Source organism: Microbulbifer litoralis (assembly GCF_023634065.1).
Lineage (GTDB): Bacteria > Pseudomonadota > Gammaproteobacteria > Pseudomonadales > Cellvibrionaceae > Microbulbifer > Microbulbifer litoralis.
Genome location: NZ_JALKCV010000016.1, coordinates 1 through 57,671, shown reverse-complemented (window position 1 = coordinate 57,671; position 57,671 = coordinate 1). Strand labels below are relative to the sequence as shown.

Genomic DNA, 57,671 nt, shown 5'->3' with positions numbered 1-57,671 from the left:
GCTTGTCGCGGGGAATGTCCAGATCGATATTTTTCAGGTTGTGGGTGCGGGCACCCCTTACGTAAATCGTGTCCACGCGCTACCTATCAGTTTGGCCGGGAAAACGGGCAAGTATAATAGAAAGTGCTCGGCGCCATCCAAACCCCTGAATCGGCGAGTGGTTGCGTTACCGCGCTGGGCGCGGGCACGCCGGTTCTGTAGGATAGCGCGCCTGGTTGTGCCAGAATCCGTTTACTTAGCGTAATTGATAGAATTTTCCGCCATGATTCCTGTGATCCTCTGTGGTGGCACCGGTTCGCGCCTGTGGCCACTCTCCCGCGAAGCCTACCCGAAACAGTTCCTGTCCCTGACCGGCAGCGAGACGATGCTGCAGGCCACGGCACTGCGCCTCGATGGCCTGCCCGGGCTTCAGGCCCCGATCCTGGTCTGCAACGAAGAGCACCGCTTCGCCGCGGCGGAACAGCTGCAGGAAATCGACCGCACCGCCCAGTCGATACTGCTGGAACCCTGCGCCCGCAACACCGCACCGGCGATTGCGCTGGCCGCGCTGGCGGCGCTCGAGGGCGGCGATGACCCGCTGCTGCTGGTGCTGCCGGCGGACCACGCGGTCGCCGACGCCGGCGCCTTCCGAGCAGCGGTGGCGCCGGCCGCCGAACTGGCGGAGCGGGGACACCTGGTGACCTTCGGCATAGTACCGACCAGCCCCGAGACCGGCTACGGCTATATCCGCCGCGGCGAGGAAATCGGCGGGGGCGCCTGGAAAGTAGCCGAATTCGTCGAGAAACCGGAGCAAACCACCGCCGAGCAGTACCTGGCCAGCGGCGACTACGCCTGGAACAGCGGCATGTTCCTGTTTCGCGCCTCGCGCTATATCGAGGAACTGGGCCAGTACCGGCCGGAGATTCTCGAGGCCTGTCGCAAGGCCCTGGCCGGTGCCGCGCGGGACCTGGACTTCACCCGTATCGATGGCGGCGCCTTCGCCGCCTGCCCGGAGGACTCGGTGGACTACGCGGTGATGGAGAGGACCGAGTCCGCGGCCGTGGTGCCGATGGAGGCGGGCTGGAGTGATGTGGGTTCCTGGTCCGCGCTGTGGGACCTGGCGGACAAGGACGACGACGGCAACCTGCTGCTGGGCGATGTGCTGACCGAGGCCAGCGAGGACTGTCTGGTGCGCGCCGACAGCCGCCTGGTGGGGCTGCTGGGTGTGCGGGACCTGGTGGTTGTGGACACCGACGACGCCGTGCTGGTGGCCGACAAGACGCGGGTACAGGAGGTCAGGAAACTGGTGGCGCAGTTGAAGCGGGACGAACGCAGCGAGGCGCAGAATCACCGCAAGGTCTACCGTCCCTGGGGTTACTACGATTCCATCGACGGCGGGCCGCGTTTCCAGGTCAAGCGCATCGTGGTCAAGCCGGGACGCAAGCTGTCGCTGCAGATGCACCACCACCGGGCCGAGCACTGGATCGTCGTTCGCGGCACGGCCAAGGTGACCCGCGGCGGCGAGGAGCAGTTGCTGACCGAGAACCAGTCCACCTATATCCCGCTCGGTGTGACCCACCGCCTGGAAAACCCCGGCACCATTCCGCTGGAGCTGATCGAGGTGCAGTCCGGCAGCTACCTGGGCGAGGACGATATCGTCCGCTTCGATGACAGCTACGGACGATCGTAGCCGCAATTACCTGAAACGCCCGCGGCGGACCTTGCGGTTCGCCCCTACAGTCGGCGGCGCTGCGGCTGTTACAATGCGCGCCCAGTTTTGGCTGTCCCGGAAACCCCATGAACTCCACCGAACGTCGCGCCCTGCTGGGTCTGGCTTCCCTTTACGTCTTCCGTATGCTCGGCCTGTTTATGGTGCTGCCGGTGCTGTCGGTCTACGGTGCCGACTACCGCGGCAGCACCCCGGCACTGCTGGGCCTGGCGCTGGGCGCCTACGGGCTGAGCCAGGCGCTGCTGCAGATACCGCTGGGAACCCTGTCGGACCGCATTGGGCGCAAACCGGTGATCTTCATGGGGCTGGCGATATTCGCGTTGGGCAGTGTGGTCGCGGCGCTGACCGACTCGGTCTACGGCCTGATCGCCGGGCGTGTGTTGCAGGGCTGCGGCGCCATCGCCGCGGCGACCATGGCGCTGATGGCGGACCTGACCCGGGACGAGAAGCGCGGCCTGGCCATGGCCGCGATCGGTGCCGCCATCGGTGTCGCCTTTATGCTGGCGGTAATCCTGGGGCCGGCGCTGGCCGGGGCCGGCGGGCTGGCGGCGATCTTCTGGGTCACCGCGGCGCTGGCGCTGCTGGGAGCGCTGCTGGTCTGGCGGCTGGTGCCGACGCCGAAGGTGTCGCCGCGCACCGGTGTGCAGCGGGGCGACTTTCGCCGGCTGCTGCAGAGCGGCACCACCTGGCGCCTGGTGGGCGGGGTGTTCTTTTCCCACCTGCTGCTGACGGCGCTGTTCGTACCGCTGCCGCTGGAGATCGTCGACCGGCTCGACCTGCCCAGTGCCGACCACTGGAAACTGTACGGCCCGCTGATGGCGGGGACCTTCCTGCTGATGCTGCCGCTGATGCGCGCCGTGGAGCGCAGCGGCCGCGTGCCGCAGGCGCTGCTGCTGGGGATGCTCGGTCTCGGTATCGGCAGCGCGGCACTGTTGCTGCCCTGGGGGAGCGGTACCGCATTGGTGGCACTGTTGGCGGTATTCTTTATCATCTTCAACCTGCTGGAGGCACTGCTGCCGGCCCAACTGACGCGCACGGCGCCGGCGCAGTCCCGGGGCGCGGCGACCGGGCTCTACGCCACGCTGCAGTTCCTGGGGGCCTTTTTCGGTGGCAGCCTCGGCGGCTACCTGTTCGGTCTCGGCGGCGCGCCGGCAGTGGCGGCTCTGGGAGGGGCGGTGGCCTGCCTGTGGCTGCTGCTGTGGCTGCTCACGAGCGAACGCAAGCCGGGTGCCGCAGGGTAGCGCTTACTAACCGGTGGCGTCTGTTGTATGCTGCTGGATATATATCCACAATGAACCCGAAGCCGTGACTTTGGGAACGAATTCAAATTTCCGGAAATATTTTCCGAACCTGAACGAGAGGAGAGGCCCATGGCCAGTAGGGGTATCAACAAAGTCATTCTGATCGGCAACCTGGGCGCAGACCCCGAGTCCCGCTTTACGCCCGGTGGTGTGGCGGTGGCCAACGTCAACCTGGCTACGTCCGACACCTGGCGCGACAAGCAGACCGGCCAGCAGCAGGAGCGTACCGAGTGGCACCGGGTGGTGTTCTTCAACCGCCTGGCGGAGATCGCCGGCGAGTACCTGCGCAAGGGCAGCAAAGTCTATATCGAGGGCCGCCTGCAGACCCGCAAGTGGCAGGACCAGAACGGCCAGGATCGCTACACCACCGAGATCGTCGCCAACGAGATGCAGATGCTCGACAGCCGCGGCGGTGACCAGGGCGGCTTTGGCGGCGGCCAGGGTGGCGGTTACCAGCAGCAGCCACAGGGCGGCGGCTTCCAGCAGGGTGGTCAGCCCGCCCAGGATCCCTACGCCCAGGGCCGCACCGCGCCTTCGCCGATGGCGCCGTCCACCAACCAGCCGACCAACCAGGGCGGCGGCCAGCCGAGCCAGGCCCCGGCCGGTGGCTTCGATAACAGCTTCGACGACGACATTCCCTTCTAAGCCGGGCCGAGTGTATCCGTGCCTGAGCTTCACACCGGGTATTTCCCCGATTCCGTCGCCGTGATCGGCGCCGGCAACCGTATCGACAATGCGCTGCAGAAACGCCTGCAGCGCGTTGGTTTCCGCGTGCAGTTACTGTCGCCGGCGCAGCTCGACGCGTTGCGCCCCGGCGCCATCGCCATCAACGCCACCGCCTGTGCCGGCAGTGACGGCATGGCGATGGCGCTGAAGGTATGCCGCGAGCTGGTGCAGAGGGATTGCAGCCACCTGGTACACCTGTCGTCGTACCAGGTGTTCGACGGCGGCGGTCGCAAGCGCTACGACGAGGACGATGAGCCGGCGCCGACCAGCGAGGCCGGCCTGCAGTGGCTGGCCTGCGAACAGGCGCTGTTGGATTGCGACAATCTCACCCTGTTGCGTTTCGGCTGGATGGTCGATCGCAGCGAAGATGCGCTGCTGGGCAGGATCCTGCGCGGCCTGGTGGCCGGCCAGCCGATCGCCCTGGACGATCGCAGCAGCGGCAGTCCGGTGCCAGTGGTGGACCTGGCGCGGGTGGCGGTCGCAGTGGCGCAGCAACTGGCCAGCGGCGCCTCCGGTGCCGGCATTTTTCACTATGGTTCTGCAGACAGTTGCACTGCGCTGGAATTTGCCCGCGAGGTGGTCGAACGGGCCCAGTCCTTCTACGGCGAGGAGTTTTCCCCGGAGTTATCGGCACTGCCTGACGGTGAAACCGAAGATACCGGCAGCGCCGTGCTCGCCTGCGACAAGTTGCGCGATGTATTCGGTATCCAGCAGCGCAGCTGGCGGCAGGGGCTTACCCGGCAGGTAGAGCTTTGGCTGGAAGCGGTTGAGAAGGGTGGTGATCTGGCATAACAGCCGGTTGCCATTTGGATCGGCAGGGGCGGACCTCGGGTTCGCCCCTGCAGCGGATCGGGAGACTCCGATTAACCGCGAATCAGCTTCAACAGTTCTTCGGTCTTCTCCTTCATCAACGCCTCGTCCCCACGGGACTCGACGTTCAAGCGCACCACCGGCTCGGTGTTGGACATGCGCAGGTTAAAGCGCCAGTCCGCGAAAGCAACGCTGAGGCCGTCCACATGCTCGACGCTCCCTGCGTCCGCGCCATACTGTTCCTCGGCCGCTTTCAGCAGTGCCGCCGGGTCGTCCACCTTGGAGTTGATCTCGCCGGAACAGGGGAAAGCCGCCATGCGCTCACTGACCAATTGCGAAAGGGGTTTGCCACTGCGGCTCACCAGCTCCGCCACCAGCAGCCAGGGAATCATGCCGCTGTCACAGTAGGCGAAATCGCGAAAATAGTGGTGCGCGCTCATCTCGCCACCGTAGATGGCATTCTCCTTCCGCATGCGCTCCTTGATAAACGCGTGGCCGGTCTTGCTCTCGATCGGTTCACCGCCGCTGGCGCGGACGATATCCTGGGTATTCCACACCAGGCGCGGGTCGTGCACGACCTTGCTGCCGGGGTGCTTGAGCAGGAAAGCCTCCGCCAGCAGCCCCACCACATAGTAGCCCTCGATAAACTCGCCGTTTTCATCGAAGAAAAAGCAGCGGTCGAAATCGCCATCCCAGGCGATACCAAAGTCGGCGTCACTCTCCTGGACGGCTGTCGACGTGGACTCGCGGTTTTCCGTTAGGATCGGGTTGGGAATACCGTTGGGGAAGTTGCCGTCCGGCTCGTGATGGACACGCACAAATTCAAACGGCAGGTGTGGAGCCAGTGCATCCACCACCGCGCCGGCACCGCCGTTGCCGGCGTTGACCACCAGCTTCAGGGGTTTCAGTTTTGCGGCGTCTACATAACCCAGCAGGTGTTGGACGAAGTCCTCGCGATGCGCGTAGCTGTTCAGCTCCCCGCGCTTTTCCACCGGGGCAAAATCGTTTTCCTCCGCCAGGCGCTTGATATCCTTCAGGCCGGTATCGCCACTGATCGGGCGGGCCCCCGAACGCACGAACTTCATGCCGTTGTAATCCATCGGGTTGTGGCTCGCGGTGACGCAGATACCACCATCAAATTTCCCGTGGAAAGTGGCAAAATAAACTTCTTCCGTGCCGCATTCACCGATATGGAAAACGTCGGCCCCGGCGTCGCGCAGGCCGTTGGCCAGGGCGTCGGTCAGCTCGCCACTGGTCAGGCGGATATCGTGACCGACCACCACGCGCCCGGCCCCCAGGAACTGGGCAAAGGCGCGGCCCACGCGGTAGGCGATATCGGTGTTCAGCTCATCGGGTACGCGGCCGCGCAGGTCGTAGGCCTTGAAACAGGTCAGCTCGGTCACTTTTATTTCTTCTCCAGTTCAGCCTGTTCGGGCAGGTAAACATTCTCGTAGACAAAGTTGGTGGCTTCGATAAAGCCGTCGACGGAACCGCAGTCGAAGCGGCGGCCCTTGAAGTTGTAGGCCAGCACACAGCCCCGCTGGGCCTGGGCCAGCAGCGCATCGGTAATCTGCACCTCGCCGTTTTTGCCCGGCGGGGTCTCGCGGATCAGGTCGAAGATGTCCGGCGTCAGGATATAGCGGCCGATGATCGCCAGGTTGCTGGGGGCATCCTCGGCGGCCGGTTTCTCCACCATATCGGTGACCTGGTGCAGCCCGGGTTTGATCTCATTGCCGGCAATCACGCCAAACTTGTGGATATGCTCCCGCGGCACCTCCTCCACGGCGACAATACTGCAGCGGAACTGCTTGTACAGCTGCACCATCTGCCCCAGTACGCCCAGGCCGTCGTTCAGGCAGAGATCGTCTGCCAGCACCACGCCAAAGGGTTCATCGCCCACCAGGCGCTGCCCCTGCAGGATCGCATCACCGAGACCGCGCATTTCCCCCTGGCGGGTGTAGGAGAAGCTCGCCTCGTCGATAACCTTGCGCACACTGTCCAGGTACCTTTCTTTACCGGTGCCTGAAATCTGGTGTTCCAGTTCGAAGTTGGTGTCGAAGTGATCTTCGATGGCGCGCTTGCCGCGACCGGTCACGAAGCCGATCTCGTTCAGGCCGGCCTCGATCGCCTCCTCGACGCCGTACTGCACCAGCGGCTTGTTCACCAGCGGCAGCATTTCCTTGGGCATGGCCTTGGTGGCGGGCAGAAACCGGGTGCCATAGCCGGCCACCGGGAAAAGACATTTTCTAAGCATTCTTGTCCTCAAATCCTCTTCTTTAAAAGGCAGCGCTCCCCCGCGCCACATCGGTACCGCATCGCGGCCCCCGGTGCAGTTCCCGGGCCAGCGTATCGTCACCGTTAGTAAGGGACAGCACACTGCGCGGGAAGTTATCACAAATCGCTTACAGCGATCACTCACACGCGATGACAGAAGGCGGATGGCACCGGACGACAAGCCCCGCCTCCCCACCAGGTAGAATACAGCAACCTGTATGCCAACCCGTTTTGAGACATCGCGGGCACCTGCGGGTGAATCTGGGACTATAGCCCCAAGTACTGGTCACAAAAAGGACAGTGACCGACTGGACAAGCTATCCTCAGTCTTTAGAATGCCCGCTCTTGCAAAAACGCCCAGACCCTGTGGCGCGAACACCCAAAAACGGGATTAAGATGAGTAACTTCGTTCAAAAAAGCAGCTACACCAAAGAAGAACTGCTGGCCTGCTCGCGCGGCGAGATGTTCGGCCCCGGCAATGCGCAGCTGCCCGCACCCAATATGCTGATGCTCGACCGCATCACCCATGTATCCAAGGACGGCGGCGCCTACGGCAAGGGAGAGCTGATTGCCGAACTGGATATTCACCCGGACCTGTGGTTCTTCGACTGCCATTTCCCCGGCGATCCGGTCATGCCCGGTTGCCTGGGTCTCGACGCCATGTGGCAGCTGCTCGGCTATTTCCTGGCCTGGAAGGGTAACCCCGGTCGCGGCCGCGCCCTGGGCTGCGGCGAGGTGAAATTTACCGGGCAGATACTGCCGACCAACAAGAAAGTCACCTACCATATCCAGATGAGCCGACTGGTGGAGCGCAAGCTGGTAATGGGGATCGGCGACGGCGCGGTTTCCGTGGACGGGCGCGAGATTTACACTGCCAAGGATTTGCGTGTAGGGCTGTTCGCCCGCACCGACAATTTCTGACGCTCCGGAACAACCGCAGAACAATAACAAAGTACACTGTCGAAAAGCTTTTAGTTGGAGATCACTATGCGACGGGTCGCTGTCACCGGAATGGGCATCACCTCCTGTATCGGGAACGATGTCAACAGTGTCACTGCCTCCCTCAAAGAGGGCCGCAGCGGCATCCGTTTCCAGGAGGAGTACAAGGAACTGGGGCTGCGCAGCCAGGTCGCCGGCGAAGTGGATATCGACTTCAAGGACCATATCGACCGCAAGCAACTGCGCTTCATGGGCGACTCCGCCGCCTACGCCTATATCGCGATGAAAGAAGCCATCGAGATGTCCGGCCTGGAGGAGAGTGATGTCTCCAACCCGCGCACGGGCATCGTCATGGGCTCCGGCGGCACCTCCACCCGCGAGATCATCGACGCCGCAGAGGTCCTGAAGGAGAAAGGCGTGCGCCGTGTGGGCGCTTTCCGCGTGCCCCAGGTCATGGGCAGCACCGTGTCCGCCTGCCTGGCGACCCCCTTCAGGATCAAGGGCATCAACTACAGCATCTCCTCCGCCTGCGCCACCAGCGCCCACTGTATCGGCAACGGCGCGGAGCAGATCCTGATGGGCAAGCAGGACATCGTGTTTGCCGGCGGCGGCGAGGAGCTGGCCTGGAGCCTGACCCACCTGTTCGACGCCATGGGCGCTCTGTCCACCAAGTACAACGACACCCCGGATAAGGCCTCGCGCCCCTATGACGCGGATCGCGACGGTTTCGTGATCGCCGGCGGCGGCGGCTGCCTGGTGCTGGAGGAGATGGAGCACGCGAAGGCCCGCGGCGCCAGGATCTACGCCGAACTGACCGGCTACGGCGCCACCTCCGACGGCTACGATATGGTCGCGCCCAGCGGCGAAGGGGCACAGCGCTGCATGGAGCAGGCGCTGGCGGGCCTGGACGGCAAGGGGCTGCAGGGCAAGATCGACTATATCAACACCCACGGTACTTCCACGCCGGTGGGCGATGTGGCCGAACTCAAGGCCATGCGCGAGGTTTTCGGCGACAAGGTGCCGGCCTTCGCCTCCACCAAGTCTCTGACCGGCCACTCCCTGGGCGCCGCCGGCGTGCAGGAGGCCATCTACGCCCTGCTGATGATGCAGAACGACTTTATCGCCGCTTCCGCGAATGTGGAGCACCGCGATCCGGAGGCCGAGGGCATGGACCTGGTGACCGAATTGCGCGACGCCAAGGTCCAGCGCGCCATGTCCAACAGCTTCGGCTTCGGCGGCACCAATGCCTGCCTGGTGTTCGACAAGGTCTGAGCCATCGGCTGCCACAATCGATACCCCGGGGCGAACCTTGTGTTCGCCCTTTTTGTTGGTTGTGGTCCCTTGGCCTTTTGTCATTAGAGGGGACAGTGGCGGCCCTGCTACCGGGAGCACCTTGTGGGACACGCCGTGAATACATCCCTGTAGGCTTGTCCGCGAGGTCCCTCTCGCAGACAGTCCCACAAGGTGCTCCCGGTAGCAAGGCCTTCGCATCGGCCTCGGTATTCTTTTTGAACGATCCAGGCAGTCAAATAGAACTCCAATGTCGATGCGAAGGCGCTGATACCGATAGCGGTTTGGCAGACCTTATGAGACAGGGATGTCGATTAGAGCGTACAGGGACGTATTCACCGCGTGTCTGGCAAACCGCTATCGGTAGCAGCGCCGCCACCGAACTGGCTAACGAGCACCACACCGGGGTCCAGACCAAAAAGGGCGAACACAAGGTCCGCCCCTACGTCTTCAGCCGGTGGAGCCCGGCCTCAGACCGTCCGTTCCACCGCAAAACTCGCCAACTGCTGCAGCGCCGTCTTCTGTTCACTGTCCGGCAGCACGGCCAGCTGATTCCAGGCGTCGTCCACCGCCACCCGCGCCCGCTCCATGGTGTATTCCAGCGCGCCGCATGCCTCGATGGCCGCGACGATTTCGCCCAGTTTGTCCGCGCTGCGTTGCTCGATGGCCTCGCGCACCAGTGCGGCCTGGGCCTCGGTGCCATTGGCCATGGTGTAGATCAGCGGCAGGGTGGGTTTGCCCTCGGCCAGGTCGTCACCCACATTCTTGCCCAGTTCCTCGGAATTGCCGCGGTAGTCCAGTGCGTCGTCCACCAGTTGGAAGGCCAGGCCGAGGCTGCGGCCATAGAGCTTCAGTGCATCGCGCTGTTCGCCGGTGCAGCCCGCCAGTACCGCCGCTGTCTCGCAGGCGGCCTCGAACAGGGCGCCGGTCTTCTTGTGGATCACCTTGAAGTAATTGTCCTCGCTGACCTCCGGGTCTCCGGCATTGACCAACTGCTGCACCTCGCCCTCGGCAATGGTGTTGGTGGTCTCGGACAGGATCGACATGATGTCCATATCGCGCAGGGCCACCATCATCTGGAAGGCGCGGGAATAGAGGAAATCGCCCACCAGCACCGCCGGTGCGTTGCCCCACTTGGCGTTGGCAGTGATGCGCCCGCGGCGCATATCGGAGGTGTCCACCACATCGTCGTGCAGCAGGGTGGCGGTGTGGATGAACTCGATGATGGTTGCCAGGTCGATATGGTCGCGGCCGCCGTAGCCCGCCGCGCGGGTGCACAGCAGCACCAATAGCGGCCGCAGGCGTTTGCCACCGGCCTCGACCAGGTAGTGGCCGATGTTCTCCACCAGTGGAACATCCGAGTGCAATTGATCAATGATCCGCTGGTTGACTGCGGCAAAGTCGTCGGCCGCAACCCGGTGGAAAGGCAGCATTCGAGGGTTCCTTATACTACTTGCTGGGGGCCGGTCCGGCGGTGTCCGGCCGGCGAGGGCGCGCTATTGTATCAAGCCGGCGAATTGATTAGAATCTGCGCCCCGCTTTGACCGGCTCCCAGTGTCGGGAAACCCGTCGGCGGATCGATTTATCAACTACACGGCGCAAGCTCCCGAAATGCGGAGCAGTGACTCACCGGTACCCCGGCGTCCTCCCGCTGCTTCGTGTCGTCCATCTCGGAGCATAGAGATATGTACGCTGTAATTGAGAGCGGTGGCAAGCAGCACCGCGTGGAAGAGGGCGAAGTGCTTCGCCTGGAGAAGCTGGAAGTCGCCACTGGCGAATCCATCGATTTTGACAAGGTGCTGATGGTCGTCGACGGCGACAAGATCAACATCGGTGCCCCGGTGGTAGACGGCGCTAAAGTGACTGCCGAGGTGGTCAACCACGCGCGTGGCGAGAAGGTGAGAATCATCAAGTTCCGCCGCCGCAAGCACTCCATGTCCCGTCAGGGCCACCGTCAGTGGTACACCGAAGTTAAAATCACTGGCATCAAGGCATAAGCAAGAGGAGTAACGACTCATGGCACACAAGAAAGCTGGCGGTAGTACGCGCAACGGGCGCGATTCCGAGAGTAAACGCCTGGGCGTGAAGCGCTTTGGCGGCCAGTCTGCAGTGGCAGGCAACATCATCGTGCGTCAGCGCGGCACCAGGTTCCACGCCGGTGTCAACGTTGGCATGGGCAAGGACCACACCCTGTTCGCCACCGCGGACGGCGTTGTGAAGTTCGAGGTGAAGGGCCCCAACAACCGCAAGTATGTTTCCATCGAAACAGCTTAAGCGGTTCTGAGCCCAGGCCTCACAAAAGCCCCGCCCAGTGCGGGGCTTTTTGTATATGCTGGAAATTCGGGGGCTCGGGACTCGGGCCCCGCTGTAGGAGCGGCCCATCGCCGCGCACAACCCTGGAACTATCATGAAATTCGTAGACGAAGCCCCCATTCACGTGCAGGCCGGCAAGGGCGGCAACGGTTGCCTGAGCTTCCGCCGGGAGAAGTTTGTCGAGAAGGGCGGTCCGGACGGCGGCGACGGCGGCGACGGCGGTTCCGTCTACCTGGAGGCCGACGAGTCCCTGAATACCCTGGTGGACTACCGCTACCAGCCCCGCTACCGGGCCGAGAGCGGCGAACAGGGCCGCGGCCGCAACTGTACCGGTGCCAAGGGCGAGGACCTGGTGCTGAAAGTGCCGGTGGGCACCACCGTGATCGATGTCGACACCGGTGAGACCCTCGGCGATATGACCGAGGCCGGCCAGCGCCTGCTGGTGGCCCAGGGCGGCTGGCACGGCCTCGGCAACACCCGTTTCAAATCCAGCGTCAACCGCGCGCCGCGCCAGACCACCAACGGCACGCCCGGCGACGAGCGCAGTCTCAAGCTGGAGCTGAAAGTGCTCGCCGACGTCGGCATGCTGGGGTTGCCCAACGCCGGCAAATCCACCTTTATCCGCGCCGTGTCGGCGGCCAGGCCCAAGGTTGCCAACTACCCGTTTACCACCATGGTGCCCAACCTGGGTGTTGTGCAGGTGCAGAAGCACCGCAGTTTCGTGATCGCCGATATCCCCGGCCTGATCGAGGGTGCCGCCGAGGGGGCCGGCCTGGGCATCCGTTTCCTCAAGCACCTGACCCGCTGCCGCGTGCTGTTGCACCTGGTGGACCTGGCGCCCTTCGACGGCACCGATGCAGCGGACAATGCCCGCGCCATCGAGCGCGAACTGGCCGCTTTCAGCCCCACCCTGGCCGGGCGCGAGCGTTGGCTGGTGCTGAACAAGACCGACCTGGTGCCGGCGGATGCGCTGGAAGAGCGTTGCAACGCCGTCGTCGAGGCGCTGGGCTGGCAGGGGCCGGTGTTCCGCGTGGCCGCCATCCGCGGCGAGGGTACCGATGTGCTGGCCGGGCGCCTGATGGACTACCTCGAGGAGCGCAAAGAGGAGGAGGCCGCAGATCCGGCGCTGGCCGAGGCGGAACTGGAAGCCCAGCGTCAGATGCAGCGCGAGGCCCGCGAGCGTATCGGCGAATTGCGCGACGCCCAGCGCGGCCGGAAGCGCGCCCCTGATGAGGAGGATGACGATGACTGGGACGACGATGACTATGACGTCGATGTAGAATATCGTCACTGATTCATCGCATTCCCCTCTGCCGCTCGCGGGGAGGGGATCAACACCTCTCTTCCCCTGTGAGAGAGGTCGGGGAGGGGGAAATTGGACTCCGCATCGTCTCGCCAGCAGCTCGCCAGCGCCAAACGCTGGGTTATCAAAATCGGCAGTGCCCTGCTGACCGACAACGGCCGCGGGGTCAACCGCGCCGCCATTTTCAACTGGGTGGAACAGATTGCCGCCCTGCGCGCGCGCGGCATCGAGGTGATCCTGGTCTCCTCCGGTGCTGTCGCCGCCGGCATGGATCGCCTCGGCTGGCGCCGCCGCCCCGAATCCCTGCACCAGCTGCAGGCGGCCGCCGCCGTCGGCCAGAGCCACCTGGTGCAGGTCTACGAACACGCGTTCAGCCAGTTCGACTGCCGTACCGCGCAGATACTGCTGGACCACGACGATCTCTCCAACCGCACCCGCTACCTGAATGCGCGCAGCACCCTGCGCACGCTGCTGTCCCTCGGCGCCCTGCCGATCGTCAACGAGAACGACACCGTGGTCACCGACGAGATCCGCTTTGGCGACAACGACACCCTGGCGGCGCTGGTAGCCAACCTGGTGGAGGCGGATGCACTGCTGATCCTGACCGATGCCGACGGTCTCTTCACCCAGGATCCCCGCGACAACCCCGATGCCGAACTGGTGGGCGAGGCCTCGGCCATCAACCCGTCCCTGCTGGCCATGGCCGGCGGCTCCCGCAGTGGCCTCGGCCGCGGCGGCATGAGCACCAAGGTGCGCGCTGCACAGTTGGCGGCCCGCTCCGGCGCCTGTACCGCCATCGCCGGCGGCGCCCGCGAGGATGTCATCACGCGGATCTGTGCCGGCGAGCCGCTGGGTACGCTGTTGCTGCCGGAGGCGGATCCGCTGGCGGCGCGCAAGCGCTGGCTGGCGGGCCAGTTGCAGGTGCGCGGACGCCTGACCCTGGATGCCGGTGCCGAGCGGGCACTGCGGGACCTGGGCAAGAGCCTGCTGGCGGTCGGTGTAACCGAAGTGGACGGCCGCTTCCACCGCGGCGAGCTGGTATCCTGCTGCAATGCGGCCGGCGAGGAGGTCGCCCGCGGGTTGGCCAACTACGACAGCAGCGAAACCGCCCGGGTGCTGGGGCAGTCATCGGAGCGCTTTGTCGAACTGCTCGGCTACCGGGACGACGACGAGCTGATCCACCGCGATAACCTGATTCTGTTGTAGTGAACAGTGTCCCCGATAGGTGGGCGCGGCCGGGGCATGCTCCGCAAGAGCTTTGCAATACGGAGGCGGTATGAGTCTGGATTTTCTCACGGGTGAGTGGCGCAGGCTGCTGGTGGATACCCTGGTGGTGTTGATCGGTGTGCTGGCCGCCCTGGTGCTGAACAATATCCGCGAGGATATCGCCGCGGAGCGGGCCGCGCGGGGGGCTACGTCGCGACTGGTTCAGGAGGTGGCGCAGAACGCGCAGGAACTGCGCAATACCCGGGAGGTGGTCGGGCGGCGCATATCGAAGCTGCGTAAACTGCGCGAGGAGCTGCCCGCAGACAGGAGCCTGAAGGATCTGATGGGGCAGTTCCATGGCTACTGGGTGGTCGAGCTGAGCGCCTCGTCCTGGGAGTACCTGTCCCGCAGTGCCCTGGCGAATTCGGTCGATCCGAACCTGTTGCAGGAAGCCTTTGCGTTGTACAAGGCAAATCGGCGCTTCGACCAACTGAATGGCCAGATTCAGGGTTTTGTCTATTCGGAGGCCTTTGTGTCGCCGGGCAAGGCGGCCACTGCAGTGGATATTTCCGAGGCGATCATGTGGCAGCAGCTGCGATGGTCGAAAGAGCTGTTGCCCCAGTACGAACAGTTTCTCGAGCGTTATTCCCGGCAAGAGGAAAAGGCCGGGGCAGAGGTGGCCGTCAAATAGTCCCCGGCTTGATCTGCCGGCAAATATTGGCGCCGGAAAACCCTGTCCGCGGGCGGCCCTGGTTTAGTCTTTTGCCCCGGGAATTCATCATCGGGCGGGCCTGCCATGGACGAGATACAGCAGACAGAACAGCAGATTAACGAACTGATCAAAAAGCTGAATGCATTGCGCCGGAAACACCGCGGCGATTCGGTGCAAAACTACACCTTCAACACCCTGGATGGCGAGGTCCCGCTGCTGGACCTGTTCGCCGACCACCAGCGCTTGCTGCTGATTCACAATATGGGGCAGGGCTGTCGCTACTGCACCCTGTGGGCGGACGGTTTCAACGGCCTGCTGCCGCATCTGGAGGCGGCCATGTCGGTGGTGCTGGTCTCGAAAGATGCGCCGGATGTGCAGCGCCAGTTTGCCAACAGCCGCAACTGGCGCTTCCGCCTGGCCTCTCACGGCGGTGGCGACTATATCCGCGAGCAGTCGGTGCTGCCCGGCGAGGGCAATATGCCCGGTGCCGTGGTCTACGAGCGCGAGGGCGATACCATCTTCCGCAAGAACAGCTGCGTGTTCGGGCCCGGGGATATCTACTGTTCGATGTGGAGTCTGTTGGGGTTGGCCGGACTCGGCGAGGGGGACTGGACACCACAGTTCAGCTACTGGCAGCGCCCGCAGAAGCTGGATGACGGGGGTGTCAACCTGCGCGACTGAGCAGCACTCCGGGCCGGGAACGAAAAAGCCCCGCAATTGCGGGGCTTTCCGTATACGTCTGCTGGCATGGTAACGCTCAGGCAGCCAGCGCCTTGATCTGCGCGTTCAGGCGGCTCTTGTGACGGGCGGCCTTATTCTTGTGAATAATGCCCTTGTCCGCCATGCGGTCGATGACCGGAACGGCTGCCGTGTAGGCTGTCTTGGCTTTTTCCGCATCACCTGCATCGATGGCCGCAACTACCTTCTTGATGTAGGTACGCACCATGGAGCGCAGGCTGGCGTTGTGGATGCGGCGCTTGTCGTTCTGGCGCGCGCGCTTCTTCGCTTGAGGTGTGTTGGCCACCGGTTGCTCCTGTTGGAATCTCAGTAAATCTGTAACTAACGGGCCGGGGCCCGATCGGGACGCGACATTATCGCTACGGTTGATCGTTTGTCAACCATGGCGGGACTCGGGACTCGGGACTCGGGGCTCGGGTAGGGCGCGCCGTGCGCACCGGGCCGGGGAAAGGTGTGCACGGCGCACCCTACATCTTTCTCGGGAGCTCCAGGGTGAATATTACTCCCGAACCATCGTCCCGGTTGGCCGCATGCAGCCGGCCGCGGTGGAAATCGGCAATCAATCGCGCGATATGCAGTCCGAGCCCCAGGTGCCCGGCCCTGCCGCCGTCGTCCCGTACCGAAACCAGTGAGTCGAACAGCTTGTGGGCGTAGCCCTCCGGCAACCGTGGCCCGTCGTTCTCGACCGAGATCCGGTAGCGGTTTTCCCCGCCAACCACCGCCAGCCGTATCTCGCTGCCCGCCGGCGCGAAGCTGCAGGCGTTATCCACCAGCTTGTCCAGCAGCTGTGCCAGCAACTCCGGCGCGCCGTGGAGCGGCAGTTCGCCCCGGGGCTTGTCCAGTGCGAAGCGGTGATCCGGCTGCGCGTCACTGTAGCTCTGCACCAGCACTTCCAGCAGGTCCGCCAGGTCGAAGTCTTCCCTCTCCGCATTCTGGATGCTGGCCTCCAGGTGGCTGGCGGCGGACAGGCTGTTGAGGATGCCCGATAGCCGTGCGCTGCCCTCCATGGCCCGCTCGGCGTAGCGGCGGTTGTGTTCGTCCAGGTCGCCGGCCGCCAGGTTGTCCAGCGACGAGCGCACCACCGCCAGCGGCGTGCGCAGCTCGTGGGACAGTTTGCCGGCCAGGGTGCGCAGGTAGTGGTGGTACTGGTCCAGTTCCGCCAGCAGGCTGGCGAAGGCGCGATTCAGGGCGCCGAGTTCGTCGCCGCTGCGCGAGTGCGGGAAATTGCCGCGCAGTTTGCCGCTGGCGTCCACCGCGTTGCGCGCCGCCCGGTGCAGGCGGCGGATGCGCCAGGACAGCCAACTGGCGTAGCCGAGCAACAGCAGCAGGGCGATGCCGGCGGCGGCGCAGCTCACCAGCCACAGCCGGTGGGCGGCGGATTCGGTCAGGGACTGCAGGGCCTCGCCGGACTGCAGGGCGATCACACGCCCAAGCAGCGGCCGCTCGATGATGTCGTCCGCGCGGGTAATGACCGGCACACTGACGGCGCCGACGCGGCCCGCCAGCGGCGTGCGGAACCACTGTTCCACGGTGGCGCGGTACTCCGGAATTGCCGCGGGCGCGGTCATCACCTCCGGCAGCCCCCGCTCGGGCATCGGCGGCAGCGCCCGGCGCTCCAGCAGGCGGCGGTAGATCCAGTTGCGCAGCCAGGGGTCGTCAGCGGGGTTTTCGATCGGCTCCGCGTCTATCCGGCCGCTGCTGGCAATCGGAAAGCCCTCCTTGTCGACCACCGCCAGGCGCAGGTGCGGGCGCGCGAAGTGCTCCAGTTCCGCCTGTAGCGCCGGCAGCGGTTGCACCAGCCTGCCGGGGCGGCCGTCCAGGGGCAGGGTGCCGGCGCTGCGGACCGGGTCGCCGCCGTCGCTGAACTGCCGGTCGAGGATGTTCACGGCCAGTTCGCCGCCGGTCAGGGAGTAGGGCAGCGCCAGCTCCAGCTGGTAGCCGTCCGGGGCGGTGGTCCAGCGACCGCGCAGGCGCAATTCGCGCTGGTATTTGCCGCGGCGGGCGTCGTACCAGTGGGCGCGGGCGTTGCCCTGGCTGGCCACCGGCAGGGTATAGCGGCGGTGGCCGGTATAGAGTTCGACGGTGTCGCCACTGGCCAGCAGGCCGGTGCGCGGATCCTGGTAGGCGGGAGTGCGATCCGCCACGGTCAGCAGCAGGTAGAGTTGCTCGCCGCGCCGGCCCAGGGTAATCCGGCCCAGCGTCTCGCCGCTGTCGTCGGCGAGCGACCTGGGTTGCAGCTTCCAGCTGCGCCACTCGTCGCCGTAGCCGTTCAGCTGCGGCGCCCGCGGCAGTGGGTTGAGATACAGCTGGGCGCCTGTGGGACGGCCCAGGCGCTCGGGGTCCGGGGCGATCAACTCCGGCGCACTGGCCAGCCGCGCCGCCACGGCACTGGCTGTGGCTTCCAGGGCCTGCATCTGTCCCTGTGCCAGGGCGTTGTCCACCTGCCGCAGGTACTGGCAGCCGGCCCAGGGCAGGGCCAGGGCGACGAGGCTGACGAAAAGCAGTTGGCGGCGCAGTTTCATGGGAACTGCCGGGACTCGGGACTCGGGGCACGGGACTCGGAACCACGCTGTTGACAAGTCACATAAAGCGGGTGACTCCGGGGTAGGACGCCATCATGGAAGAAGCAGGGCATTTTTCGATGGGCAGAGACTCCGCCTACATCGAGTCCCGAGTCCCGAGTTCCGGGTCCCGTTTCCACTAAACCTGCCACCGGTACCCCATCCCGTAGGCCGTGCCGATTGCATTGAAATCGCCGTCCAGTGCCTGGAACTTGCGCCGGATACGCTTTACGTGGGAGGTGATGGTGTTGTCGTCCAGCACCACGCGCGCCGCTTCCATCAGTTGGCTGCGGGATTTTACGTGGCCGGGGCGCTTGGCCAGCGCGTGCACTATCCAGAATTCGGTCACCGTCAGGTCGACATGTTCACCGCGCCAGTGGCAGTGCAGGCGGGAGATATCCAGGTCCAGGTCACCCTGGGTCAGGGTTTCCGAGTCCCCGCTCTGGTCTTTCAGCACGCTGACCCGGCGCAGCAGGGCATTGATGCGCGCCTGCATGTGCGGCAGGGAGATATCCTTGGTCAGGTAGTCGTCCGCGCCCAGGCGCAGGCCGGAAATGATATCCAGCTCCGAGTCGCGCGCGGTCAGGAACAGGATTGGCAGGCTCGGCGCCATGGCGCGCAGCTCGCGGCACAGTTCGAAGCCGCCCTCCACCTCGGCACCGAGGCCCACATCGATGACTGCCAGGTCCGGTAGTCGCTGCTGGAAGGCCTCCAGGGCCGTGGGGCGCGAGCTGTAGAGGTTGACCGTGTAGCCGCTGCGGCGCAGGGCGTCGCGGTAGTTTTCGGCGATGGCGATTTCATCCTCGACGATGGCGATGGTGGCTGGCATGGCGCGATCCGGGTGATTTTTATACGAGTGTGCTGGCGCTGAATCATGCCTCAAATGGGCGGATAAACCAAAAAAGCGGGCATTTGCGGTGCCCGCGAAATACAGCAAGTACAACAGGGTTTTGCACGGGAGGGTGTCTGGGTGGTCGGATTTGCAGTCCGATCCTGCGAGTCCCGAGTCCCGAGTCCCGAGTCCCGGGTCCCGATTCAGAAAGTGCCGGCCATGGACTCGGGCAGGTTGAAGTGGATATCCACCCGGCGCTCCATGGCGTAGGCATCCACATCACCGCGCGGGGCTTGGGATTTGCTTGCCCCCAGGGCGCGGCGGCTGATACGCGCGGGATCGATGCCGCAGTTCTCCAGGGCGCGCTGCACACTCAGGGCGCGCTGGTCGGACAGCACATTGTTGTAGCCGTCGCTGCCGCGGGGATCGGCGCGGCCTTCCAGTTCAACCTGCAGTTGCGGGTGACGCTTGAGAAAATCGGCCAGGGTGGCCACCTGGTGCAGCTGACCGTCCTGCAACTGATCGTCGCCGGTGGTGAACAGCAGCTGGAATTGCAGCGAGTTGAGGGCCAGCTCGTTGGCGTCGTTGGCCGACAGGCGCGCCGCGTCCAGTTGCCGGGCCAGGTCGTTGAGTTCCGTGCGGCTGTCGGTCAGTTGTGATGCCAGCATATCTGCCTCTTCTGCTTGTTCAATCTGCTCGCCCAGCCAGGCTCCGCCGAGGGCTCCGGCGATGAATCCGACCGGCCCGCCCACTGCGGCGCCCGCGACGGCGGCGCCGGTGAATACGGTGGCCTGCTTGGCCGGTGTCAGTTTCGATCCGCGAAACTCGTTTTGTTCGTTGGCCTGGACGCCGGAGGCAACCAGGGAACCCAGGGTCACAGCCATCAGTACTTTTTTCACAGTCCTTCTCCTTGCGGTTTTGTCTCTCGGTTGGGGCCTGTGCCGTTGTGGCGTTTCCGGCCCGGTCGAGAGTCATTGAACAACCGCAAGGGGGCACTGGCGTGGCGCCCCGGGGGCAAATTGCAGCGCAATTATGGCGAAAAATGGCAGTTGCGCTGCAGTTTAGTGGGCCGCTCGCAAAGTCAGGTAACAGTTCGCTTCGCCAAATCGTCCAGCTCTGCGTTGAGAAAGCTTGAAATAACGCTACTATTCCAGCGCTTTCTCGCCTTGACCTGAACGATTTGGCTGTGCTCCTTTGTTACCGAACTTTACAAGCGGCCCACTAGCGACGGCGGCGGTAGCGGCCGTCGCGGGGGGCGTCGATGCGCACCCGCACCCGTTTGGGGCGGGGGCCGAGCGCTACTGCGACATAGAGCAGTATTGCCAGCGCCAGAGCGATAATCAGTGCGTTGATGGTCATCCGTCATCTCCTTACGCCGTCAGTCCATTGCGGCGCGCCTCAAGCTCACCTTGAGTATAGTTTCCGGCACTTTCACCGGTAGGCCGATTGCCGCCGTGCGGCGCCACGATTTGCGGTAGACTTGCCGGCCATCGATCCGCGAAATCACACCCGGGAGCCGCCGTCTTGTCGTCACCGTCCCCCAGCCAGGAATCCCCCCTTGAAAAATCCGGCGCCGCCGGCCTGCTGCGGGGCAGTTCCGTGGTCGGCGGCGCGACCATGCTCTCGAGAGTCATGGGCCTGGCCCGGGATATGGTTTTAGCCCGTTTTGCCGGTGCCGGCGACGCCGCCGACGCCTTTTTTGTGGCTTTCAAGATTCCCAACTTTTTCCGCCGCCTGTTTGCCGAGGGCGCCTTCGCCCAGGCGTTTGTGCCGGTGTTGGCGGAATATCGGCAGAATGGTGGTATCGCCGCTGCGCGGGAACTCAATGACCGTGTCGTCGGCGCCCTGGGCGGGACCCTGTTGCTGGTGACCCTGGTCGGTGTGCTGTGCGCGCCGCTGGTGGCGGGAATTTTCGCATTCGGCTGGTGGTGGGACGGCAGCGAGCGGGAGAAGTTCGACCTGGCCACGGAAATGCTGCGCATCACCTTCCCCTACCTGATGCTGATCTCGCTGACCGGTTTTGCCGGCGCGGTCCTGAACAGTTTCGACCGCTTCGCGGTGCCGGCGCTGACGCCGGTGCTGTTGAACCTGATGCTGATTGCCGCGGCGGTCATCGCGACCGACTGGTTCGAGCCACCGATCATGGGGCTGGCCTGGGGGGTGCTCGCAGCCGGCGTGGTGCAACTGCTGTTCCAGATCCCCTTCCTGGCGCGCCAGGGGTTGCTGCCGCGGCCGCGCTGGGACTGGAGCTACCCGGGCGTGCGCAAGATTCTGCGACTGATGGCGCCGGCCATTTTCGGTGTCTCCGTCACCCAGATCAGCCTGGTGCTGGACACGGTGCTGGCATCCTTTCTGCCCACCGGCAGTGTCTCCTGGCTCTATTTCTCCGACCGGCTGACCGAGCTGCCGCTGGGGGTGTTCGGCGTGGCGGTTGGGACAGTGATCCTGCCCAACCTGTCGCGCCAGCATGCCGGCGGCGATCCGCGCTGTTTCCGCCACACGCTGGACTGGGCGCTGCGCAGCGTGACGCTGATTTCGCTGCCAGCGGCGGTGGCGCTGCTGGTATTGGCGGAGCCGCTGCTGACGACGCTGTTCCAGTACGGCGCCATGGAGCCGCGGGATATGGAAATGGCGGCCTGGTCGCTGCGGGCCTATTCGCTGGGGCTGCTGGCTTTCATGTTGATCAAGGTACTGGCGCCGGGCTATTTCGCCCGCCAGGACACCTACACGCCGGTGCGCTTCGGCCTGATCGCGATCGCGGCCAAGATGGTACTGAGCCTGGCGTTCGTGATTCCGTTGCACCACTACTTCCGCCTGGGCCATATGGGCCTGGCGCTGGCCACCGCCTGCCAGGCCGCGATCAACGCCTGGCTGCTGTACCGCGGCCTGCGCCGCGATGATGTCTACCGCCCGGAGGCCGGCTGGGGCGCCTATCTGCTGCGGCTGCTGGCGGCCAATGCGGCCATGGTGGCACTGCTGTTCGGCGGCCTGTACCTGTGGCCGGAGTGGAGCGACTGGTCCTGGTGGCAGCGGGCCTGGCGCATGGGGGCGATGGTGGCCGGTGGCGGCGCCGTCTATGGGCTGGTGCTGCTGGCCTCGGGCCTCCGGCCCCGTCATTTCCGCGCGACTTCGTAGGATGGGCAAAGCGCAGCGCGCCCATTTCGCGATCCTGTGAGCCCCGAGCCCACCGGCTGCCAGTAAGCCGAGTCAGCGAAGGCTCCCTGCGCAGGTATTCTTTTCCGGGCTCCGAGCCCCGAATCCCAAGTATCTCCCGCTGACCGCCAACCACTATTCCGCTATACTGCGCCGCTCGATTTTGTGAGGATGGGAAGGACCGCCTTGGCCCCTGAGCGCGAACTGATCCGCGGGTTGCACAACCTGCGTCCCCGCCACCGCGACTGCGTGGCCACCATCGGCTCGTTCGACGGTGTCCACCTCGGCCACCGGGCGATCATTGCGCAGTTGAGACAGCGGGCCGCCGAACAGGGTGTCCCCTCGGTGGTCATCGTCTTCGAGCCCCAGCCCCACGAGTTCTTTTCCGGCGAAAAGGCGCCGGCGCGGTTGATGCGCTTCAAGGAGAAGGTGCTGTCGCTGTTCGAGGCCGGTGTGGACCGGGTGCTGTGCCTGCAGTTCAACGACAGGCTTCGCAGCCTCGGCGCCGAGGCGTTTGTCCGGGAGGTGCTGGTCGACGGCCTGGCGATCCGCCACCTGGTGGTGGGCGACGATTTTCGCTTCGGCTGCGACCGCAGCGGCGATTACCGTCTGTTGCAGAAGATTGGCGCCGGGGCCGGCTTTACTGTCGAGGACACCGCGACGGTGGAAATTGACGGCGAGCGGGTCAGCAGCACGCGCATTCGCGCCGCGCTGGAAGCGGGCGACTTCGAGCTGGCGGCGGCGCTGCTGGGCAAGCCCTACCGCATCACCGGCCGCGTGGCTCCGGGGCGCGCGCTGGGCCGCCAACTGGGTGCGCCGACGGCCAATGTGCGCCTGCATCGCTATCGCTCGCCGCTGGTGGGCGTGTACACGGTGCGCACCCGGGCCACCGATGGCAGCGAACTGGCGCCCGGCCGCCAGGTGATCGACGGCGTCGCCAATGTGGGCTTCCGCCCCACCGTGGAGGGCGAGGGCGCGCAGCCGCTGCTGGAGGTCAACCTGTTCGATTTCAGCGGCGATCTCTACGGCCGCGAGCTGGCGGTGGAGTTCTGCCACAAGCTGCGCGATGAAGAGAAATTCGATTCCCTGGAGATCCTGAAAGCGCGCATCGCCCAGGATATCGAGGACGCCAAAGTCTGGTTCGCGCGGAAGCGGTAACCAGCCGCACAACCTGTAGGATGGGCAAAGCGCAGCGTGCCCATCAGAAACACTGGATCCAAGCAGACACCCAATGACCGATTACAAAGCGACGCTGAATCTGCCCCACACCGATTTCCCCATGCGCGGCAACCTGCCGCAGCGGGAACCAAAGACACTGCAGCAATGGCAGCAGGGCAAGCTGTACGAGAAAATTCGCGCGGCCCGCGCCGGGCGCGAGCAGTTTATCCTGCACGATGGCCCGCCCTACGCCAACGGCGATATCCATATCGGCCACTCGGTCAACAAGATCCTCAAGGACATCATCGTCAAGTCGAAGACCCTGAGCGGCTTCGACGCACCCTACGTGCCCGGTTGGGACTGTCACGGTCTGCCCATCGAGCACCGGGTGGAAAAGAAAATCGGCAAGGCCGGCGTCAAGGTGGACCACAAGACCTTCCGCCAGAAGTGTCGCGACTATGCCGCCAAACAGGTGGAGGGGCAGAAGAAAGACTTCATTCGCCTGGGGGTATTCGGCGAGTGGGACAACCCCTACCGCACCATGGACTTCCAGTTCGAGGGCGATATTGTGCGCGCCCTCGGCCGCATCGTGAAAAACGGCCACCTGGCGCGCGGTTTCAAGCCGGTCTACTGGAGCGTGGTGGGCGGCTCGGCGCTGGCCGAGGCGGAAGTGGAGTACCAGGACAAGACCTCTTTCTCCATCGACGTTCTCTACCCGGTCACCGAGGAGACGGCGCTGGCCATTGCCGATGCCGCCGGCGGCCATGCCGGTGACGGCCCGCTGTCGGTGGTGATCTGGACCACCACGCCCTGGACGCTGCCGTCCTCGCAGGCGGTATCGATCAATGCCGAGCTGGAATACGTGGTCGTGCAGACGGGCGACAGCCGCATCCTGCTGGCCGAGGCGCTGAAAGACGCGGTACTCGAGCGTGCCGGCCTGGAAGGTGAAGTGGTCGGCCGCATCCGCGGCGCGGCGCTGGAACATCTGAAGATCCACCATCCCTTCTACGACAAGGAACTGCCGATCGTGCTCGGCGACCATGTCACCACCGACGCCGGTACCGGTTGTGTGCACACGGCGCCGGACCACGGCCCGGACGACTTCCTGGTTGGAAAACACTACGGCATCGACACGCTCAACTATGTCGACGACAACGGCGTTTTCCGCGATAGCGTGCCGATCTTTGCCGGCGAGCATGTCTACAAAGTCGACGACAAGATCGTCGAACTGCTGGCAGAGAAGGGCGTACTGCTGCACAAGGACAAGCTGGTGCACAGTTATCCGCACTGCTGGCGCACCAAGACGCCGCTGATCTATCGCGCGACGCCGCAGTGGTTTATCAGCATGCAGCAGAACGACCTGCTGGACCACGCGCAGAAGGCCGCCGATGACGTGCGCTGGATTCCCAGCTGGGGCAAGGCGCGCATCGATGCCATGCTGGATGCCAGTCCGGACTGGTGTATCTCCCGCCAGCGCACCTGGGGCGTACCCATCGCGCTGTTCGTGCACAAGGAGACTCACGAAATTCATCCGGACACGCCCGAGCTGATGGAAAAGGTGGCCGAGAAAATCGATGCCGGCGGCATGGATGTCTGGTTCGACCTGGACCCGTGCGAACTGCTGGGCGATGACGCCGATCATTACCAGAAAGTGACCGACACTTTAGACGTATGGTTCGATTCCGGCGTCACCCACTACGCGGTGCTGGAGCGCCGCGACGGCCTGCGCTCGCCGGCGGACCTGTACCTGGAGGGCTCCGACCAGCACCGCGGCTGGTTCCAGTCCTCGCTGAAGACCTCCATTGCCATCAACGACCGCGCGCCCTACAGGCAGGTACTGACCCACGGCTTCACCGTCGACGCCCAGGGCCGCAAGATGTCCAAGTCCATCGGCAATACCGTGGCGCCGCAGGATGTGATCAACAAGCTGGGTGCCGACGTGTTGCGCCTGTGGGTGGCGGCCACCGACTTCAGCGGTGAGATGGCGGTTTCCGACGAAATCCTCAAGCGCACCGCCGATTCCTACCGCCGCCTGCGCAACACTGCGCGCTTCTTCCTGTCCAACCTGGCCGGTTTCGATCCGGGTAAAGACCTGCTGCCGGAAGATGAGATGCTGGCGTTGGATCGCTGGGCGCTCGATAAAGCCGCGCGCCTGCAGGACGAAATCGTCGCCGCCTACGACAACTACCAGTTCCACCAGATCTACCAGAAGCTGCACAACTTCTGTGTGGTGGAAATGGGCGGTTTCTACTTGGATATCATCAAGGACCGCCAGTACACCACCAGGGAGGACAGTGTCGCGCGCCGCTCGGCGCAGACCGCGCTCTACCACATCGTGCAGGCGTTTGCGCGCTGGATTGCACCGATCCTGAGCTTTACCGCCGAGGAACTGTGGCAGTTTATTCCCAGGCACTCTTCCCTCGAGAGCCACCACGAGAGTGTCTTCCTCGCCGAATGGTACCCGCTGCCGAAACTGCCCGCCGGTGCCGACAAGGGCGCCGACTACTGGGCGGCCATTGCGGAAGTGAAAGCCGCGGTCAACAAGGTGCTGGAGGCGCAGCGCGGCGCCGGCAATATCGGCGGTTCCCTGCAGGCGGCGGTGACACTCTACGCGGACGACGACCTGCGCGAGAAACTGTCCGAACTGCAGGACGAACTGCGTTTCGTGCTGATCTGCTCCTCCACTTCGGTACAGCGCCTCAGCGATGCCGCCGGCGCCCACGCCACCGAGCTGGAAGGCCTGAAAGTGGACGTGCGCAAGGTCGACCACCCCAAATGCGCGCGCTGCTGGCACTACCGCGAAGACGTCGGCGCCGATCCCGAGCACCCGGAAATCTGTTCCCGCTGCGTAGAGAATATTTCCGGCCAGGGTGAGGAGAGACACTATGCCTAGGAACGGGGCCGGCAACGTGCTGAAACTGTTTGCCCATCCCTGGCGCTGGTTCCTGTTGGCGCTGGTAATGATCGGCTTGGATATCGTTACCAAGGTCTGGGCGGTAGAACAGTTCCGCTATGGCCCGCCGCTGCAGATCATCCCCGGGCTGCTGCAATTTACCTACGCGGAAAATTACGGCGCGGCCTTCAGCTTCCTGGCCGATGCCGGCGGCTGGCAGCGCTGGTTTTTCGGTGCCGTGGCGCTGGGTTTCAGTGTTATGGTCAGCGTCTGGCTGTGGCGCCTGCCCGCGGCCAGGCGCTGGGAACCGCTGGCCCTGGCCCTTATCCTGAGCGGTGCGCTGGGCAACCTCTGGGACCGTATGACACTCGGTTATGTGCGGGATTTTATTTCCGTTTACTACGGCAGCTGGAGTTTTCCGGTGTTCAATGTGGCGGATATGGCGATCAGCGTCGGTGCCGCGATGCTGGTGATAGAACTGCTGTTTTTCTCGGATAAAAACGGTGCCGGGAAAAACGCCGATGATGCGAAGAAGAGCGCAGAAGTCTAGATGAGCAACAATGTAATCGGTGAACACAGCCGCGTGACCCTGCATTTCAGCCTGCAACTGGACGACGGCAGCGAGGTGGAATCCACGTTCGAGGGCGATCCGGCGACGTTCAGCGTCGGCGATGGCAGCCTGCTGCCCGGTTTCGAAAGGGCATTGTTCGGGCTCCAGGCCGGCGACGAGGCCGAGATAGAAATTTCGCCGGAAGCCGGCTTCGGCCAGCGCAACCCGCAGAATATCCAGACAGTGCGCCGGGACCACTTCTCCCCGGATATCGAGCTGGAGCCGGGTCTGGTAGTCTCTTTCGACAACGGTGGCGGCGAGCTGCCGGGGGTGATCCGCGAGATCGGTGACGACGAGGTTACCGTGGACTTCAACCACCCGCTCGCCGGCCAGACACTGAATTTCCGAGTGAAGATCATTGAAGTGGCATCGGTGAACTAATGACTGCTATCCGCCTCGCCAATCCCCGCGGTTTCTGCGCTGGTGTCGACCGCGCGATCGATATCGTCAACCGCGCACTGGATGTCTTCGGTGCGCCCATCTACGTGCGCCACGAGGTGGTCCACAACAAGTTCGTCGTGGACAGGCTGCGCGAGCGCGGCGCCGTGTTTGTGGACGAGCTGCACGAAGTGCCCGACGACGTGATCGTCATCTTCAGTGCCCACGGTGTCTCCAAGGCGGTTCAGCAGGAGGCGGAGGACCGCGGCCTGAGAGTTTTTGACGCCACCTGCCCGCTGGTTACCAAGGTGCATATGGAAGTCAGCAAATTCAGCACCGATGGCAGCGAGTGCATCCTGATTGGTCACCAGGGGCATCCGGAGGTGGAGGGCACCATGGGGCAGTACGACACCAGTGCCGGCGGAGCCATTTACCTGGTCGAAGACGAACAGGACGTGACCGAGCTGCAGGTCAAGGACGAGAACAACCTGACGTTTGTGACCCAGACCACTTTGTCCATGGACGACACGGCCCGGGTGATCGACGCCCTTCGTGCCCGCTTCCCGAATATTGTCGGTCCGCGCAAAGACGATATCTGCTACGCAACCCAGAACCGCCAGGACGCAGTGCGGCAACTGGCGCTGGAGTGCGACCTGGTATTGGTGGTCGGCAGCCCCAACAGCTCCAATTCCAACCGCCTGCGCGAGTTGGCCGAGCGCTGCGGCGCCTCCGCAAAGCTGATTGACGGCGCCGGCGATATCGACCCGGCCTGGCTGGAGGGCAGCCGCTCAATCGGTATCACCGCCGGCGCCTCGGCGCCGGAGGTGCTGGTGCGGGAAGTCATCGATAGGCTCCAGCAACTGGGTGCCGAGCTGCCTCAGGAAATGCTGGGGCGGGAGGAAAATATCCGTTTTTCCCTGCCCAGGGAGCTTCGTTGACGGGCCGGCACTCCGCGCCGGTACCCGAATACCCGCCCGTCTGTCACGCTCCATAGACCGCTAGTCGGCTAGCGGCCAAACCGCCATCTTCGTCACTTTAATGATCTCCCCAGACTGGTATATATGTGCCAGTCAAAGCAGGAGAATAAAAGTGATGATATCCCCCCGTCACTCCGCCGGTTTTACCCTGGTGGAACTGATGATCGTCATCGCCATTCTGGCGATTATTTCAGCCATCGCGGTACCCTCCTTTCGGGATCTGATTGAAGGGAATCAACGGGTTTCCTGTGCCGACCAGTTGGCGGGCGTATTGGAGTACGCCCGCAGTGAGGCGGTGCGCCTCCAGAGTCCAATTACCATCACAGAGCTGGAAGAGGATGGGGGAATCGGTAGCGGTATTCAGGTTGAAGACAGTGACGATACCGTACTTCAGGTAGCGGAGGCGTGTAGTGGTCCTTCCGTGAACATGACCGAAGGCGAGCTGCCTTTCGACTTCCGCCCCAACGGCTTTATTGACGAAGAAGTCACCATCCAGGTCTGCAACGACGGGCGCAATGGCGAACGGGGTCGCAGCATCAATCTGCTGGTCAGCGGTGTGCTGCGCAACAGCAGCCTCGACTGCGACTGAGGAGAGGAGCCATGTACTTGCAATCACAGCGCGGCGCGGCCCTGATCGAAATCATGATTACGGTGCTGGTCATGTCCGTGGGCCTGCTGGGGCTCGGCGCGACACAGATGATGAGCCTGAAAAACGGCAACAATGCCAACCGCAGCTACCTGGCCAGTGTGGCGGCTTACGATATCGCCGAACGCATGCGTGCCAACCCGGAAACTGCCCGCAGCGGAAACTACAACGGCACTGTGGATGAACCACGCACTGAAGTCAGTTGTGAACAGAGCTGCACTGCCGCGCAACTGGCGCAGATGGATCTCTACCAGTGGAGCCTGTTGCTGGACGGCAGCCTGCCCGGCGGCGAGGGCAAAGTGGAGATGAGCGGGGACACGGCTACCGTCACCATTACCTGGACAGAAAAGCATACTGGCGAAAACCTGGCGGGCAGCGGAAACGGCTCGCAGGAGGCGTCGCTGGTGATGAATGTGGAGCTCTGAAGCATGAACAGGATTGGATTACAGCGCGGCCTGTCGTTGATTGAACTGATGGTGGCGATTGTGCTGGCATCGCTGCTGCTGCTAGGGGTGCTACAGGTATTCGATGGCAACCAGCGTACTCACCGGCTACAGCAGGGATTCTCCCAGATACAGGAAAGCGGCCGTATTGCGACCGATATGCTGATGAAAGAGCTGCGCAATGTGGCATTTACGGGCTGTGTGTTGGAGCCCCAACGCCTCTCCAACAGCGCTGCAGCGATATTTGACAGCAATTTTGTCAGCGGCGTGGATCAGGTCGATGGAAGCCAACCACAGATTGATAACAAGTCGGTAGAGCCGGGCACGGATATCCTGACTGTGCGTGGCGCGGTGGATGCCTGTGGCGGTACCGGCCGTATTGTCGCCAATGTCGATGCAAGTACAGTGCAGATTGCGGGCAGCTGCCCTCTGGAAGTTGATGATGTTGCCATGGTGGCCAACTGTGACTATGGGGATATCTCAACGGTCGCTGCAGCCAGTGCCACGCAAGTCCGGTTGTCGGACAGCCTTCAGGCCGATTATGGACCTGAGGCTCGTCTCTATCGGCCCTACGTACGGCGGTATTTCATTAGCCGCGATGCTGATAACGAATTGGGCCTGTATATGCAGGAAGATGGCGATGATGCCATGGAGCTGGTACCGGGTATCGAGGATCTGCAAGTGCAGTACGGCCGGGATTCCGGAGGCGTTGACGGTATCGTGGATATCTGGGACGGACCGCCGGCCAACGACAATGAAAGCAGCGCGGTTGCAGCTATCCGGGTTCAACTGGTTGCGGCTTCCACTGAACGAAATGGGGCCGACCGGTTTTCCTATACCCGGCTGGGTGAAGATAGCGAGCATGATGCCACGGACGATGGCCGACTGCGTAAACAGTATGTCTCCATGACCAAAGTGCGCAACAGGGGGACCCGTTGATGAATCTATATTCGCTTGAGCGTCAACGCGGTGCGGTGCTGGTGGTATGTATGATTATCCTGCTGTTATTGACGATAGTGGGTATCTCCGGTGCAAGGAATGTGATTCTCCAGGAGAAAATGACGTTTGCTTCCCGTGATGCACAACTGGCCCTGCAAGTGACGGAAGCGGCGCTACGGGATGCCGAATCGGTTGTCGATGGCCTCAGTATGGCGGACCCCTTTGCCAGTTTTAACGCTACCGGCAGTAACGGGGGCTTGTATACCGCCGGCGACGCCCCGGCGGACCTTCTTGCGGAAGCCACCTGGGAGAACAATATTACTGATGTTCAGATCGATATTGCTGGTAAATCTTACACTGCCAGTTATTTCATTGAGCATGTCGGGCAGTTGCAGCAGCCGGATAATGTCGGTGTTGGAGCCGGTTACGGCGGGACGCCCCCGGTTCCGCCAGTTGAGGTTTTTCGTATTGCGGTACGCGGTGAGGGTATGGCGAATACCTCGCGGGTTGTGGTGACACACCACGGCAGAAGATTCCAGTAAGGACGCGAACAATGATCGAATATAAGAAATCCCGCCTGCGCTGTCTGGCGTTTGTTCTTGGCGCTTTCGGCTATACCTTCTCTACCCTGGTTAGTGCGGAGACAGCGCCGGGGCCGATTTCCAATGTACCCTTGGCAACCCAGGGAGGGGCCAAGCCGAACCTGATGATTCTGTTGGATTCGTCCGGCTCCATGGACGAACGTCTCCCGTGCGATGGTTGGCACTGCAATTCACCGACCCGCCTGAGTGTAGTGAAGGATGCTGCCCGGGACCTGATCGATAGCCTACCCGATGAAAGTATGCGGGTTGGGCTGGCCCGCTTTGACTATGAATCTGGAGCAGAAATTCTACACAACCTTGAAACGTTGGGAGACAATCAGAAAGAGACGGTGAAATATAAAATTGGCCAGATTCCTGCCGAGGACTGGACTCCTCTCGCTGAAGCTACTGCTGACATAGGACGCTATTTTACTTACGGATATCCTGAAACTAGCGAGTTGGAATTGCACCCGGACAATTCTTTCGGTGTGGATTCCCAGCATCGTCGTGTTAATGAGATCTTTAGGCGCCACCCGGAATTTTCCCGAGGAGAGGATAATAATCCAGACGTTGTACAGCAGTATTGTCAGAAGAGTTTCCTGATGACTCTTACCGACGGCCTGCCCACTTACGATAGGGATGTAAGCGGTTATATGGCAGACTATGACGGGGACTGTAGCAGTGCCGGGGACAACTGTAATAGCTATGACCGGAAACCTAATCAGCAGTATGAAAATAGTAGATCATCTGATTATCTGGATGATGTTACCACCGCCCTTTATGACATGGATTTGCGCCCTGACCTTACCAATAACGGGGTGGCGGTAAAAAATAATTTATCTACCTATATGGTCGGCTTTGCTGAGGGCTCGCTGGCCGATAACCCGCTGATGAAGAGTTCTGCAGAACAAGCGGGCGGAAAATTCTTGTATGCATCTGATAGTGACAGCCTGCAGACTGCATTCCGTTCCATCCTTACTGATATTTTCTCCAAGGTGGGGTCCTCCTCTGCGGCTTCATTTAATGCGACATCTCTGAAGGATGGTGCTCTGGTTTACCAGGCCAGCTTCAATAGCGATAAGTGGTCGGGTGAACTGGAAGCACGGGAACTGAACAGTGATGGTAGTATCGGCGACTCCGTATGGAAGGCGAGCGATCAGCTGCCGGGTTACAACAGTCGCGTGATTCTCACTGCCAAGAATGGTGCGGGTACACATTTCACCGCAACCCGCTTGTTGAACCAGACTCCGGTTACGAGACAGGAAGAGGATCTGCGCCGCAATACCTCGGAAGCCAGGGATGATAATCTTGCCGGTGCGCGGTTGGACTACGTCCGCGGGAATCGCAGTCGCGAGGGCGACTCCAATAGCGACTTTCGTCGTCGTAGTAACCCGCTGGGAGATATCGTCCATTCGACGCCTGTCTATGTCGGCGATCCCTCCCTGAATTACCCGGACACGGAGGCCTTCGCCGGTTACGACGATTTTGTCGAGAACACCGATCGCGAGCCCGTCGTCTATGTCGGGGCCAACGACGGTATGCTGCATGGCTTTCATGCGGAGACCGGACGGGAAGTCTTCGCGTATATTCCGGAAGTTATTGTCACCGATGAGAACGCAGAAGGGCTTCACTACCTGGCCAGTCAGGATTACCAGCACCGCTACTATGTGGACCTGACGCCGACAGTAGCGGATGTCCACTTTGACGATGCCTGGCATACAGTGTTGGCGGGCGGCCTGGGCGGGGGCGGCAAAGGGTATTTTTTCCTTGATATTACCGATGACGATGATTTTAATGATGCCGGCGAAACGGTACTAGGGGAGCACAGTGCCCGGGATGATGACGATATGGGCTACTCGTTCAGCCGACCCCGTATTGCCCAGTTGAACAATGGCCGCTGGGCAGCGATTTACGGTAATGGCTATAACAGTGCCAACGGCGAAGCTGTACTCTATATTCGCTACTTTGATACCGGTGAAATCAAGAAAATGGGAACGGGCGAAGGGACTGAAACAGACAAAAACGGTCTTTCCACCCCCTCCCTGGCGGACGTCGATGGCGATGGTTTGGCGGATTGGGCCTACGCGGGCGACGTGCAGGGGCACATGTGGTCTTTCGATCTCTGTGACATGCAAACCAATGGCAGTTGTAAGGGCAGGGATACCGGTAGCGGGCGTAAGCTGTTCGATACCAATGGCGAGCCGATTACCACCGCGCCGCGTCTAGGTAGAAACCTTGACCAACCTCGTGGTGGTTATCCGAATCTGATGGTGCTTTTCGGTAGCGGCCAGTACCTGAACACCAACGATCTGCAGGATGCTGATGGCACCGCTTTTTATGGTGTCTGGGATGATGGCAGTACGGCAACACTGACCTCCAGTGACCTGGTAACCCGGAATCTCGCTGAGCCGGATCAATACGGACGGAAGATGCAGACGGAGGGGGATCCGATCCCCTGGGGGGACAAATACGGTTGGGAGATCCCCCTGGATCGAGGAGGTGTCGCCGCGAACGACCCGGATACCTTCCGCGGTGGCGAGCGGGTAGTGGTGGATCCCCACCTGTTGAATACCGTCGTATTTTTCAATACTGCTATTCCGGTGACTGCCATCTGCTCTTCCGGAGGCAGTGGTTGGCTGATGAGCGTCGATTTCCTGACCGGCCTGGCCCCTACCGATTTTGCCGTATTCGATGCCAATAACGATGGCAAGATCGACGATGCCGATCGGGGTTATGTCGGCGAGCGCGCCGAGGATCTGAATGATGCCGATGACGGTTCCGATGGTTCCAATGGGGCAAATAACAATGGTCTTCTGGATAGTGGTAGCTTTATCTATAACCCCCCGGGTGGCGGGGGAGGCAGCGATACTGATCCGGATGATCCAGATGACCCTAATGATCCAGATGATCCCAGTGACCCAGCTAATCCGGGCATAGGTTGCTCTCCGGGACAGTACGTTTATATTGTCAATGGTGTGCCGACCTGTCGCGATATTGATGGAGGCAAGCAGGAGGGCCGCTTGTCCTGGGAAGAGCTGAATCCGTATTGAGGCCTTGGTTGTGTTGTGAGGGGCTCAAACCCCTCTTTTTGAGGAGAATCCAATAGTGCACTATCAGAAAAAACAGCAGGGTTTTACGCTGATTGAATTGATGATCGTTGTGGTGATTATCGCCATACTTGCCGCCATCGCCATTCCGTCCTACCAGAGCCAGGTGCGTTCCTCCAATCGTGCCGATGCACAGGGTGCCCTGATGAATTTTGCCCAGGCGATGGAACGGCACTATACCGAGAGCGGCACTTACGAAGGTGCTGCAAACGGCGGTTCTGATACCGGTGCTCCCGGCATATTCCCGACCCAGGTGCCTATCAATGGCGGGACGGCGCGTTACAACCTGGAAATTGTGAGCGCAGACGAGGACGGTTACGAACTGCGCGCCGACGCTGTTGGCAGTCAACAGGAAGATGGTGACCTGACCATCGATTCCGCGGGGCGGCGCGAGTGGGATAAAAATAATAGCGGTACTATGAAAACCTGGTAGCGCAAATGTTTCTATCTTGTGGCCGAGGATGGACGGACATCAACAGCTCAGGTTTTCCCCTCCGCTGCGCTCGGGGATTCCGTCACCATCGGAGTCGCTGCCGAAATAGGCGCGGCCACTGACATAGAATATGATGATCCAGCCTTTTGGGGCGCCTCCATCTGGAGGGCAGTAGAGGAAGCTGCCGGTGCTGGAGAGGTGTCCGTCAGGCCTGTAACGGAGTTGCTTGTGCAAACTGCCGATTTCCAGCCTGCTCCCTTCCGGCATATTGTTGAAGGATCTCAGTATTGGTTCATCATTGTCCCGTTTGCGGTTCCTGTTTTCATCAGGAAAAACGATGCTCCCCAGACTCCAGCTACCATCGCATGAGCGGCTGTCACTGCTCCCGCATACATTCACCCACTGTCGGCGCGAAACTGCCATGTAGCGCGCATAATTCATATGGCCGAACAATTCCCTGCCAGCCTGCCGGTTGCGCATATCCTGGATCAGTTCATTGAAGGAGGGGACGGCCACCGCCGAGAGAGCGGCCAGTAGGCTGACGGTGATCAGCAGCTCAACCAGGGTGAACCCCAAGGTCCTGTTTGTCGGCTTCATTATGCAAACTCCTCTTCCGTGAGTTTGCACCAGCATACCGGTGTTGCCGTGAAATCCAATCACAGCGCATTACAGTACGGCCGTATGAGTTAGAGGGCTGGCTCGTCAGTCCTCCAGCCCCAGTTTCTTCAGCCGATAACGGAGTGAGCGGAAGCTGATACCCAGTTTCTGTGCGGCCGCAGTCCGGTTCCAGCGGGTTTCCAGCAGTGCGGCTTCAATGGCCTCTTTTTCGATGTTCTGCAGGAATTCGTCCAGAGACGCGTAGTGTCCCGGGTCGAACTGTCCCGGGTAGCTCTCCGGTTCGCGACTCGGAGTCTCCTGGGATTGTTTGGGGGCGGGGGGGGGGGAGACTGCGGCGACGTCCCGCTCCAGCAGCAGATCTTCCGCCCGGATCATCTGTTGATCGCAGAGGGTGAACGCCCGCTCGAGGATATTTTCCAGCTGGCGCACATTGCCGGGAAACGGATATTCCTGCAGTGCCCCCAGAGCCTCATCGGAAAGCGCGGGAGGATTGACCCCGGCGTTGCTGGCGATGCGTTCCATAATGATGTTCGCCAGCAACGGAATATCGCCGGCGCGCTCCCGCAGTGGCGGCACTGCGATTTCTATGACATTGATACGGTAGTAGAGGTCGCTGCGGAAGCGGCCCTCGGCGACTTCCCGCGCGAGATCCTTGTGTGTGGCACAGAGTATCCGCGCGTCGATGGGGACTTCCTCGCTGGCGCCGATCGGACGCACACATTTTTCCTGGATGGCGCGCAGCAGTTTTACCTGCATGTCCAGTGGCAGGTCGGCCACTTCATCCAGGAACAGGGTGCCGCCGGAGGCGCCCTGCAGCAGGCCGGGCTTGTCCTTGTGGGCGCCGGTAAAGCTGCCCTTCCTGTGGCCGAAAAACTCGCTCTCCATCAGTTCGGTGGGAATGGCGCCACAGTTGATGGGCACAAAGGGCCGGTCGGCGCGGGCACCCTGGGCGTGGATGGAGCGGGCCGCGAGTTCTTTGCCGGAGCCGGATTCGCCGCTGATATAGATGGGCGCATCGCTGCGCGCGACCTTGGCGACCTGCCGGCGCAGCCGCTGCATGTTATCGGCGTCGCCGAGCAGCAACCCCGCATCCTGCTGCGCGGGGGTATCGCCGGGTTTCTGCAGGCGCAGTGCCAGCTGTACCAGGCTGCGCAGCCGTTCCAGGTCGACGGGTTTACTGACGAAGTCGAAGGCGCCCTTTTTCAAGGCGCTGATGGCGGTGTCCATGTTGCCGTGGGCGGTGATCACCGCAACCGGCGGATCGCCGTCGCGCTGCTCCTGAATGTACTGCACCAGTTCAAGGCCGTCACCGTCCGGCAGGCGCATGTCGGTCAGGCAGAAATCATAGCGGTGTTCGCGCAGCAGCTTGTGGGCGCCGGCGAGATCGCTGGCGGTGTGGCAGTCGACCGCCATGCGCCGCAGTGTCAGTGTCAGCAGTTCGCAGATATCCGGTTCGTCGTCGACGACCAGCGCCAGTGGTTGCATGTGTCCGTAAGCTTTTATTGTCTGTGAGTTCCCAGGCCCATTATTACAGAATTCTGTGGCCATTTGGTGGGCCGTGCAGCGGGAATTTTCCAGCCAGTGGGCCGTGGGCGCACTGTTGCACAGCTTGCCATACGGCTATTAGAACACCCGGTTGGCGTGGGCGAACTCGATCCGGAAACAGCTCTTGTTGTCCTCACTGCGGCAGTAGTAGAGGTTGGCCTGGTTCGCTTCACAGAGTTCCCGCGCGATATAGAGCCCCAACCCGCTACCGCCCTGGCCGGTGGTGAAAAAAGGTTCGAAAACCTTGTCCCGGTGCTCGGGCAACACACCGCGGCCGCTGTCCATCACATCCAGCAGTGCGCAGTCGCGCTCGGCGTTGTGGTAGAAGGCGATATCCACTTCGCGGTGGCCGGTGGCGATATGAGAGTGGTGCAGGGCGTTGCTGCACAGGTTGGTGACCACTTGCGCCAGCTGTTCCGGGTCGAAGCGCGCGCGGACCTGGCTGGTGGGCGCCCGCAGCCGAATATCCGCATCCGCTGGCGCGCCGGCGCGAAAATCGGCGATAAACTCCCTCAGCCACAGGTGCAGGTCGTTGTATTGCGGCACCGCCGGCCGCCGCCGGGACAGCTGCATTACATTTTCCACTATCTGGTTCACCCGCTGGCTGTGGCGGCAGATGATCGATGTCAGGTGGCGGTCCTCGTCGCTGAGGTGTTCGGATTCCGACAGCAGTTGTGCGGCGTGGCTGATGGCGCCGAGCGGGTTGCGCACCTCGTGGGCGATGGAGCCGGTGAGGTGGCCGAGGGACGCGAGCTTCAGTTTCTGTGCGGCCTGGATCAGCTTGCGATTGTCCTCCACGAATACCAGGGTGCTGTCGTCGTGTTCGCGGCGCAGCTTGGCGAAACTGAGCCGCAGCTCGCTGCCGTTGTCGGCGCCCAGCAGGGCACTGCCGCGGTTGTGGTCGCGGCGCCACTGTCGCACCACCTGATGCAGTTCCGCCTGGCGATCGCCGCCCGGCTGCAGCTGCTCGCCGAGCAGTTGACGGGCGGCGCGGTTGATCAGCTCGGGTTTGTTGGCGGCGTCCATGACCAGCACGCCGGTGCGCATGCGCTCGATGATCTGCTGTGCCAGGCGTTGCAGGTGGGCGGCCTGGCGGCTCTGCTGGTCCGCCCGCAGGGTGGCACTGCGGATGCGCGCTGACAGGTACTGCAGGGTGCTGACGGTGGCGAACAGCAGTATGCCGAGGCTGCCGGCGGAGACGATGTCCTGGGTGTCGGCGCGCCCGGCCATCAGGCCGTACAACTGCTGGCCGATCACGGCCATACTGGCAACGGCGGCGAAGAAGGCCCCCATGCGGCGGTCGAGCAGCATGGAGCCGACAGAACAGTTGATCAACAGCAGGTAGCCGAGGCCGGAGTTCAGGCCGCCGCTGGCCTGGATCAGCAGCAGGAAGGCGACGATGTCGCAACCGAGTATCAGCCCCACCTGGCCGGTATTGGTGTGGTAGGCGACCCGCCGCAGGTGCAGCAACCAGCCGAAATTGAGCGCCGCATAGGCGAGTACGGTGTTCAGATACAGGGCCGGAGCACTGTTGCCCACGGCGCCCTTGCCGATATCGGAAGTGAAAATGCCCAGCAGGATCAGCGCGATGGCCACGCGGTAAAAGGCGTAGATGCGCAGCAGTTCGTGGTGTTGCAGGACGGGGCCTGCGGTCGAGGCGGAGCTGCTCAAGGCGTTCTTCTCGTTGTTGTCTTGGCTGACGTCCCTCGGCTCGCGATACAATGGGCGGATATCTGGTTCGAGGTCTGAAGATGTCTACTTTGCAGCTAGTGCTGGCACAAATCAATTCTCTGGTGGGGGATATCCCCGGCAATACTGCGCAGGTGATCGAGGTGGCGAGACGCGCGCACCGGGAGCAGCGGGCCGAGCTGGTGCTGTTCCCGGAGCTGACCCTGTGTGGCTATCCGCCCGAGGACCTGCTGTTGCGCCCGAGCATGCAGAAGCGTATCGACGATGCCTTACAGCAACTCTGTGCGGCGGACCTGCCCTGTGCGGTGCTGATTGGCTACCCGCGGGTGGTGGCCGGCAAGGTGTTCAACATGGCCGGGCTGATCGCCGACGGCGAGCTGGCGGTCGAATACGCCAAGCAGAAGTTGCCCAACTACCAGGTCTTCGACGAGATGCGCTATTTCGTGCCCGGTGATCGCCCCTGCGTGGTGGATATCAAGGGCATCCCCACGGCGATCACCATCTGCGAGGATATCTGGCACCCGGAACCGGCCGCCCAGGCGGCCGCCGCCGGCGCCCGCCTGATGCTGAATATCAACGCCTCGCCCTTCCACCGCGGCAAGGCCCAGGAGCGCCTGGAGCTGCTCGCCAACCAGGCCCGCGCCGCAAACATGCCCATCGTCTACGTCAACTGGTTCGGTGGCCAGGATGAACTGGTGTTCGATGGCGGCTCCTTCGCCGTCGATGCCCAGGGCAAGCTGTGCACTCGGGCGCCGGAGTTTGTCGAGCACCTGCTGCCGGTGACTGTCGAGCAGCGCGATGATGGGGTGACCGTGAGCGCCGGGGAGGTAACCCCGGCACTGCCGGACCTGGCCTCCGTCTACCAGGCACTGGTGTTGGGTGTGCGCGACTATGTGAACAAGAACGGCTTCAACGGCGTGGTGCTGGGCCTGTCCGGCGGTATCGACTCCGCGCTGACGCTGGCCATCGCCGTGGACGCGCTGGGGGCGGACCGGGTCGAGGCGGTGATGATGCCGTTCCGCTACACCTCGGACCTGAGCAGGAACGACGCAGCCGACCAGGCACAGAGGCTCGGCATCCACTACCGGGTGATCAGTATCGAGTCCATCTTTGACGCCTTTATGGGCGCGCTGGCGGAGGAGTTCGCCGGCAGCGAGCGGGATACCACCGAGGAAAACCTGCAGGCCCGCTCCCGCGGCGTGCTGCTGATGGCGATCTCCAACAAGAAGGGCGCCATGGTGCTGACGACCGGCAACAAAAGCGAGTTGGCGGTGGGTTATGCGACCCTCTACGGCGATATGGTGGGCGGCTACAACGCGCTCAAGGACGTGCCCAAGACCCTGGTGTTCGAGCTGGCCCGCTATCGCAACACCCTGTCCGAGGTGATTCCCGAGTCGGTGATCACCCGCCCGCCCAGCGCCGAACTGGCACCGGACCAGGTGGATTCCGACAGCCTGCCGCCCTACGACGCACTGGACCATATCCTCCACCTGTACATCGACCGCGACAGCAGCGCCGCGGATATCGTCGCCGCCGGTTACGACCGGGAGACGGTGGAGCGGGTGGTGCGGCTGGTGGATCGCAATGAGTACAAGCGCCGCCAGGCGGCGGTGGGAGTGCGGATCTCCGAGCGCGGCTTCGGCCGCGACCGGCGCTATCCGATTACCAACGGGTGGAAAGCGGGAGAGTAAGTGCGGAATGAAGTGCATTCCTGCACTTCACCCGCTTCGTGGGCAACCTTCGGCCTTCGGCTGTGCAAACCTGCTCCCGGCAGATTTGTCCGCATTCACATCAGCTCCGGCGGCAGCGGTGCGTCCTCGCGGCGGTACTCCGCGTTGTACAGCTCGCGGCTGTCGAAGCCGCGCGGGTCGGATTTCTCGAACAGGCCCAGGGTCAGCCGGTGCAGGATGCTGCGGCCAGCGGCGCCCTTGTAGTAGTCGTAATTGAAGGAGCCGTCGTCCTCGAAGGCCGGGTGTTGCGGGTAGTTGGTGCGCAGTACGCGCAGCGCGTTGGCTTCCAGTTGCGACATCTCCAGCAGGTTGTAGCCCTGCACCATCACCGCCAGCGCGTCCGGCACCGCCGGGGTCTGCTGGAAGTTCTCCACCACGTAGCGCCCGCGGTTGGCAGCGGCCAGGTAGGCGCCGCGCTTGAAGTAGTAGTTGGCCACGTGGACCTCATAGCGCGCCAGCAGGTTGCGCAGGTGAATCATGCGCTTTTGCGCGTCCGGCGCGTAGCGGCTGTCCGGGTAGCGGGCCATCAACTGGGAGAAGTAGGCGAAGGACTCACGCGCCGAGCCCGGGTCGCGGCTGGTCATGTCCGTGGGCAGGAAGCGCTCGAACAGGCCGGTGCCCTCGGTAAAGGACGACAGCCCTTTCATGTAATAGGCGTAGTCGACGTTGCGGTGCTGCGGGTGCAGGCGGATAAAGCGGTCCGCGGAGGCGATGGCGGCGTCGTTCTCGTAGTTGCGGTAATAGGCGTAGATCAGCTCCAACTGGGCCTGCTCGGCGTAGTTGCCGAACGGGAAGTTGTCTTCCAGCGCCCGCAGGTTCTTGATCGCCAAGTCCCACTGGCTGGATTTCAACTGGCGCTGGGCGGCCTCGTAGAAAGCCTGCTCGGTGCGGCTGCCGGTGGGCAGCCCCTCTTCCGACTCATCGGTGCTGGCGCAGGCGACCAGGATCGCGGACAACAAAACCAAAACCGACGTTTTCCAGGCCTGCATAGCCCCTCGCTCTATCATTATTACTCTCTACCTTTTGCTACTCGGCGCCACACCGTATCGGCAGGTGCGGTAAACTCGCCGCCATTATAGGAAATCGGCGGCCCGCCATTTAACCACAGTCACGGAGCTGCCCAAAGTGTTTGAATTTGCTCAATGAATGAACAGCTCGAAGTCGATGTCGAAGTCCCGGCGCAGCTCGCCGGCCAGAGGTTGGACCAGGCCGCGGCCGAATTGATCCCCGATTACTCCCGCGCCCGGCTGCAGGGCTGGATAAAAGGCGGCCAATTGACCGTCGACGGGCGCTCCGCGAAACCCAAAGACAGGCTGTTCGGTGGCGAGCTGCTGAGCCTTCGCGCGGAACTGGAACCCCAGGGGGAATGGTGCGCCCAGCCGATCGGGCTGGATATCGTCTACGAGGACGACAGCCTGTTGGTACTCAACAAGCCGGCGGGGCTGGTGGTGCACCCGGCCGCCGGCAATCCCGACGGCACCCTGCTGAACGGCCTGCTGTACCACTGCCCGGCACTGGAGCTGGTGCCGCGGGCGGGCATCGTCCACCGCCTGGACAAGGACACCAGCGGCCTGATGGTGGTGGCCAAGACGCTGCCGGCGCAGGTCGACCTGGTGGGCCAGCTCAAGGCGCGCAGCGTCAGCCGCCTCTACGACGCCGTCGTCCAGGGCGCGGTGACCGGCGGCGGCACCGTGGATGCGCCCATGGGGCGCCACCGCCAGAATCGCCTGAAGATGGCCGTTCTGGAACACGGTGGTAAGGAAGCGGTCACTCACTACCGGGTACGGGAGCGCTTCCGCGCCCACACCCACCTGCGCTGCCAGCTGGAAAGCGGCCGCACCCACCAGATCCGCGTGCATATGGCCCATATCCGTCACCCGCTGGTGGGCGATCCCCTCTACGGCGGCCGCCCCAAATTGCCGCCCGAGGCCAGTTCCGAGCTGGTCGAGGCACTGCAGCAGTTCCCGCGCCAGGCGCTGCACGCGGCGGAGCTGTCGCTGATTCACCCGCGAAGCAGCGAAGAGATGCACTGGTCGGCGCCGATGCCGGAGGATATGCTGCGATTGCTTGAACTATTGCGAGTGGACATGTAGGGGCGAGCTTTGTGGATGCCCGCCGTGGGGCTGGGTGCTGGTTAGATGGTCCCGTGGCGGCACTGCTACCGGTGGCTATTTGCCAGACACGCTGTGAATACGTCCCTGTACGCTCTAATCGACATCCCTGTCTCATAAGGTCTGGCAAATAGCCACCGGCATCAGCGCCTTCGCATCGACAGAGGTGTTCTATTTCGCTGACTAGTGGTCCATGCGGAAAGTTTGGTGACTAAGGAGCACAGCCAAAGTGTTCAGATCAAGGCGAGAAAGCGCAGGAATAGTGGTTCTATTTCAAGCTTTCTCAACGCAGAGCTGGACGCTTTGGCGACGCGAACAGTTACACAACTTTCCGCATGGGCCACTAGCAAGTGTGAAAAGAATTTGGAAGCCGTGTCCCACAAGAAGCTCCGGGTAGCAGGAGCAGGGCCGCCACTGCGTCATCTAACCGCGCCAGGTGGAGTTGCCCCAAAACACAAAACGCTTCCCCACAACTGATTAAGGTCAATAAACAGATGCCCAGCGACCACTACCTGATCCCCGACTGGCCCGCCCCCGCCAACGTCCGCGCGGCCACCAGCCTGCGCAGCGGCGGTCACAGCCGGGGGGCCTATGCGTCCTTCAATCTCGGCGACCATGTGGGCGACGAGCCGGAGGCGGTGGCCGCCAATCGCCGCCAACTGATGCGGGAATTGCAACTGCCGGCGGAGCCCCAGTGGCTGGAGCAGATTCACAGTGACCGCGCCGTCGAGGCCCGCAGCGACAGCCTGGTGCGCACCGCCGACGCCAGCTTCGCGCAGGGGCCCGGCGCCGTCTGCACCGTGCTCACCGCCGACTGCCTGCCGGTGCTCTTCTGCGACCGCGCCGGCACCCGGGTGGCCGCCGCGCACGCCGGCTGGCGCGGGCTGGCGGAGGGGATTCTGCGCAGCACCGTGGCCGCGCTGGACTGCCCGCCGGACGAACTGTTGGCGTGGCTGGGCCCGGCCATCGGTTCACAGGCATTCGAGACCGGCGTCGATGTGCTGGAGGCCTTTTTCGAGAACGCCCAGAGCGGCGGGCACACCGAGGCCATCGCCGGGTGCTTTCGCCCGCACAGCGAAAAACCACTGCACTTTCTCGCCGATATCTACGGCCTCGCCCGCGCCGAGCTGCGCCAACTTGGCGTGAACGATATCTACGGTGGCGACCGCTGCACCGTATCGGAAACGGAAAGCTTCTTCTCCTACCGCCGCGACAAAACCACCGGCCGTATGGCCAGCCTGGTCTGGCTCGCGTAGGGTGCGCCCTGATAGGGGCAGGGGCTAACCGGTCGGTGCGCATTGAACTCAAGTTTCGGAGTTCGAGGTGGCTGTCGATGGCACAAGCCGGCTCCGGCTCCCCGATCTGAACCCCGAAACTTGAGATTGAAAACCCTCTCCCCGCCCAAATATTCAGACTAGACTGTTTAGCAATGTCGTCGAATTAAACCGAGGGCCCGAGCGTGCGTATAGACCGAATGACCAATCCGCTGCAGTCGGCAATCGCCGATGCGCAGTCCCTGGCCGTGGGGCGGGATCACAACCAGATTTATCCGGAGCACCTGCTGCAGGCGCTGTTGAACCAGAACAACGGCAGCGTGCCGGCGTTTCTGTCCCAGGCGGGGTTCAACCTGAACGGCCTACGCAACGACCTGGCGAAACGGCTCGACAGCCTGCCCACCATCAGCTCGCCCACCGGCGATGTGGGCATGTCCCAGGAGCTGGCGCGGCTGTTCAACCTGGCGGACAAAAAAGCGCAGAAGAATGGCGACAGTTTTATTTCCAGCGAGACGGTGTTGCTGGCCGCATTCGATTCCGCCGCCGGCGAAATCGCCAAAATCCTGAAAGCCAACGGCGACGAAAAACAGCTGCAGGCGGCGATCGAAAAAGTGCGCGGCGACGAGAAGGTCGACGACCCGAATGCGGAAGAGGCGCGCCAGGCCCTGGACAAATATACCCTCGACCTGACCGAGCGTGCCGTGGCCGGCAAGCTGGATCCGGTGATCGGCCGCGACGACGAAATCCGCCGCACCATCCAGGTTCTGCAGCGGCGCACCAAAAACAACCCGGTGCTGATCGGCGAACCCGGCGTGGGCAAGACCGCGATCGTCGAGGGGCTGGCGCAGCGCATCGTCAACGGCGAAGTGCCGGAGGGATTGAAAGACAAGCGCTTGTTGTCACTGGACCTGGGCGCACTGCTGGCCGGGGCGAAATTCCGCGGCGAATTCGAGGAGCGCCTGAAAGCGGTGCTCAACGAACTGTCCAAACAGGAAGGCCGCGTCATCCTGTTTATCGACGAACTGCATACCATGGTCGGCGCCGGCAAGGCCGAGGGCGCGATGGATGCGGGCAATATGTTGAAGCCGGCGCTGGCGCGCGGCGAGTTGCACTGTGTCGGCGCCACCACGCTGGATGAGTACCGCAAGTATATCGAGAAGGACGCCGCGCTGGAGCGCCGCTTCCAGAAGGTGCTGGTGGACGAACCCACCGAAGAGGACACCATCGCCATCCTGCGCGGCCTGAAAGAGCGCTATGAAGTGCACCATGGGGTGGATATTACCGACGGCGCCATCATCGCCGCCACGCGTCTGTCCCAGCGCTATATCACCGACCGCCAACTGCCGGACAAAGCCATCGACCTGATCGACGAAGCCGCCAGCCGCATCCGCATGGAGATCGATTCCAAGCCCGAGGAAATGGACAAGCTCGACCGGCGCCTGATCCAGCTGAAGATCGAGCGCGAGGCGCTGAAAAAGGACAAGGACGACGAGGCGGCGCAGAAGCGGCTGGAAAAACTCGAGGAGGAAATCCACCAGCTGGAAAAAGAATACGCGGATCTCGACGAAGTCTGGAAGGCGGAAAAAGCCAAGCTCGCCGGCAGCCACGACATCAAGGAAAAACTCGAGCAGGCCAAGCTGGATATGGAGGCCGCGCGCCGCGCCGGCGACCTGACGCGCATGTCGGAATTGCAGTACGGCGTGATCCCGCAGCTCGAACAGCAGTTGCGGTCCGCCGACAGTGCCGAAGACAGCGAGGAGCCGCAACTGCTCCGCAACCGTGTCACCGACGAGGAGGTGGCGGAAGTGGTTTCCCGCTGGACCGGTATTCCAGTGGCAAAAATGCTCGAGGGTGAGCGGGAAAAACTGCTGCGAATGGAAGACGCGCTGCACAACCGTGTGATCGGCCAGGACGAGGCGGTCAACGCGGTCGCCAACGCGGTGCGCCGCTCCCGCGCCGGCCTCGCCGACCCCAACCGGCCCAACGGTTCCTTCCTGTTCCTGGGCCCCACCGGTGTCGGCAAGACCGAGCTGTGCAAGGCGCTGGCGCAGTTCCTGTTCGATACCGAGGACGCCATGGTGCGTATCGATATGTCCGAGTTTATGGAGAAGCACTCGGTCGCGCGTTTGATCGGCGCGCCCCCCGGTTACGTCGGCTACGAGGAGGGCGGCTACCTGACCGAGGCGGTGCGGCGCAAACCCTATTCGGTACTGCTGCTCGACGAAGTGGAAAAAGCGCACCCGGATGTATTCAATATCCTGCTGCAGGTGCTCGAGGACGGCCGCCTGACCGACGGCCAGGGCCGCACGGTGGATTTCCGCAACACCGTGGTGGTGATGACCTCCAACCTGGGTTCCGACCTGATCCAGAAATATGCCGGCGCGCGCGACAGCGACGAGCTGGATTCCGAGATCAACTATCGGCAGATGAAGAGCGCGGTCATGGATGTGGTGGGCGACCATTTCCGCCCGGAGTTCATCAACCGCATCGACGAAGTCGTGGTCTTCCACCCGCTTGACAAAGCGGAAGTACGCTCCATCGCCGAAATCCAGCTCGGACTGTTGCGCAGGCGACTGGCGGATCGCGACCTGGGCCTTGAGGTCTCCGATGCCATGGTCGACAAGCTCGCCGATGTCGGCTTCGATCCGGTCTATGGCGCCCGTCCGCTCAAGCGCGCCATCCAGATGTGGCTGGAAAACCCGCTGGCACAGGAGGTGCTGGCGGGAGAGTTTGTTCCCGGCGATACCGTACATGTGGAAGTGGAGGACGACAAAGCGGTTTTCCACAAGTAGCTTCGTCCGTCTGCAGCGGTCGGCGCGGCGTCGTCGACCGCTGTATCTTTGCACCTGTTTCCTTTCATTCGTTCTCTCCTCTCCTCTCACTTCTCCTTTCACCGCGTTGCAGCCACCAGAGCGACTAGACTTGCCTATCCTGTCATCAGTGCGATCCGGCGCAGGGCGATCGATCGGTGGACCTGCGTGCCGCAACAACGGGATTTTCAGTGGTACAAGCGAGAAAAGTCTTCAACGGACCCATGCTGTGGATGCTGCTGGGCTGCCTGCTGCTGTTCGGTGGTATTTTTGCCTTCAAGATGTTTGGCAAATTCATGATGAACAAGGCGCTCGACAGTATGGCGCAGCCGCCGGCCACGGTGACTTCCACCCGGGTAGAACAACAGACCTGGCAGCAGATGCTACTGGCGGTGGGTTCCATGCGCGCCGTCAACGGCGTGGATGTCACCACCCAGGCGCAGGGCGTGGTCAGTGCAATTCACTTCAAGTCCGGGCAGCGGGCGAACAGCGGCGAACTGCTGGTGGAGTTGGCCGCGGAACCGGAGAAGGCGCAGCTGAAAGTGTTGAAGGCGGAATTGATGCTCGCCCGGCGCGACCACGAGCGCATCGCCTCGCTGCACAAACGGGGGGTCACTACCGATGCGGAACTGGATGACGCCCTGAGCCGTCTCGACCAGGTCCTGGCGCAGTTGGAAGTGCAGCGCGCCACGGTGTCCGAGCGGCGTGTCACCGCGCCGTTTACCGGCCAGCTTGGGATCCGCCAGGTGGATCTGGGGCAGAATGTCAGCCCCGGCGACGCGGTGGTCTCGCTACAGCAACTGGAGCCGATCTTTGTCGATTTCTCGTTGCCCGAGCGGCATTTTTCCCGGGTCAGTGAGGGGCAGACGGTGGAGGTCAGCACCGGTGCCTTCCCGAAGGCCGTCTTCCCCGGCCGCATCACCGCCATCGATCCGCGGGTGGACAGCGCCAGCCGCAACTTCCTCGTGCAGGCGACGATGGCCAACCCCGAGCACAAACTGCGCCCCGGCATGTACGCCGATGTCACCGTGAAGCTGGCGACGGATCGGCGCGTGCTGGTGGTGCCGCGCACCGCCATCCTGTTTGCGCCCTACGGCGACTCGGTGTTCGTTCTGGAAAAGAGCGGTAACGACGGCTCGGGCGACAGCGGTATCGTCGCCCGCAAGCGCCTGGTCAAGACCGGGGAAGAGCGCGGCGACCTGGTGGAGATCGTCGAGGGGATCGAGGCGGGTGAAGTGATCGCCACCACCGGGCTGCTGAAATTGCGCAACGATGGCCCGGTGAAAATCAACAATGAAAACCCGCCGCCGGCAGAGAAAGACCCGGATCCGGAAAACAGCTGATTCAGCGGTGCGCATGGGAGAATCCAGGTGAATTTCACCGAAATCTTTATCCGCAAACCGGTGCTGGCTTCCGTGGTGAGCCTGTTTATCCTGCTGCTCGGCCTGCGCGCCGGCACGGAGCTGAACGTGCGCCAGTACCCGGAGCTGGAGAACGCGGTGATCACGGTCAGCACTGTCTATGTCGGCGCCGATGCGGACCTGGTGCAGGGATTTATCACCACGCCGCTGGAACAGGAGATCGCCACCGCCGACGGTATCGACTATATGGTGTCGACCAGTGTGCAGGGCGTCTCCACCATCCAGGCGTATGTACGCCTCGACTACGACGCCAACGAAGTGCTCACGCAGGTGGTGGCCAAGGTCAACAAGCTGCGCAGTGAACTGCCGGAGGAATCCGAGGATTCCACCGTGGAAATGGCGGTGGGCGAGACGGTCGCCGCCATGTACCTGTCCTTCTCGTCGAAGCAGCTCGACAATAACCAGATCACCGATTACCTGACCCGCGTGGTACAGCCGAAGCTGTCCACCATCGCCGGTGTGCAGCGCGCGCGCCTGCTCGGCAACCGCACTTTTGCCATGCGTATCTGGCTGCAGCCGGAGGCGATGGCGGCCATGGGGGTGACGCCGTCGGATGTGAGCGAGGCACTGCGGGCCAACAATATGCTGTCGGCGGTGGGCAGCACCAAGGGCACCATGGTGCGGGTGGAGGTGTCGGCGGATACCGATATCGCCACCGCCGAGGCCTTCCGCCAGCTGGTGGTGCGCGCCGACGGCGATCGACTGGTGCGCCTCGGCGAAGTTGCCGAAGTGGAATTGGGCTCGGAATCCTACGATACCTCGGTCACCTTCAACGGCCGCTCCGCCACTTTTATCGCAGTGGAAGTGGCGCCGGATGCGAACGCCCTCGAGGTGATTCGCATGGTGCGCGAAAAACTGGAAAACGAGATCTTTCCGCAATTGCCCCAGGGTATGATCGGCGACATCCCCTACGACAGCACCGAGTATATTCAGGATTCCATCGACGAGGTGATCAAGACGATCTTGGAGGCGGTGGTGATCGTGATCGTCGTCATCTACCTGTTCCTGGGATCGCTGCGCAGCGTGGTGATCCCGGCGGTGGCGGTGCCGCTGTCGCTGGTGGGCGCGCTGTTCCTGATGCTGTTGATGGGCTTCACCATCAACCTGCTGACACTGCTGGCGATGGTGCTGGCCATCGGCATCGTCGTCGATGACGCGATCATCGTGCTGGAAAATGTGCACCGGCATATCGAGGAGGGCATGACGCCATTCGATGCGGCCATTGTCGGTGCCCGCGAGCTGGCCTGGCCGGTGGTGGCGATGACGACCACGCTGATCGCGGTCTACCTGCCGATCGGTTTTCTCGGCGGCCTCACCGGCACACTGTTCCTGGAGTTTGCGTTTTCCCTCGCCGGTGCCGTACTGCTGTCCGGTATCGTCGCGCTGACACTGTCGCCGATGATGGCATCGCGGATCCTGAAACCGGACAAGGGCGGCGGCAACCGCATGGAGCAGTGGCTGGAGCGCCAGTTCGACCGCCTGCAGCAGGGCTATCGAAACAGGCTGGCGCGGGCGCTGGACTACCGGCTGGTGATCCTGGTGTTCGGCCTGATCGTGCTCACCAGCTGCTACTTCCTGTTTGTCACCTCCCCCAGCGAACTGGAGCCGAAAGAGGACCGCGGTTTCGTGCTGACCATTTCCACCGCCGACTCCTACGCCACCATCGACTATGTGGAACAGTACACCCGCGAAATGAACGGTATTGCCGAGCGGCACAGCGACGCGGTGGAAAACCTGTTCCTGCTCAACGGTGTCGGCGGCTCCGGCGACAGCAGCAACAGCGCCATCGCCGGCTTCGTGCTGGATTCGTGGAACAAGCGGGACCAGAACACCGCCGAGATGCAGGAAATCATCAGCGGGGAGGTGGAGCAGATCGCCGGGCTCAAGGTGGCGGTGGTGGTGCCGCCGAGCCTGCCCACTGCCGGTGGGCGCCTGCCGGTGGAATTCGTGATCGGCGCCACCGAACCGATGGAAAACCTCGCCGATCTGGCCAATGAAGTCATGGAGCGCGCCTACGCCAGCCGCAAATTCATCTTCGTGGATTCGGATATCAAGATCGACAAGCCCAAGCTGGAAGTCGCCATCAATCGCGACAAGGCCGCGTCGGCCGGAATCACCATGGCGGATATCGGCCGCGAGCTGGGCGGCATGATGTCCGGAGCCTACGTCAACCGCTTCTCGCTCGAAAATCGCAGCTACAAGGTGATCCCGCAGGTGGTGCGCCGCGAGCGGCTGACCGGCGAACAGCTGAAAAACTACTATATCCGCGCGCGCAACGGCCAGCTGATTCCGCTGTCGACGCTGGTAACCCTGCGCGAAACCGTGGAACCGCAGCAACTGAAACGCTTCCAGCAGCTGAATGCCGTCACCATCTCCGGCGTGCCGCGCCCGGGTATCACCCTGGGAGAGGCGCTGGGCATTCTCGAGGGCGCCGCCGCCGAGATACTGCCGCCGGGCTACTCCGTCGACTACGCCGGCCAGTCGCGCCAGTACAAGAGCGAGGGCTCGCAACTGGTGCTGACCTTCTTCTTTGCACTGATCGTCATCTACCTGGTGCTGGCCGCGCAGTTCGAATCCTGGCGCGATCCGCTGATCATGCTGGTGACGGTGCCGATGAGTGTCTGCGGGGCGATGATTTTCGTCAGCCTGGGCCTGACCACGCTGAATATCTACACCCAGGTGGGGCTGGTCACGCTGATCGGGGTCATCTCCAAGCACGGCATCCTGATCGTCGAGTTCGCCAACAAGCTGCAGGAGGAAGGCAGGGACAGGCGCACCGCGATCGAGGAGGCCGCGGCCATCCGCCTGCGGCCGGTGCTGATGACCACCGCCTCGCTGGTGCTGGCGATGGTGCCGCTGCTGATCGCCGCCGGCCCGGGCGGCGGCGCGCGCTTCGCCATGGGCCTGGTGGTGGCCACCGGCATGACCATCGGCACCCTGTTTACGCTGTTTGTGGTGCCGGCCATGTATCTGTACCTGGGGCGGGACTATCACCGCGAAAGTGGTCACCGCGACGGCGATACGGCGTCGGACAAAAGTGGGTAACGGGCGCCCGATTGACATCCCTGACGCTCAATTTAACATCGGTTGATAACACCGGTGCGCCCGTCCCCGCGGCGATGTGTGCCTTTCCCCATGCCTGTCCCGGGAGTCATCGCATGCCCAGTCTGTCCGCACCCGCCGCAAAGCGCCTGTTGGCGCCGGCCCTGGCCACTCTTTTTACCGCCTTCACCTGCCTCGCCGCCGCGGCCGAGTCACCGAAAGCCGACCGGCAACTGCAGGCGCTGTACAGCGCCGAGTACGCCTGGCGCAAACAGCAGAATGGTATGGTGCAGGATGCCGACGGCCAGTGGCGCCGGGGTGATCACTGGCCGCAGGTGGATGCCGATTCCTACCGACAGCGGCTGGCGTACTGGGATAGGGCACTGGCGAAGCTGGAGGCCATCCCCGGCGAGGCGCTGAGCCACGAGGAACAGATCAACGCGGCGGTATTCCGCCAGATCGTCGAGAACCGGGCCGGCGATGCGCGTTTCCGCACTTACCAGGCGCCGTTCAATTCCGACTCGCTGTTCTGGACCTACCTGGCGCCGCGGCACGGGCTGGACGGCGAGCGGGAATACCGCCGCTATATCGCCCGCATGCGGGACCTGCCGCGTTACTTTGACCAGCAGATCGAGAATATGCGCGCCGGCCTCGAGCGCGGCTACAGCGTGCCGCGGGTGACCCTGGCCGGGCGGGAGAAATCCTTCGCACCGTATCTGCAGGAGGGTGCGGAGAACCCCTTCTGGGCGCCGATTGCCGCCATGCCCGAAACCCTGCCGGAAGCCCGGCAGCAGGCGCTCCGCGAACAGGCCGGGGAGGCCATCCGCACCGCGGTGGTGCCGGCCTACCGGCAGTTGTCGGACTTCTTCCGCAATGAATACCTGCCCCGTACCCGCACCACGATATCGGCGCAGGACCTGCCCCGCGGCGACGCCTTCTACCGGGCCCAGGTAAAGGCCTACACCACGCTGGAGCTGAGCCCGGAGGAGATCCACCGGCGCGGGCTGGAAGAGGTGGCGCGAATCGGCGAGGAGATGGAAGCGGTCAAGGACAGGACAGGGTTTGACGGCGATATGCAGGCCTTCCTCAGGTTCCTGCGCACCGATCCGCAGTTTTACGCCGAGACGCCGCGGGAATTGCTGTCGTTTTCCGCCTATGTGGCCAAGCGGGTGGATGGCGCCCTGACCGATACGCTGGGCCGGCTGCCGCGGCGGCGCTTCACGATACTGCCGGTCCCCGACGCCATCGCGCCTTTCTATACCTCGGGGCGCGGCGGATTGGACAGCTGCCTGATGAATACCTACGACCTGTCGTCGCGGCCGCTCTACACCCTGACTGCTCTGACGCTGCACGAATGCTCCCCCGGGCACGCACTGCAAGCCGCCATCGCAGAGGAATCGGCGGGCGATATCCCGCCGTTCCGCGCCGACAACTATTTCTCCGGTTACGGCGAGGGCTGGGGGCTCTACACCGAGTGGCTGGGCAGCAAAATGGGGGTGTACGAAACGCCCTACGAGGACTTTGGTCGCCTGACCTACGAAATGTGGCGCGCCTGCCGGCTGGTGGTGGATACCGGTATTCACCTGTACGGCTGGAGCCGCGAGCGGGCGCTGGACTACATGCGCCGGCACACGGCGCTGTCGGAACACGAGATCACCACCGAGGTGGACCGCTATATCTCCTGGCCCGGCCAGGCGCTGTCCTACAAGCTCGGCGAGATGCTGATCCGCAGGAAGCGGGCCGAGGCGGAAGAGGCGCTGGGGGAGGATTTCGACCAGCGCTACTTCCACGACACCATCCTGAAGCTGCGCTCGGTGCCGCTACCGGTGTTGGCCGCGGAGCTGGATACCTGGATCGAGGGCGGCGGTCGCGATCCCTATGCGGAAGTGGAGGGCTGAAAACCGTGGGCCCGGAATCGCCCGCGGCGGTTCCGGGTTATCGAAAGAGAGAAGCGCGGTAGCGGATCAGCAGTTGTCGCGGATGGTCCGCTGCATCTGGGTAATGCGCTGCTGGCGCTCCTCTTCCGGCAGCACCCGCATCTTGCCGTCGGAGCCGATTTCGCGCACGCGGGAATGGGTGGTCAGTTCCTGCAGGTTGTCGCGCGCCATGCGGCAGCGCTGGGCGCGCACGGCCATTTCCGCCCGCGACGGCTGGCGGTTTTCCTCGGGCTGGGTGTCCCCGTCCTGTTTTTCCTCTTCCCTGCGTGCACTCTTTGGCTGTTCCGCCTCCTGCGCCGCTTTCTCCTCGGCCATCAGCGCCTGCTGTTCCGCCTGCCACTGCTTGTAGCGTTCGGATTTGGGCTTCCTGACGACTTCCACGTCGTCATTTTTCTTTTCCTGCGGCGGCTGGGAGCCGAAATGCACCACGCCGTTTTCATCCGTCCACTTGTAGATACCGTCGGCCTGGGCGGTGAGCGCAAGCGTGGAAATGAAAATCGCGAGGGCGATGCGCATCTGGAACTTCCTCTGTGCTCTTGGTTGTTGTCTCCCGGCATTGTACCGGTCTGGGCCCGCTTTCCCACCACCGCCTTAACACTTTCGCCAATTGCCCGGGGCTCCGGGTTGACAGCTCCGGCACAGTTTGCAGAATCAATTGTTCACCCGGCGAGTAGAGACGGCCGCACACCCCGCGGCTCCCGTTCTCCCCTCCGGTGGGCCAAACGCCCATCCCTTGCCGCCGGGTCGGCTCTCCCCACCATGGAGGCCTGCAGATCCGCCGCGTATCCCCCATGGGGCCGCTCCGGATCGGCGCATTGGCGCTGTCGATGAAGTTATCCTAAAAATCGGCAGTAAAATGCGTTACAGGCTGATATTTATCACCATTTTCCTTTACAATCGCCGTTTGACCTTTTCGTCATGTGGCGGTTTTTGCCTTTTTACGTGATGAATATCCTACCCAGACAGTAAATTTGAGGGGGCTTCAGTGGAATTACTCTCCGGCGGCGATATGTTGGTTCGCGCGCTGCAGGATGAAGGGGTGGATCTGATCTTCGGATACCCCGGCGGGCAGGCGTTGCATATCTACGACGCCATCTTTCGGCAGAAGGGTATCAAGCATGTACTGGTTCGCCACGAGCAGGGGGCTACCCATGCGGCGGACGGCTATGCGCGCTCCACCGGCAGGGCCGGTGTGGTGCTGGTGACCTCCGGCCCGGGCGCCACCAATGCGATAACCGGTATCGCTACCGCCTATATGGATTCGATCCCGATGGTGGTGATCTCCGGCCAGGTGCCCCGCGACAAGATCGGCGAAGACGCCTTCCAGGAAACCGATATGGTGGGCTGCTCGCGGCCGATCGTGAAGCACAGTTTCCTGGTCAAGCGTGCCGAGGATATTCCGGAAACGGTCAAGAAGGCTTTCTACATCGCCAATACCGGCCGCCCCGGCCCGGTGGTGATCGATATCCCCAAGGACGTCACCAACCCGGCGGATCGCTTCCCCTACGAGTATCCGGAAAAGCTGCGCATGCGTTCCTACACGCCCGCGGGCAAGGGACACAGCGGCCAGATCCGCAAGGCGGTGGCGCTGTTGCTGTCGGCGAAACGCCCGGTGATCTACGCCGGCGGCGGTGTGGTACAGGGCGAGGGGGCGCCGCTGCTGGCGGAGCTGGCCCAGCGGCTCAACTATCCGGTCACCAACACGCTGATGGGGCTGGGCGCCTATCCGGGCAGCGACAGGCGCTTTCTCGGCATGCTGGGTATGCACGGTACCTTCGAGGCCAACACCGCCATGCACCACGCGGATGTAATCCTGGCCGTGGGGGCGCGCTTCGATGACCGGGTGACCAACACGCCCAACAAGTTCTGCCCCGGGGCCAAGATTATCCATGTGGATGTGGATCCGGCGTCCATCTCCAAGACCATCGTCGCCGATGTGCCCATCGTCGGCACCGTACAGTCGGTACTGGGCGAAATGGTTGAAATGCTGAAGTCCTCCGACGAGCAGCCGGACCAGTCGGCGATCACCGACTGGTGGCGCCAGATCGACGACTGGCGTGAGCGTCACGGCCTCTATGTAGCGCCGCGCTATCGCACCGACGGCGACATGATCATGCCGCAGGAGGTGATCAGGGCGGTCTACGACATCACCGAGGGCGACGCCTTCCTGACTTCCGACGTGGGCCAGCACCAGATGTTCGCGGCCCAGTACTACCTGTTCGACAAGCCGCGCCGCTGGATCAACTCCGGCGGCCTGGGGACCATGGGCTTCGGCCTGCCGGCCGCCCTGGGGGTCAAAATCGCGCACCCGGACAGCGAGGTCGTCTGTGTCACCGGTGAGGGCAGCATCCAGATGTGTATCCAGGAGCTGTCCACGGCCACCCAGTACCACCTGCCGGTGAAGATCCTGTGCCTGAACAACCAGGCACTGGGCATGGTGAAACAGTGGCAGGAGATGCAGTACGAGGGTCGCCTGTCCCACAGCCTCTACGAGGAATCGCTGCCGGATTTCGTCAAGCTGGCCGAGGCCTACGGTCACGCGGGTGTGAGGATCGAGCGCCGCGAGGAGCTGCACGACAAACTGCAGGAGGCCTTTGCCATCAAGGACCGCACCGTCTTTATCGATGTGTACGTGGATCCGTCCGAGCATGTGTATCCGATGCAGGTGATGCCGAACGGCTCCATGCGGGATATGTGGTTGAGCAAGACGGAGCGGACCTAGGGAAGTTTGACGATGCGCAGAATCATTTCAGTATTGATGGAAAACGAACCGGGCGCTCTCTCCCGCGTGGTGGGGCTTTTCTCCCAGCGGGGCTACAACATCGAGAGCCTGACGGTGGCGCCCACCGAGGATGCCACCCTGTCGCGCCTGACGCTGGTCACCATCGGCGACGACCACAAGATCGAGCAGATCACCAAGAACCTGAACAAGTTGATCGATGTGGTGAAACTGGTGGACCTGACCGAGGGCGCGCATATCGAGCGCGAACTGTTACTGGTCAAGGTGCGCGCCACCGGCGCGCAGCGCGACGAGGTAAAACGCAGCGTGGATATTTTCCGCGGCCAGATCGTGGATGTCACCAGCAATATGTACACGGTGCAGGTAGCCGGCACCGGCGAGAAACTGGATGCTTTTTTGCAGGCCCTGGGCGAGCACACCATTATGGAGGTGGTTCGCTCCGGCGTGTCGGGTATTGCCCGCGGCGAGAAAGTCCTGAGTATTTGATATAGACCGAAATAGGAAGTGAACGATGCAAGTTTTTTACGATAAAGATTGCGACCTGTCTTTGATCCAGCAGAAGACCGTGGCCATCATCGGCTACGGCTCCCAGGGCCACGCCCACGCCAACAACCTGAAGGACTCCGGCGTGAAGAACGTCGTCGTGGGCCTGCGCAAGGGCTCCAGCTCCTGGGCCAAGGCCGAAAAGGCCGGCCTGCGCGTGGCGGAAGTGGCCGATGCGGTAAAAGATGCCGACGTGGTCATGATCCTGACCCCGGACGAGCACCAGGCCGCCATCTACCGCGAACAGGTGGCGCCCAACCTGCAGTCCGGTACTGCGCTGGCATTCGCGCACGGCTTCAATGTGCATTTCGAATTGATCGAGCCGCCCAAGGATGTGGACGTGATCATGATCGCGCCCAAGGGCCCGGGCCACACCGTGCGTTCCACCTACCTGGACGGTGGCGGCGTCCCGACACTGGTCGCCATTTACCAGAACGCCTCTGGTAAAGCCAAGGAACTGGCACTGTCCTACGCGTCCGCGAACGGCGGTGGCCGCTCCGGCATCATCGAAACCAACTTCCGCGAGGAAACCGAAACCGACCTGTTCGGTGAGCAGGCGGTACTCTGCGGCGGCATGACGGCGCTGGTTCAGGCCGGTTTCGAAACCCTTGTGGAAGCAGGCTACGCACCGGAAATGGCCTACTTCGAGTGCCTGCACGAACTGAAGCTGATCGTCGACCTGATGTATGAGGGCGGCATCGCCGATATGCGCTACTCCATTTCCAATACCGCTGAGTACGGTGACTATGTCACCGGTCCGCGCCTGGTCACCGACGAGACCAAGGCGGAAATGCAGCGGGTGCTGAAGGATATCCAGACCGGCAAGTTCGCCAAGGACTTCATGCTCGAGTCCCAGGCCGGCCAGCCGCGCCTGAAGGCCGAGCGCCGTATCTCCGGCGAGCACCAGATCGAGGAAGTCGGCGCCAAGCTGCGCGGCATGATGCCCTGGATCAAGGCCAACAAGATCATCGACAAAACCGAAGGCAACTAAAGCCTCCGGTTTCTGGTATCGGCAGGATCGAAAGCGGCGGGGCCTGCCCCGCCGCTTTTTTTATGGGCGGGCTAAGCTGACTGTCTGTATGCGTCGGGGCTGCAATCGCTGTACACTCGCCGGCTGCATCACGCATTAACGGAGAAACTATGAGCGACAAAGGGGATGCCGGAAAGCCCGAAGATCGGAATGACGAAGAAGTCCGCCTGCCGGTCGACGAGCACATAGAGGAGGAGGTCTCTGCGAGCGGCAAGAAGGTGCGTGCCCGCGGTGTCTATCTGCTGCCGAACCTGATTACCACCGGCGCGCTCTTCAGTGGTTTCTACGCCATCATCTCCGGCATGAACGGCAATTTCGAAGCCGCCGCCATCGCGATCTTCGTCGCCATGATCCTCGATGGCCTCGACGGACGGGTGGCGCGCCTGACCGATACCCAGAGTGCTTTCGGCGTCCAGTACGATTCGCTGTCGGATATGGTTTCCTTTGGCTTGGCGCCGGCGCTGGTGGTGTTCAGCTGGGGGCTGGATCACCTGGGCAAGTTCGGCTGGGCCGCGGCCTTTCTCTATGCGGCCTGTGCGGCGCTGCGCCTGGCGCGGTTCAACACCCAGGTGGATGATGTCGACAAGGGCGTCTTTATCGGCCTGGCCAGCCCGACGGCCGCGGCTATTGTCGCCAGTATGGTCTGGGCCGGCCACGATGTGGAAATGGGGTCCGGCCTGGCGGCCGTAGTGGCCCTGGTCACGCTGGCGGCCGGTCTGCTGATGGTTTCCAACTTCCGCTATACCAGCTTCAAGAAGGTCGACTTCAAGGGGCGCGTACCTTTCGTGATGATGCTGGCGGTCATACTGATCTTCTTCCTTGTGACCATTGACCCACCCCGGGTCCTGCTGACGATTGCCGTTATCTATACCTTCTCCGGGCCGGCGACGTGGATCTGGAACCTGGTCCGCAAGCGCGGCAGCCGGTCCACCGGTCCCGGCAAGGGGGAGGGCGAGCCTGGTAAGGAAGCTGGCGAGACCAAGGGGAAAGGGGGCGAATCCTGAGGTCGGCGGCCTTGGGGTTTCCGGATCGTGAGACTAAAGTAGCAGGGTGGAGCCGCAGTAATGCGGGCCGCGTGGCGGCCCTCCCTTCCGGTCGATGAAAAATTTTCACCCAGGGCAGAAAAAGGGCTTGCACGGCCCGGCGCGAG

The 57,671-nt window shown here is 62.9% G+C and carries 50 protein-coding genes (1 of these 50 running past the window's edge); 36 read left to right on the top strand and 14 right to left on the bottom strand.

Features of this window, described 5'->3' with window-relative positions; all coding sequences use genetic code 11:
* On the bottom strand, positions 1–76 hold the start of the coding sequence (gene uvrA / locus MWN76_RS18610) for an excinuclease ABC subunit UvrA (RefSeq protein ID WP_250464262.1). It extends 2,750 nt beyond the left edge of the window; only the first 76 of its 2,826 coding nucleotides appear in the window; its start codon is at positions 74–76; its stop codon lies off the left edge, out of view.
* A 186-nt stretch (positions 77–262) separates the two neighbouring features.
* Between uvrA and MWN76_RS18605 the strand changes: the two genes are divergently transcribed.
* The 4 genes from MWN76_RS18605 to MWN76_RS18590 all read left to right on the top strand — a co-directional run bounded on the left by MWN76_RS18605 (position 263) and on the right by MWN76_RS18590 (position 4,527).
* Positions 263–1,669, top strand: coding sequence for a mannose-1-phosphate guanylyltransferase/mannose-6-phosphate isomerase (locus MWN76_RS18605; protein WP_250464260.1), 1,407 nt, complete (start codon positions 263–265; stop codon positions 1,667–1,669).
* 107 nt (positions 1,670–1,776) lie between these two features.
* The gene (locus MWN76_RS18600) at positions 1,777–2,949 is read left to right on the top strand and encodes an MFS transporter (RefSeq protein ID WP_250464258.1); all 1,173 of its coding nucleotides are present in this window, start codon (positions 1,777–1,779) and stop codon (positions 2,947–2,949) included.
* Between the two features lie 129 nt (positions 2,950–3,078).
* Positions 3,079–3,654 carry a single-stranded DNA-binding protein gene (gene ssb, locus MWN76_RS18595; RefSeq protein ID WP_250464256.1) on the top strand — a complete coding sequence of 192 codons (576 nt, stop codon included), beginning with the start codon at positions 3,079–3,081 and terminating at the stop codon, positions 3,652–3,654.
* Between the two features lie 18 nt (positions 3,655–3,672).
* Positions 3,673–4,527 (top strand): sugar nucleotide-binding protein, encoded by an 855-nt coding sequence (locus MWN76_RS18590; RefSeq protein ID WP_250464254.1) that lies wholly within the window; start codon positions 3,673–3,675, stop codon positions 4,525–4,527.
* A gap of 71 nt (positions 4,528–4,598) precedes the next feature.
* Here the strand turns inward: MWN76_RS18590 and MWN76_RS18585 are convergent, their stop codons facing one another.
* A complete protein-coding gene (locus MWN76_RS18585; protein WP_250464252.1) occupies positions 4,599–5,948 on the bottom strand; it encodes a phosphohexomutase domain-containing protein in 1,350 nt (449 codons plus the stop codon).
* Positions 5,949–5,950: 2 nt separating this feature from the next.
* Entirely contained in the window at positions 5,951–6,799 is an 849-nt protein-coding gene (galU, locus tag MWN76_RS18580) for a UTP--glucose-1-phosphate uridylyltransferase GalU (protein WP_250464250.1), read from the bottom strand.
* A gap of 416 nt (positions 6,800–7,215) precedes the next feature.
* Here galU and fabA point away from each other — a divergent pair, with 416 nt between their 5' ends.
* Positions 7,216–7,740: a 3-hydroxyacyl-[acyl-carrier-protein] dehydratase FabA gene (gene fabA, locus MWN76_RS18575; protein ID WP_250464249.1), complete on the top strand. Its 525-nt coding sequence runs from the start codon at positions 7,216–7,218 to the stop codon at positions 7,738–7,740.
* 66 nt (positions 7,741–7,806) lie between these two features.
* Positions 7,807–9,030, top strand: coding sequence for a beta-ketoacyl-ACP synthase I (gene fabB, locus MWN76_RS18570; protein WP_250464247.1), 1,224 nt, complete (start codon positions 7,807–7,809; stop codon positions 9,028–9,030).
* Between the two features lie 488 nt (positions 9,031–9,518).
* Here the strand turns inward: fabB and ispB are convergent, their stop codons facing one another.
* Positions 9,519–10,481 carry an octaprenyl diphosphate synthase gene (ispB, locus tag MWN76_RS18565; protein ID WP_250464245.1) on the bottom strand — a complete coding sequence of 321 codons (963 nt, stop codon included), beginning with the start codon at positions 10,479–10,481 and terminating at the stop codon, positions 9,519–9,521.
* A gap of 252 nt (positions 10,482–10,733) precedes the next feature.
* Between ispB and rplU the strand changes: the two genes are divergently transcribed.
* The 6 genes from rplU to MWN76_RS18535 all read left to right on the top strand — a co-directional run bounded on the left by rplU (position 10,734) and on the right by MWN76_RS18535 (position 15,263).
* On the top strand, positions 10,734–11,045 hold the full coding sequence (gene rplU / locus MWN76_RS18560; RefSeq protein ID WP_250464243.1) for a 50S ribosomal protein L21: 312 nt from the start codon (positions 10,734–10,736) through the stop codon (positions 11,043–11,045).
* Positions 11,046–11,064: 19 nt separating this feature from the next.
* The gene (gene rpmA / locus MWN76_RS18555; protein ID WP_250464241.1) at positions 11,065–11,322 is read left to right on the top strand and encodes a 50S ribosomal protein L27; all 258 of its coding nucleotides are present in this window, start codon (positions 11,065–11,067) and stop codon (positions 11,320–11,322) included.
* Positions 11,323–11,455: 133 nt separating this feature from the next.
* The gene (gene cgtA / locus MWN76_RS18550) at positions 11,456–12,655 is read left to right on the top strand and encodes an Obg family GTPase CgtA (RefSeq protein ID WP_250464239.1); all 1,200 of its coding nucleotides are present in this window, start codon (positions 11,456–11,458) and stop codon (positions 12,653–12,655) included.
* An 81-nt stretch (positions 12,656–12,736) separates the two neighbouring features.
* Positions 12,737–13,870: a glutamate 5-kinase gene (proB, locus tag MWN76_RS18545; RefSeq protein ID WP_250464237.1), complete on the top strand. Its 1,134-nt coding sequence runs from the start codon at positions 12,737–12,739 to the stop codon at positions 13,868–13,870.
* A gap of 70 nt (positions 13,871–13,940) precedes the next feature.
* A complete protein-coding gene (locus MWN76_RS18540; protein WP_250464235.1) occupies positions 13,941–14,561 on the top strand; it encodes a hypothetical protein in 621 nt (206 codons plus the stop codon).
* Positions 14,562–14,666: 105 nt separating this feature from the next.
* Positions 14,667–15,263, top strand: a complete 597-nt coding sequence (locus MWN76_RS18535; protein WP_250464233.1) for a DUF899 family protein — start codon at positions 14,667–14,669, stop codon at positions 15,261–15,263.
* Positions 15,264–15,339: 76 nt separating this feature from the next.
* Here MWN76_RS18535 and rpsT read toward each other — a convergent pair whose 3' ends face one another.
* The 4 genes from rpsT to MWN76_RS18515 form a co-directional block, all read right to left on the bottom strand.
* A complete protein-coding gene (gene rpsT / locus MWN76_RS18530) occupies positions 15,340–15,606 on the bottom strand; it encodes a 30S ribosomal protein S20 (RefSeq protein WP_250464231.1) in 267 nt (88 codons plus the stop codon).
* Positions 15,607–15,787: 181 nt separating this feature from the next.
* Entirely contained in the window at positions 15,788–17,842 is a 2,055-nt protein-coding gene (locus MWN76_RS18525; RefSeq protein WP_250464229.1) for an ATP-binding protein, read from the bottom strand.
* A 178-nt stretch (positions 17,843–18,020) separates the two neighbouring features.
* The gene (pdsR, locus tag MWN76_RS18520; protein ID WP_250464227.1) at positions 18,021–18,710 is read right to left on the bottom strand and encodes a proteobacterial dedicated sortase system response regulator; all 690 of its coding nucleotides are present in this window, start codon (positions 18,708–18,710) and stop codon (positions 18,021–18,023) included.
* A gap of 206 nt (positions 18,711–18,916) precedes the next feature.
* Positions 18,917–19,612, bottom strand: a complete 696-nt coding sequence (locus MWN76_RS18515; RefSeq protein WP_250464225.1) for an OmpA family protein — start codon at positions 19,610–19,612, stop codon at positions 18,917–18,919.
* A gap of 75 nt (positions 19,613–19,687) precedes the next feature.
* Between MWN76_RS18515 and MWN76_RS18510 the strand changes: the two genes are divergently transcribed.
* Positions 19,688–19,888: a hypothetical protein gene (locus MWN76_RS18510; RefSeq protein ID WP_250464223.1), complete on the top strand. Its 201-nt coding sequence runs from the start codon at positions 19,688–19,690 to the stop codon at positions 19,886–19,888.
* Between the two features lie 46 nt (positions 19,889–19,934).
* On the opposite strand, the gene MWN76_RS18505 is transcribed toward MWN76_RS18510, so the two are convergent.
* Complete coding sequence (locus MWN76_RS18505) at positions 19,935–20,072, bottom strand: hypothetical protein (RefSeq protein WP_250464221.1); 138 nt, start codon at positions 20,070–20,072, stop codon at positions 19,935–19,937.
* Between the two features lie 165 nt (positions 20,073–20,237).
* On the opposite strand from MWN76_RS18505, the gene murJ reads away from it, so the two are divergent.
* The 12 genes from murJ to MWN76_RS18435 all read left to right on the top strand — a co-directional run bounded on the left by murJ (position 20,238) and on the right by MWN76_RS18435 (position 34,031).
* The gene (gene murJ / locus MWN76_RS18500; RefSeq protein WP_284500709.1) at positions 20,238–21,848 is read left to right on the top strand and encodes a murein biosynthesis integral membrane protein MurJ; all 1,611 of its coding nucleotides are present in this window, start codon (positions 20,238–20,240) and stop codon (positions 21,846–21,848) included.
* A gap of 204 nt (positions 21,849–22,052) precedes the next feature.
* Positions 22,053–23,024, top strand: a complete 972-nt coding sequence (ribF, locus tag MWN76_RS18495) for a bifunctional riboflavin kinase/FAD synthetase (protein ID WP_250464219.1) — start codon at positions 22,053–22,055, stop codon at positions 23,022–23,024.
* A 73-nt stretch (positions 23,025–23,097) separates the two neighbouring features.
* Positions 23,098–25,917: an isoleucine--tRNA ligase gene (gene ileS, locus MWN76_RS18490; RefSeq protein WP_250464217.1), complete on the top strand. Its 2,820-nt coding sequence runs from the start codon at positions 23,098–23,100 to the stop codon at positions 25,915–25,917.
* Positions 25,910–26,467: a signal peptidase II gene (gene lspA, locus MWN76_RS18485; protein WP_250464216.1), complete on the top strand. Its 558-nt coding sequence runs from the start codon at positions 25,910–25,912 to the stop codon at positions 26,465–26,467. The genes ileS and lspA overlap by 8 nt, the downstream gene beginning before the upstream one ends.
* Entirely contained in the window at positions 26,468–26,908 is a 441-nt protein-coding gene (gene fkpB / locus MWN76_RS18480; RefSeq protein WP_250464214.1) for an FKBP-type peptidyl-prolyl cis-trans isomerase, read from the top strand.
* Positions 26,908–27,843 carry a 4-hydroxy-3-methylbut-2-enyl diphosphate reductase gene (ispH, locus tag MWN76_RS18475; protein ID WP_250464213.1) on the top strand — a complete coding sequence of 312 codons (936 nt, stop codon included), beginning with the start codon at positions 26,908–26,910 and terminating at the stop codon, positions 27,841–27,843. Before fkpB ends, ispH begins: the two co-directional genes overlap by 1 nt.
* Positions 27,844–27,997: 154 nt before the next feature.
* Positions 27,998–28,471, top strand: coding sequence for a GspH/FimT family pseudopilin (locus MWN76_RS21075; protein ID WP_284500725.1), 474 nt, complete (start codon positions 27,998–28,000; stop codon positions 28,469–28,471).
* Between the two features lie 11 nt (positions 28,472–28,482).
* Positions 28,483–28,953: a type IV pilus modification protein PilV gene (gene pilV / locus MWN76_RS18460; RefSeq protein WP_250464211.1), complete on the top strand. Its 471-nt coding sequence runs from the start codon at positions 28,483–28,485 to the stop codon at positions 28,951–28,953.
* Between the two features lie 3 nt (positions 28,954–28,956).
* Positions 28,957–29,910: a PilW family protein gene (locus MWN76_RS18455; protein WP_250464210.1), complete on the top strand. Its 954-nt coding sequence runs from the start codon at positions 28,957–28,959 to the stop codon at positions 29,908–29,910.
* Positions 29,910–30,452, top strand: a complete 543-nt coding sequence (locus tag MWN76_RS18450) for a pilus assembly PilX family protein (RefSeq protein ID WP_284500707.1) — start codon at positions 29,910–29,912, stop codon at positions 30,450–30,452. Before MWN76_RS18455 ends, MWN76_RS18450 begins: the two co-directional genes overlap by 1 nt.
* Before the next feature lie 11 nt (positions 30,453–30,463).
* On the top strand, positions 30,464–33,541 hold the full coding sequence (locus MWN76_RS18445; protein ID WP_250464205.1) for a PilC/PilY family type IV pilus protein: 3,078 nt from the start codon (positions 30,464–30,466) through the stop codon (positions 33,539–33,541).
* A gap of 55 nt (positions 33,542–33,596) precedes the next feature.
* Entirely contained in the window at positions 33,597–34,031 is a 435-nt protein-coding gene (locus MWN76_RS18435) for a type IV pilin protein (protein WP_345780084.1), read from the top strand.
* Between the two features lie 39 nt (positions 34,032–34,070).
* On the opposite strand, the gene MWN76_RS18430 is transcribed toward MWN76_RS18435, so the two are convergent.
* The 3 genes from MWN76_RS18430 to MWN76_RS18420 all read right to left on the bottom strand — a co-directional run bounded on the left by MWN76_RS18430 (position 34,071) and on the right by MWN76_RS18420 (position 37,865).
* A complete protein-coding gene (locus tag MWN76_RS18430; RefSeq protein WP_250464203.1) occupies positions 34,071–34,628 on the bottom strand; it encodes a GspH/FimT family pseudopilin in 558 nt (185 codons plus the stop codon).
* 105 nt (positions 34,629–34,733) lie between these two features.
* Complete coding sequence (locus MWN76_RS18425) at positions 34,734–36,134, bottom strand: sigma-54-dependent transcriptional regulator (RefSeq protein ID WP_250464202.1); 1,401 nt, start codon at positions 36,132–36,134, stop codon at positions 34,734–34,736.
* 138 nt (positions 36,135–36,272) lie between these two features.
* Positions 36,273–37,865, bottom strand: coding sequence for a two-component system sensor histidine kinase NtrB (locus MWN76_RS18420; protein ID WP_250464199.1), 1,593 nt, complete (start codon positions 37,863–37,865; stop codon positions 36,273–36,275).
* Between the two features lie 80 nt (positions 37,866–37,945).
* Here MWN76_RS18420 and MWN76_RS18415 point away from each other — a divergent pair, with 80 nt between their 5' ends.
* Positions 37,946–39,574, top strand: a complete 1,629-nt coding sequence (locus MWN76_RS18415) for an NAD+ synthase (protein ID WP_250464197.1) — start codon at positions 37,946–37,948, stop codon at positions 39,572–39,574.
* Between the two features lie 95 nt (positions 39,575–39,669).
* On the opposite strand, the gene MWN76_RS18410 is transcribed toward MWN76_RS18415, so the two are convergent.
* Positions 39,670–40,602 (bottom strand): outer membrane protein assembly factor BamD, encoded by a 933-nt coding sequence (locus MWN76_RS18410; RefSeq protein WP_250464195.1) that lies wholly within the window; start codon positions 40,600–40,602, stop codon positions 39,670–39,672.
* A gap of 153 nt (positions 40,603–40,755) precedes the next feature.
* Between MWN76_RS18410 and rluD the strand changes: the two genes are divergently transcribed.
* The 6 genes from rluD (at position 40,756) to MWN76_RS18380 (ending at position 52,169) form a co-directional block, all read left to right on the top strand.
* Positions 40,756–41,706, top strand: coding sequence for a 23S rRNA pseudouridine(1911/1915/1917) synthase RluD (gene rluD, locus MWN76_RS18405; RefSeq protein WP_250464193.1), 951 nt, complete (start codon positions 40,756–40,758; stop codon positions 41,704–41,706).
* Positions 41,707–42,218: 512 nt separating this feature from the next.
* The gene (pgeF, locus tag MWN76_RS18400; protein ID WP_250464191.1) at positions 42,219–42,980 is read left to right on the top strand and encodes a peptidoglycan editing factor PgeF; all 762 of its coding nucleotides are present in this window, start codon (positions 42,219–42,221) and stop codon (positions 42,978–42,980) included.
* A 203-nt stretch (positions 42,981–43,183) separates the two neighbouring features.
* Positions 43,184–45,790, top strand: a complete 2,607-nt coding sequence (gene clpB, locus MWN76_RS18395) for an ATP-dependent chaperone ClpB (protein ID WP_250464189.1) — start codon at positions 43,184–43,186, stop codon at positions 45,788–45,790.
* A gap of 209 nt (positions 45,791–45,999) precedes the next feature.
* Positions 46,000–47,151 carry an efflux RND transporter periplasmic adaptor subunit gene (locus tag MWN76_RS18390; protein ID WP_250464187.1) on the top strand — a complete coding sequence of 384 codons (1,152 nt, stop codon included), beginning with the start codon at positions 46,000–46,002 and terminating at the stop codon, positions 47,149–47,151.
* 27 nt (positions 47,152–47,178) lie between these two features.
* Positions 47,179–50,274: an efflux RND transporter permease subunit gene (locus MWN76_RS18385; RefSeq protein ID WP_250464185.1), complete on the top strand. Its 3,096-nt coding sequence runs from the start codon at positions 47,179–47,181 to the stop codon at positions 50,272–50,274.
* A 113-nt stretch (positions 50,275–50,387) separates the two neighbouring features.
* Positions 50,388–52,169 carry a DUF885 domain-containing protein gene (locus tag MWN76_RS18380; protein ID WP_250464183.1) on the top strand — a complete coding sequence of 594 codons (1,782 nt, stop codon included), beginning with the start codon at positions 50,388–50,390 and terminating at the stop codon, positions 52,167–52,169.
* A 66-nt stretch (positions 52,170–52,235) separates the two neighbouring features.
* Here MWN76_RS18380 and MWN76_RS18375 read toward each other — a convergent pair whose 3' ends face one another.
* Positions 52,236–52,724, bottom strand: a complete 489-nt coding sequence (locus MWN76_RS18375; protein ID WP_250464181.1) for a DUF4124 domain-containing protein — start codon at positions 52,722–52,724, stop codon at positions 52,236–52,238.
* A gap of 469 nt (positions 52,725–53,193) precedes the next feature.
* On the opposite strand from MWN76_RS18375, the gene MWN76_RS18370 reads away from it, so the two are divergent.
* The 4 genes from MWN76_RS18370 to pssA all read left to right on the top strand — a co-directional run bounded on the left by MWN76_RS18370 (position 53,194) and on the right by pssA (position 57,525).
* The gene (locus tag MWN76_RS18370; protein ID WP_250464179.1) at positions 53,194–54,930 is read left to right on the top strand and encodes an acetolactate synthase 3 large subunit; all 1,737 of its coding nucleotides are present in this window, start codon (positions 53,194–53,196) and stop codon (positions 54,928–54,930) included.
* Positions 54,931–54,942: 12 nt separating this feature from the next.
* Positions 54,943–55,434, top strand: a complete 492-nt coding sequence (gene ilvN, locus MWN76_RS18365; protein ID WP_250464176.1) for an acetolactate synthase small subunit — start codon at positions 54,943–54,945, stop codon at positions 55,432–55,434.
* Positions 55,435–55,459: 25 nt separating this feature from the next.
* On the top strand, positions 55,460–56,482 hold the full coding sequence (ilvC, locus tag MWN76_RS18360) for a ketol-acid reductoisomerase (protein ID WP_250464174.1): 1,023 nt from the start codon (positions 55,460–55,462) through the stop codon (positions 56,480–56,482).
* A gap of 149 nt (positions 56,483–56,631) precedes the next feature.
* Positions 56,632–57,525: a CDP-diacylglycerol--serine O-phosphatidyltransferase gene (pssA, locus tag MWN76_RS18355; RefSeq protein ID WP_250464172.1), complete on the top strand. Its 894-nt coding sequence runs from the start codon at positions 56,632–56,634 to the stop codon at positions 57,523–57,525.
* Positions 57,526–57,671 lie beyond the last annotated feature (146 nt).

What these genes read in the sequence shown, in the direction of transcription:
- galU (WP_250464250.1), bottom strand. Translation starts at nt 6,799, where the DNA reads ATGCTTAGAAAATGTCTTTTCCCGGTGGCCGGCTATGGCACCCGGTTT.
- MWN76_RS18540 (WP_250464235.1), top strand. Translation starts at nt 13,941, where the DNA reads ATGAGTCTGGATTTTCTCACGGGTGAGTGGCGCAGGCTGCTGGTGGAT.
- pilV (WP_250464211.1), top strand. Translation starts at nt 28,483, where the DNA reads ATGTACTTGCAATCACAGCGCGGCGCGGCCCTGATCGAAATCATGATT.
- ispH (WP_250464213.1), top strand. Translation starts at nt 26,908, where the DNA reads ATGACTGCTATCCGCCTCGCCAATCCCCGCGGTTTCTGCGCTGGTGTC.
- MWN76_RS18415 (WP_250464197.1), top strand. Translation starts at nt 37,946, where the DNA reads ATGTCTACTTTGCAGCTAGTGCTGGCACAAATCAATTCTCTGGTGGGG.
- pgeF (WP_250464191.1), top strand. Translation starts at nt 42,219, where the DNA reads ATGCCCAGCGACCACTACCTGATCCCCGACTGGCCCGCCCCCGCCAAC.
- rplU (WP_250464243.1), top strand. Translation starts at nt 10,734, where the DNA reads ATGTACGCTGTAATTGAGAGCGGTGGCAAGCAGCACCGCGTGGAAGAG.
- MWN76_RS21075 (WP_284500725.1), top strand. Translation starts at nt 27,998, where the DNA reads ATGATATCCCCCCGTCACTCCGCCGGTTTTACCCTGGTGGAACTGATG.
- MWN76_RS18455 (WP_250464210.1), top strand. Translation starts at nt 28,957, where the DNA reads ATGAACAGGATTGGATTACAGCGCGGCCTGTCGTTGATTGAACTGATG.
- rluD (WP_250464193.1), top strand. Translation starts at nt 40,756, where the DNA reads ATGAATGAACAGCTCGAAGTCGATGTCGAAGTCCCGGCGCAGCTCGCC.
- fkpB (WP_250464214.1), top strand. Translation starts at nt 26,468, where the DNA reads ATGAGCAACAATGTAATCGGTGAACACAGCCGCGTGACCCTGCATTTC.
- MWN76_RS18505 (WP_250464221.1), bottom strand. Translation starts at nt 20,072, where the DNA reads ATGACCATCAACGCACTGATTATCGCTCTGGCGCTGGCAATACTGCTC.
- MWN76_RS18375 (WP_250464181.1), bottom strand. Translation starts at nt 52,724, where the DNA reads ATGCGCATCGCCCTCGCGATTTTCATTTCCACGCTTGCGCTCACCGCC.
- ilvN (WP_250464176.1), top strand. Translation starts at nt 54,943, where the DNA reads ATGCGCAGAATCATTTCAGTATTGATGGAAAACGAACCGGGCGCTCTC.
- ssb (WP_250464256.1), top strand. Translation starts at nt 3,079, where the DNA reads ATGGCCAGTAGGGGTATCAACAAAGTCATTCTGATCGGCAACCTGGGC.
- MWN76_RS18425 (WP_250464202.1), bottom strand. Translation starts at nt 36,134, where the DNA reads ATGCAACCACTGGCGCTGGTCGTCGACGACGAACCGGATATCTGCGAA.
- fabA (WP_250464249.1), top strand. Translation starts at nt 7,216, where the DNA reads ATGAGTAACTTCGTTCAAAAAAGCAGCTACACCAAAGAAGAACTGCTG.
- pssA (WP_250464172.1), top strand. Translation starts at nt 56,632, where the DNA reads ATGAGCGACAAAGGGGATGCCGGAAAGCCCGAAGATCGGAATGACGAA.
- pdsR (WP_250464227.1), bottom strand. Translation starts at nt 18,710, where the DNA reads ATGCCAGCCACCATCGCCATCGTCGAGGATGAAATCGCCATCGCCGAA.
- MWN76_RS18410 (WP_250464195.1), bottom strand. Translation starts at nt 40,602, where the DNA reads ATGCAGGCCTGGAAAACGTCGGTTTTGGTTTTGTTGTCCGCGATCCTG.
- MWN76_RS18430 (WP_250464203.1), bottom strand. Translation starts at nt 34,628, where the DNA reads ATGAAGCCGACAAACAGGACCTTGGGGTTCACCCTGGTTGAGCTGCTG.
- ispB (WP_250464245.1), bottom strand. Translation starts at nt 10,481, where the DNA reads ATGCTGCCTTTCCACCGGGTTGCGGCCGACGACTTTGCCGCAGTCAAC.
- MWN76_RS18445 (WP_250464205.1), top strand. Translation starts at nt 30,464, where the DNA reads ATGATCGAATATAAGAAATCCCGCCTGCGCTGTCTGGCGTTTGTTCTT.
- MWN76_RS18600 (WP_250464258.1), top strand. Translation starts at nt 1,777, where the DNA reads ATGAACTCCACCGAACGTCGCGCCCTGCTGGGTCTGGCTTCCCTTTAC.
- MWN76_RS18525 (WP_250464229.1), bottom strand. Translation starts at nt 17,842, where the DNA reads ATGAAACTGCGCCGCCAACTGCTTTTCGTCAGCCTCGTCGCCCTGGCC.
- ilvC (WP_250464174.1), top strand. Translation starts at nt 55,460, where the DNA reads ATGCAAGTTTTTTACGATAAAGATTGCGACCTGTCTTTGATCCAGCAG.
- ileS (WP_250464217.1), top strand. Translation starts at nt 23,098, where the DNA reads ATGACCGATTACAAAGCGACGCTGAATCTGCCCCACACCGATTTCCCC.
- MWN76_RS18605 (WP_250464260.1), top strand. Translation starts at nt 263, where the DNA reads ATGATTCCTGTGATCCTCTGTGGTGGCACCGGTTCGCGCCTGTGGCCA.
- fabB (WP_250464247.1), top strand. Translation starts at nt 7,807, where the DNA reads ATGCGACGGGTCGCTGTCACCGGAATGGGCATCACCTCCTGTATCGGG.
- rpmA (WP_250464241.1), top strand. Translation starts at nt 11,065, where the DNA reads ATGGCACACAAGAAAGCTGGCGGTAGTACGCGCAACGGGCGCGATTCC.
- cgtA (WP_250464239.1), top strand. Translation starts at nt 11,456, where the DNA reads ATGAAATTCGTAGACGAAGCCCCCATTCACGTGCAGGCCGGCAAGGGC.
- MWN76_RS18450 (WP_284500707.1), top strand. Translation starts at nt 29,910, where the DNA reads ATGAATCTATATTCGCTTGAGCGTCAACGCGGTGCGGTGCTGGTGGTA.
- MWN76_RS18535 (WP_250464233.1), top strand. Translation starts at nt 14,667, where the DNA reads ATGGACGAGATACAGCAGACAGAACAGCAGATTAACGAACTGATCAAA.
- MWN76_RS18380 (WP_250464183.1), top strand. Translation starts at nt 50,388, where the DNA reads ATGCCCAGTCTGTCCGCACCCGCCGCAAAGCGCCTGTTGGCGCCGGCC.
- lspA (WP_250464216.1), top strand. Translation starts at nt 25,910, where the DNA reads ATGCCTAGGAACGGGGCCGGCAACGTGCTGAAACTGTTTGCCCATCCC.